This is a genomic window from Pseudomonas sp. ES3-33, from assembly GCF_000952175.1.
Taxonomy (GTDB): Bacteria; Pseudomonadota; Gammaproteobacteria; order Pseudomonadales; family Pseudomonadaceae; genus Aquipseudomonas; species Aquipseudomonas gregormendelii.
Window position 1 is genome coordinate 1 of record NZ_JZRI01000028.1, and the last position, 48,980, is coordinate 48,980.

The 48,980-nt window shown below is 58.8% G+C and carries 44 protein-coding genes and 7 pseudogenes; 33 read left to right on the forward strand and 18 right to left on the reverse strand.

Annotated features, from left to right (window positions below; all coding sequences use genetic code 11):
* Positions 1-525: 525 nt before the first annotated feature.
* A complete protein-coding gene (locus UB23_RS02985) occupies positions 526-1,068 on the reverse strand; it encodes a DinB family protein (RefSeq protein ID WP_045057851.1) in 543 nt (180 codons plus the stop codon).
* Between the two features lie 242 nt (positions 1,069-1,310).
* Complete coding sequence (locus UB23_RS02990) at positions 1,311-2,180, reverse strand: LysR family transcriptional regulator (RefSeq protein WP_045057852.1); 870 nt, start codon at positions 2,178-2,180, stop codon at positions 1,311-1,313.
* A 99-nt stretch (positions 2,181-2,279) separates the two neighbouring features.
* Between UB23_RS02990 and UB23_RS02995 the strand changes: the two genes are divergently transcribed.
* Positions 2,280-3,218 carry a DMT family transporter gene (locus UB23_RS02995; RefSeq protein WP_045057853.1) on the forward strand — a complete coding sequence of 313 codons (939 nt, stop codon included), beginning with the start codon at positions 2,280-2,282 and terminating at the stop codon, positions 3,216-3,218.
* Position 3,219: 1 nt separating this feature from the next.
* Here UB23_RS02995 and UB23_RS29065 read toward each other — a convergent pair.
* A pseudogene (locus UB23_RS29065) lies at positions 3,220-3,377 on the reverse strand (nickel/cobalt efflux protein RcnA); the annotation flags it as partial.
* 55 nt (positions 3,378-3,432) lie between these two features.
* On the opposite strand from UB23_RS29065, the gene UB23_RS03000 reads away from it, so the two are divergent.
* From UB23_RS03000 to UB23_RS03015, 4 genes are all read left to right on the forward strand, one after another.
* Positions 3,433-3,735, forward strand: a complete 303-nt coding sequence (locus UB23_RS03000) for an ArsR/SmtB family transcription factor (RefSeq protein ID WP_045057854.1) — start codon at positions 3,433-3,435, stop codon at positions 3,733-3,735.
* A 148-nt stretch (positions 3,736-3,883) separates the two neighbouring features.
* Positions 3,884-4,894 (forward strand): zinc-dependent alcohol dehydrogenase family protein, encoded by a 1,011-nt coding sequence (locus tag UB23_RS03005; protein WP_045057855.1) that lies wholly within the window; start codon positions 3,884-3,886, stop codon positions 4,892-4,894.
* Complete coding sequence (locus UB23_RS03010) at positions 4,884-5,198, forward strand: antibiotic biosynthesis monooxygenase family protein (protein WP_045057856.1); 315 nt, start codon at positions 4,884-4,886, stop codon at positions 5,196-5,198. The genes UB23_RS03005 and UB23_RS03010 overlap by 11 nt, the downstream gene beginning before the upstream one ends.
* Before the next feature lie 218 nt (positions 5,199-5,416).
* On the forward strand, positions 5,417-6,610 hold the full coding sequence (locus UB23_RS03015; RefSeq protein ID WP_045057857.1) for a GAF domain-containing sensor histidine kinase: 1,194 nt from the start codon (positions 5,417-5,419) through the stop codon (positions 6,608-6,610).
* 188 nt (positions 6,611-6,798) lie between these two features.
* Here UB23_RS03015 and UB23_RS03020 read toward each other — a convergent pair whose 3' ends face one another.
* Positions 6,799-7,485 carry a hypothetical protein gene (locus UB23_RS03020; protein WP_045057858.1) on the reverse strand — a complete coding sequence of 229 codons (687 nt, stop codon included), beginning with the start codon at positions 7,483-7,485 and terminating at the stop codon, positions 6,799-6,801.
* Positions 7,486-7,996: 511 nt separating this feature from the next.
* Here UB23_RS03020 and UB23_RS30630 point away from each other — a divergent pair.
* Positions 7,997-8,266: pseudogene (locus UB23_RS30630) on the forward strand (PAS domain-containing protein); the annotation flags it as partial.
* 243 nt (positions 8,267-8,509) lie between these two features.
* The gene (locus UB23_RS03025) at positions 8,510-9,562 is read left to right on the forward strand and encodes a methyl-accepting chemotaxis protein (protein ID WP_442963617.1); all 1,053 of its coding nucleotides are present in this window, start codon (positions 8,510-8,512) and stop codon (positions 9,560-9,562) included.
* A gap of 138 nt (positions 9,563-9,700) precedes the next feature.
* On the opposite strand, the gene UB23_RS03030 is transcribed toward UB23_RS03025, so the two are convergent.
* From UB23_RS03030 to UB23_RS29725, 4 genes are all read right to left on the reverse strand, one after another.
* Positions 9,701-10,450 (reverse strand): hypothetical protein, encoded by a 750-nt coding sequence (locus tag UB23_RS03030; protein WP_045057860.1) that lies wholly within the window; start codon positions 10,448-10,450, stop codon positions 9,701-9,703.
* Positions 10,451-10,535: 85 nt separating this feature from the next.
* A complete protein-coding gene (locus UB23_RS03035) occupies positions 10,536-12,299 on the reverse strand; it encodes a DUF5666 domain-containing protein (protein WP_045057861.1) in 1,764 nt (587 codons plus the stop codon).
* Positions 12,296-13,141, reverse strand: coding sequence for a DUF6502 family protein (locus UB23_RS03040; protein ID WP_045057862.1), 846 nt, complete (start codon positions 13,139-13,141; stop codon positions 12,296-12,298). The genes UB23_RS03035 and UB23_RS03040 overlap by 4 nt, the downstream gene beginning before the upstream one ends.
* A gap of 196 nt (positions 13,142-13,337) precedes the next feature.
* A complete protein-coding gene (locus tag UB23_RS29725) occupies positions 13,338-14,009 on the reverse strand; it encodes a hypothetical protein (RefSeq protein WP_082069113.1) in 672 nt (223 codons plus the stop codon).
* 363 nt (positions 14,010-14,372) lie between these two features.
* Between UB23_RS29725 and UB23_RS03050 the strand changes: the two genes are divergently transcribed.
* Positions 14,373-14,657 (forward strand): hypothetical protein, encoded by a 285-nt coding sequence (locus UB23_RS03050; protein ID WP_045057863.1) that lies wholly within the window; start codon positions 14,373-14,375, stop codon positions 14,655-14,657.
* A gap of 201 nt (positions 14,658-14,858) precedes the next feature.
* Here the strand turns inward: UB23_RS03050 and UB23_RS30095 are convergent.
* Together UB23_RS30095 and UB23_RS03055 are read right to left on the reverse strand one after the other, a co-directional pair.
* Positions 14,859-15,059: pseudogene (locus UB23_RS30095) on the reverse strand (EamA family transporter); the annotation flags it as partial.
* 331 nt (positions 15,060-15,390) lie between these two features.
* Entirely contained in the window at positions 15,391-16,164 is a 774-nt protein-coding gene (locus UB23_RS03055; protein ID WP_045057864.1) for an IclR family transcriptional regulator domain-containing protein, read from the reverse strand.
* 145 nt (positions 16,165-16,309) lie between these two features.
* Here UB23_RS03055 and UB23_RS03060 point away from each other — a divergent pair, with 145 nt between their 5' ends.
* From UB23_RS03060 to UB23_RS03080, 5 genes are all read left to right on the forward strand, one after another.
* Positions 16,310-17,128: a shikimate dehydrogenase family protein gene (locus UB23_RS03060; RefSeq protein WP_082069114.1), complete on the forward strand. Its 819-nt coding sequence runs from the start codon at positions 16,310-16,312 to the stop codon at positions 17,126-17,128.
* 31 nt (positions 17,129-17,159) lie between these two features.
* Positions 17,160-18,938, forward strand: a complete 1,779-nt coding sequence (locus UB23_RS03065) for an FAD-dependent oxidoreductase (RefSeq protein WP_045057866.1) — start codon at positions 17,160-17,162, stop codon at positions 18,936-18,938.
* On the forward strand, positions 18,907-19,227 hold the full coding sequence (locus tag UB23_RS03070) for an NIPSNAP family protein (protein WP_045057867.1): 321 nt from the start codon (positions 18,907-18,909) through the stop codon (positions 19,225-19,227). Before UB23_RS03065 ends, UB23_RS03070 begins: the two co-directional genes overlap by 32 nt.
* Positions 19,228-19,295: 68 nt before the next feature.
* On the forward strand, positions 19,296-21,113 hold the full coding sequence (locus UB23_RS03075; protein ID WP_082069115.1) for an FAD-dependent oxidoreductase: 1,818 nt from the start codon (positions 19,296-19,298) through the stop codon (positions 21,111-21,113).
* Positions 21,097-21,489 (forward strand): hypothetical protein, encoded by a 393-nt coding sequence (locus UB23_RS03080; protein WP_045057868.1) that lies wholly within the window; start codon positions 21,097-21,099, stop codon positions 21,487-21,489. The genes UB23_RS03075 and UB23_RS03080 overlap by 17 nt, the downstream gene beginning before the upstream one ends.
* A gap of 170 nt (positions 21,490-21,659) precedes the next feature.
* Here the strand turns inward: UB23_RS03080 and UB23_RS03085 are convergent, their stop codons facing one another.
* A complete protein-coding gene (locus tag UB23_RS03085) occupies positions 21,660-23,381 on the reverse strand; it encodes an FAD-dependent oxidoreductase (protein ID WP_045057869.1) in 1,722 nt (573 codons plus the stop codon).
* Between the two features lie 352 nt (positions 23,382-23,733).
* Between UB23_RS03085 and UB23_RS03090 the strand changes: the two genes are divergently transcribed.
* Both UB23_RS03090 and UB23_RS03095 read left to right on the forward strand, forming a co-directional pair.
* On the forward strand, positions 23,734-24,789 hold the full coding sequence (locus tag UB23_RS03090) for a Gfo/Idh/MocA family protein (RefSeq protein ID WP_045057870.1): 1,056 nt from the start codon (positions 23,734-23,736) through the stop codon (positions 24,787-24,789).
* Between the two features lie 2 nt (positions 24,790-24,791).
* Complete coding sequence (locus tag UB23_RS03095; protein WP_045057871.1) at positions 24,792-25,610, forward strand: sugar phosphate isomerase/epimerase family protein; 819 nt, start codon at positions 24,792-24,794, stop codon at positions 25,608-25,610.
* A 150-nt stretch (positions 25,611-25,760) separates the two neighbouring features.
* Here UB23_RS03095 and UB23_RS03100 read toward each other — a convergent pair whose 3' ends face one another.
* The gene (locus tag UB23_RS03100) at positions 25,761-26,537 is read right to left on the reverse strand and encodes a DNA-binding transcriptional regulator (RefSeq protein ID WP_045057872.1); all 777 of its coding nucleotides are present in this window, start codon (positions 26,535-26,537) and stop codon (positions 25,761-25,763) included.
* Between the two features lie 134 nt (positions 26,538-26,671).
* Here UB23_RS03100 and UB23_RS03105 point away from each other — a divergent pair, with 134 nt between their 5' ends.
* The 8 genes from UB23_RS03105 to UB23_RS03140 all read left to right on the forward strand — a co-directional run bounded on the left by UB23_RS03105 (position 26,672) and on the right by UB23_RS03140 (position 35,623).
* Positions 26,672-28,330, forward strand: coding sequence for a bifunctional 3-(3-hydroxy-phenyl)propionate/3-hydroxycinnamic acid hydroxylase (locus tag UB23_RS03105; RefSeq protein ID WP_152644231.1), 1,659 nt, complete (start codon positions 26,672-26,674; stop codon positions 28,328-28,330).
* 1 nt (position 28,331) lies between these two features.
* The gene (gene mhpB / locus UB23_RS03110; RefSeq protein WP_045057874.1) at positions 28,332-29,285 is read left to right on the forward strand and encodes a 3-carboxyethylcatechol 2,3-dioxygenase; all 954 of its coding nucleotides are present in this window, start codon (positions 28,332-28,334) and stop codon (positions 29,283-29,285) included.
* 17 nt (positions 29,286-29,302) lie between these two features.
* Positions 29,303-30,166, forward strand: coding sequence for an alpha/beta fold hydrolase (locus tag UB23_RS03115; protein ID WP_045057875.1), 864 nt, complete (start codon positions 29,303-29,305; stop codon positions 30,164-30,166).
* Between the two features lie 14 nt (positions 30,167-30,180).
* The gene (gene mhpD, locus UB23_RS03120; protein WP_045057889.1) at positions 30,181-30,987 is read left to right on the forward strand and encodes a 2-keto-4-pentenoate hydratase; all 807 of its coding nucleotides are present in this window, start codon (positions 30,181-30,183) and stop codon (positions 30,985-30,987) included.
* Between the two features lie 32 nt (positions 30,988-31,019).
* A complete protein-coding gene (locus UB23_RS03125; protein ID WP_045057876.1) occupies positions 31,020-31,955 on the forward strand; it encodes an acetaldehyde dehydrogenase (acetylating) in 936 nt (311 codons plus the stop codon).
* A 10-nt stretch (positions 31,956-31,965) separates the two neighbouring features.
* Positions 31,966-32,985, forward strand: coding sequence for a 4-hydroxy-2-oxovalerate aldolase (gene dmpG, locus UB23_RS03130; protein WP_045057877.1), 1,020 nt, complete (start codon positions 31,966-31,968; stop codon positions 32,983-32,985).
* Positions 32,986-33,070: 85 nt separating this feature from the next.
* Entirely contained in the window at positions 33,071-34,279 is a 1,209-nt protein-coding gene (gene mhpT / locus UB23_RS03135) for a 3-(3-hydroxy-phenyl)propionate transporter MhpT (RefSeq protein WP_045057878.1), read from the forward strand.
* Between the two features lie 72 nt (positions 34,280-34,351).
* The gene (locus tag UB23_RS03140; protein ID WP_045057879.1) at positions 34,352-35,623 is read left to right on the forward strand and encodes an OprD family porin; all 1,272 of its coding nucleotides are present in this window, start codon (positions 34,352-34,354) and stop codon (positions 35,621-35,623) included.
* Positions 35,624-35,957: 334 nt separating this feature from the next.
* Here the strand turns inward: UB23_RS03140 and UB23_RS28210 are convergent, their stop codons facing one another.
* Complete coding sequence (locus tag UB23_RS28210) at positions 35,958-36,275, reverse strand: putative quinol monooxygenase (protein WP_082069116.1); 318 nt, start codon at positions 36,273-36,275, stop codon at positions 35,958-35,960.
* Between the two features lie 28 nt (positions 36,276-36,303).
* Positions 36,304-37,302: a zinc-dependent alcohol dehydrogenase family protein gene (locus tag UB23_RS03145; RefSeq protein WP_045057880.1), complete on the reverse strand. Its 999-nt coding sequence runs from the start codon at positions 37,300-37,302 to the stop codon at positions 36,304-36,306.
* Between the two features lie 102 nt (positions 37,303-37,404).
* On the opposite strand from UB23_RS03145, the gene UB23_RS28215 reads away from it, so the two are divergent.
* From UB23_RS28215 to UB23_RS03150, 5 genes and pseudogenes are all read left to right on the forward strand, one after another.
* Entirely contained in the window at positions 37,405-38,292 is an 888-nt protein-coding gene (locus UB23_RS28215) for a LysR family transcriptional regulator (RefSeq protein WP_082069117.1), read from the forward strand.
* A 187-nt stretch (positions 38,293-38,479) separates the two neighbouring features.
* A pseudogene (locus tag UB23_RS29075) lies at positions 38,480-38,623 on the forward strand (IS5/IS1182 family transposase); the annotation flags it as partial.
* Positions 38,623-38,786 (forward strand): annotated as a pseudogene (locus tag UB23_RS30635) (IS5/IS1182 family transposase); the annotation flags it as partial. The pseudogenes UB23_RS29075 and UB23_RS30635, both read left to right, overlap by 1 nt.
* Positions 38,787-38,948: 162 nt before the next feature.
* A pseudogene (locus UB23_RS30550) lies at positions 38,949-39,032 on the forward strand (hypothetical protein); the annotation flags it as partial.
* Positions 39,026-39,577: pseudogene (locus UB23_RS03150) on the forward strand (MFS transporter); the annotation flags it as partial. The pseudogenes UB23_RS30550 and UB23_RS03150, both read left to right, overlap by 7 nt.
* Positions 39,578-39,694: 117 nt before the next feature.
* Here the strand turns inward: UB23_RS03150 and UB23_RS03155 are convergent.
* The 3 genes from UB23_RS03155 to UB23_RS03165 form a co-directional block, all read right to left on the reverse strand.
* Positions 39,695-40,939, reverse strand: a complete 1,245-nt coding sequence (locus UB23_RS03155; RefSeq protein WP_045057881.1) for a serine hydrolase domain-containing protein — start codon at positions 40,937-40,939, stop codon at positions 39,695-39,697.
* A 138-nt stretch (positions 40,940-41,077) separates the two neighbouring features.
* Positions 41,078-41,641: a G/U mismatch-specific DNA glycosylase gene (gene mug / locus UB23_RS03160; protein WP_236695827.1), complete on the reverse strand. Its 564-nt coding sequence runs from the start codon at positions 41,639-41,641 to the stop codon at positions 41,078-41,080.
* Entirely contained in the window at positions 41,616-42,239 is a 624-nt protein-coding gene (locus UB23_RS03165) for a TetR/AcrR family transcriptional regulator (protein WP_045057882.1), read from the reverse strand. The genes mug and UB23_RS03165 overlap by 26 nt, the downstream gene beginning before the upstream one ends.
* Before the next feature lie 260 nt (positions 42,240-42,499).
* Between UB23_RS03165 and UB23_RS03170 the strand changes: the two genes are divergently transcribed.
* The 5 genes from UB23_RS03170 to UB23_RS03190 all read left to right on the forward strand — a co-directional run bounded on the left by UB23_RS03170 (position 42,500) and on the right by UB23_RS03190 (position 48,589).
* A complete protein-coding gene (locus UB23_RS03170; RefSeq protein WP_045057892.1) occupies positions 42,500-43,636 on the forward strand; it encodes an HlyD family secretion protein in 1,137 nt (378 codons plus the stop codon).
* The gene (locus tag UB23_RS03175; protein ID WP_045057883.1) at positions 43,636-45,111 is read left to right on the forward strand and encodes a DHA2 family efflux MFS transporter permease subunit; all 1,476 of its coding nucleotides are present in this window, start codon (positions 43,636-43,638) and stop codon (positions 45,109-45,111) included. Before UB23_RS03170 ends, UB23_RS03175 begins: the two co-directional genes overlap by 1 nt.
* 19 nt (positions 45,112-45,130) lie before the next feature.
* A complete protein-coding gene (locus tag UB23_RS03180; protein WP_045057884.1) occupies positions 45,131-46,618 on the forward strand; it encodes an efflux transporter outer membrane subunit in 1,488 nt (495 codons plus the stop codon).
* Positions 46,619-46,633: 15 nt separating this feature from the next.
* Entirely contained in the window at positions 46,634-47,584 is a 951-nt protein-coding gene (locus UB23_RS03185; protein ID WP_045057885.1) for an aldo/keto reductase, read from the forward strand.
* Positions 47,585-47,656: 72 nt separating this feature from the next.
* On the forward strand, positions 47,657-48,589 hold the full coding sequence (locus UB23_RS03190) for a LysR family transcriptional regulator (protein ID WP_045057886.1): 933 nt from the start codon (positions 47,657-47,659) through the stop codon (positions 48,587-48,589).
* 44 nt (positions 48,590-48,633) lie between these two features.
* Here the strand turns inward: UB23_RS03190 and UB23_RS03195 are convergent.
* The coding region (locus UB23_RS03195; protein WP_330218102.1) for a DUF2790 domain-containing protein at positions 48,634-48,980 on the reverse strand (347 nt) is incomplete at its 5' end.

The following is a 48,980-nucleotide window of genomic DNA, read 5'->3' on the forward strand; positions in this document are numbered from 1 at the left end:
AATTCATACGACCCGAGGACACTAATATTTTTTCAAGCCCCCTCAAAGCCATCACCTTAGTAGTAAGCGTCCCGCCAACACACCTTCCGAACTCCCGTATTGGCGTCCACGTATTTTTAAGCGGATGCGATAGCCCTAAAGGTCAGGATTTGTAGACGCCAATGTCGAATTGGCCCATGTACAGGTAAAAAACTGCCCCACCCACAAGTCGGCACAAATCCAGCACAGGCAATGGTTCGCGAAGAATCAGACTGGGTCAGTGATATCTCGGCAACTGGTTCAATTCCGCTTGGCTTCACTGATCACCGGATAAGCGCTTCTACAACAGGCAGCTTTGGGTCGTTTTCTGCCTCTCGCGACCGGCAGAGATCGGCCAGAAGCGGTCACTGGTAGACACTTCGGGGTAATGTGCCAACTTATCAAATGAATAATGGCTAGCCCGTCGTCGGTCCGAACCAGGAGATGGCGCTCTGCGCGAATCAAGCGAAGAAACAGGCATGGAGATCCGCCGGCTGGTTTTTCAGCTTATGTGCGGGACTCGGAAGGAACAAGGGCGACCAGATCAGTATCGCCTACGTCGACGCCACTTTGTGAAAGCAAAGTCGTTACTTGCCCTCGGTGATGAGTCTGGTGGTTGAAGAAATGCATGACCAAGCCATAAAAGTTCCTGTCAGCGGGGGTTCCCTTCATGCTTGTGTAACTGAGGGGGTAATCTAGATCCGACTCTTTGATGGAGCGAGACCACGCGACAATTACCTGATCGAGCCAAACGCGATGTGTCGAAAGTTCGCGGATATCCGAGAACAGTAACTGGTCGAGGCTTTGGGGGGCCGGGAGCTGTTGAATCGGCTTCAGAGCCAGGTAGTTCGCTGGGTGCCTGGCAAATCGCTGCAGCCACACCGTGTCCCCCGCCACCAGGTGGTTCAACGTCCCGAGAATAGAACCGAAGAATGCTTGCCTATCCACTGACAGCTCTTCATCAGTCAGACTTCTGGCCGCCTCATAAACCTTCGCGTTCATCCAATCGTTGTAGATCGCCATCAGACAGATATGGTTGGTGCGGTCCATAGTGTTCATCCTTTGAGTGAATGCTTGGAAGGCGATCGACGCTCATATCGGGGCCATTCTAGAGGGCTTTTTGAACCGCCCCTGACTTCGTAGGTACGTGACCGGCCGCTTTGGGTCGATTGCCCCCCTTACTCACCAATAGGCCAATTACAGCCTTCAGGCATCCAAAAAACTGATCTCCGCACTGCAAAGAGCGCTGCTTATCGCAGCACCGTATGCAGCACGATAACGTAACTGTGGCACTAACACTCAAAACCATGGCTGATCAATCTAGCCAGCACCTCCCCCGCCTCACTTAATTCCCCTGGGGCCAGCATCAGGCGCAATTCGTGTACGGGCAGCTCAGGGAAGCCGTCGGCAACCGTCAGCACGCGCATGCCTTGGCTCACCCGGGCCCGGTCGACGATGCCAACGGCCAATCCGGCCTCGATGGCGGCTTCCAAAGCGATCACCCCGGCGCTGATGATCACCGTTCGCCAGCGGCGACCCTGCTGACTCAATGCGTCGACAGCCACGCTTCGATAGGGGCAACCCTTGCCGTGCAATGCAAGGGGCACCGGCTTGGCGAGGTCCTGCAGGTAGCCGTGTGCGGCTACCCACACAGGTTGGGTGATGCCGAAGGTCTTGATGCACCGCGCCTGCGGCACAGCAACATCAGCCGGGGCCACTAACAGCGCCATGTCCAGTTGCCCACGCTGCAGGCGCGTGTTCAAACGGCCACTGGAACCCGTTTCAACCTCAAGCTCGACGCAGGGGAAATCCGCCGCCAGGTGCGGCAGCGTACAAGCCAGTACCGCACCGGCGTACTCCTCAGAAATACCCAGCCTGACTCGACCACTGGCCACCGGCGCGATAAAGCTGGCTAGCAGCCCGTCGTGAAGCCGCAACAGTTCGGCGCTTTGCAGCGCAAAGCGACGGCCCAGCGGAGTCAGGCTGACTGTCTGGTTATCGCGCTCCAGCAAACGTCCCCCGGCCACGGCTTCCAGGCGGCGAACGTGCAGGCTGACCGCCGATGGGCTTTTATTCAAAAAGCTGGCCGCCGCGAGGAATTGCCCAAAGCGCAAGACGGCGTGAAACGTTCGCAGCAGTTCGATATCAAGCGCTTCAGCCATGGTTCAGTAATCCTGCATCAGTGGTGCTGATCGTATCGTTTGATTGCATCAGTCAATCATTCATACCATCGAACTCAGCCCCCTGTCAGGTGCCATTCGATGAACGTCATACGCTCACCTATTTTGATCAGCGCCGTGCTGCTGTCGGCCATGGTCGTCAGCTGGAGCTCTGGTTTCATCGGTTACCGCTATGTCGCCGACCAGGGAAGCGTCTACCTGGCCTCTGTGTGGCGTTTTATCCTGGCGGCGGCCGTGTTACTGCCTTTTGCCTGGGCGGGTTTGCGGACATTGCACGGCCGTGATGTGGCGCATCAAGCCCTGCTGGGGTTGTTTGCGATTGGTGGCTACATAGGCCCCATCGCCGCATCGATTCAACTGGGTGTCGCGCCGGGCACCGCCTCACTCCTGGCCAATTTGCTGCCACTGACCATTGTGGTGCTGGCAGTCAACGTGCCCGGGCAACGCACCCGCGGCTGGCAGTGGGTCGGCCTGGGGTTGTGTCTGACCGGCATGCTGATAGCCAGCGGCGCCAACGTGGAATGGGACGCCGCAGACCTCTGGGTCTACAGCCTGCCACTGCTGGCAGTCCTCTCCCTGGCGGCGGCCACGCTGTACCAGAAAGCCTCACCCGGCGCATCGATGCCCGCCTCCACCGCGCTGTTCATTCAGGTATGCGCCGTGATCCCGGTGTTTGCCGTGCTGGCGTGCCTCGAAGGGGAAATATGGCCGCCGACCAGCGCCGGGTTTGCCGGGGGCGTGGTGTGGCTGGTGATCTTCTCGACTCTGGGCGGTTATGGATTTTATTGGCTGTGCCTGCAGCGTTTCAGCATCCAACGCATCAGCAGTGCGCTGTTTCTGATGCCCCCGGTGACCCTGCTGTGGGCATGGCTGCAGTTCGGCGATCCGCTGACCGTGAGTGCGCTGGTGGGCGTCGGGTTGACCCTGTTGGGACTGCCATTGCTTGGGATGAGCACGGTGAGGGAGCAGGAGATAATCGACCAACAGCCGTCGCTCAAGACTTCCTGCAGAAATGAATAATTCAAGACTGCACGCTTAAACCAACCCAACCATGAAAACCCACGTACAAACCCACACCGATGATCAACACGCTCGACAGGTACGGCGCTCGACGCGCAACGGTACCCAGCCATGGCCAGCGATTGGACGCTTGTTAGCATCCATAGCCGCAGCAGCACCTGCAGCGCCTTAGTCCACGCATTGACATATCGGTAAATTTCGATATCCTGAAGCGATGGACTTACTTGAAATTTTCAAAGCACTGTCAAACCGCACCCGGCTTGAAATCCTCAAAGGATTGAAGGACCCGGTGAACAGCTTCCCTGCGCAGGACGAGGGAGATGTGCTCACCGTTGGCGTTTGCGTCAGCAGTATTCAAGAAGGCGTCGGACTGTCTCAGTCGACGGTGTCTGACTATCTTGCAACGCTGCAACGAGCCGGGCTGGTCGAAGTCAGGCGCATTGGTCAGTGGACCTACTACAAGCGAAACGAAGCAACCATCCGTGCACTCGCCGAGATCATAGGTACAGAGCTGTAATTTTTTACCGCATGATATCGATATTTCCCGATATCCCTTTTAATCGAAATAATACACTGTGAGGGGCTCGGAACACACGCAGTGATTTTCTATGCCGATACACATCGATATTTCCCGATATCCCTTTTTCAAGAAGTGAGGTTTCAAAATGAAAGCGATGATAATCAAATCCTTCGGTGGCCCGGAATCGTTCGAACTTTGTGACGTGACCAAGCCAGTGCCGGGCACGGGACAAGTCCTGGTACGGGTACACGCTACTTCCATCAATCCATTGGATTACCAGGTTCGCCGCGGCGATTATCCCGACCTGGTGCCACTTCCGGCGATTAGCGGGCACGACGTATCTGGCGTTGTCGAGGAAGTCGGGCCGGGCGTCACGGCTTTCGCTCCCGGCGATGAAGTCTGGTACACCCCGCAAATATTTGACGGTTCGGGCAGTTACGCCGAGTACCACGTTGCGGACCAAAGCATTGTCGGGAAGAAGCCTGCTTCCCTGAGCCATCTAGAGGCCGCAAGCCTGAGCCTGGTCGGCGGAACGGCGTGGGAAGCACTGACCGTGCGAGCGGCGCTCAAAGTGGGCGAGAGCATTCTGATCCACGGTGGCGCGGGAGGCGTCGGTCATGTAGCGATCCAGTTGGCAAAAGCCATTGGCGCGCGGGTCTTCACGACCGTGCGCGAGGCAAACTTTGAGTTCGCACGAAGCATGGGTGCCGATGTGATGATCGACTACGAAAAGGAGGATTACGTCGACGCCATCAATCGGGAAACGGACGGCCGCGGAGTCGACGTGGTATTTGACACCATCGGCGGCAACACATTAGCGCGCAGCGCGGACGCCCTCGCCCAACTCGGCCGGGTTGTCTCCATCGTGGACATTGCCCAGCCACAGAATCTCGTTCAGGCCTGGGGCAAGAACGCGAGTTATCACTTCGTTTTCACCCGGCAAAACCGCGGCAAGCTGGATGAGTTGAGCGCATTGATTGAGCGCGGTCAGCTGCGCCCGCACGTTGGCGCCGTCTTTTCACTTGCCGACCTTGCCCTCGCCCATGCGCGGCTGGAAAGCCCCAACAATGGTATTCAAGGGAAAATCGCGATTGCCGTCGTGCCGTCGCTTCTCACCAGCGCTGAACTCACTCCAGGGGAATCCCATGATTTATGAAATCGCTCTGCTGCCCGTTCACAAAGACCAGATTGAAAGCTTCCGGCATGCATTTGCACAGGTTGCTCCTTTGCTCTGCCGCGCAAAGGGTTACGGCGGGCACATGCTGGCCCAAGGGATCGAAACACCGCAGCAATTCAACCTGATCGTCCGCTGGCAATCACTCGAGGATCACGTCCCGGGCTTTGAAGCGAGTGAAGACCATCGGGTGTTCATGACGGGCCTGCAGCCATACTTATCGGCAGAACCGCAGGTCTATCACATTGAGGGAGCGGCGTTTGCTGCAGGTGATCCTGCTTTTTGAAGCTCGCAAATTACGAGGACTGTTCGGGCCAACTGACGCTTGCGCTGACTGGCCCGATACCCGCTGGTAAAGATGACTGCCAGCCATGCACTGCGCTTGCTACGACTAGTAAAATACAGAACTTCGCGGCCGTCACCTTGCGCGGCAGAACGCCTCGGATTGGCCCGGCGGCACAATTAGAGATAGTCTCTGCTCGTCCCCATACGAATCGCCAAATCATGACCAGCCCAGAGTTTTCCTCGGATGTAGAGGCCATACGCAGCATAGACGCCGTTCCGGTCATCTTGAGTATGGTCAAACACATCACCGGGATGCGATTTGCTGCGGTGGCGAGAGTGACCGAGCAGAAGTGGATTGCCTGCGCGGTGGATGACTCCATCAACTTCGGGCTCCAGCCCGGTGGAGAGCTGGTACTGGAATCCACTATCTGCCACGAAATACGCCAGCACAGAAAGCCGGTCATTTTCGGCCACGCGAGCCAACACTCGGTTTTTTCGCTGCATCACACGCCCAGGATCTACGGCCTGGAAAGCTACATTTCCATCCCCATCATCAAAGCCAATGGCGACTTTTTTGGCACCTTGTGTGCCATCGACTCCGTTACTGCGAAGCTGGACGATCCTGCTATCGAGAAAACGCTTACGCTGTTCGCTCAATTGATCGCCATGAACCTCGATACCCAGCGCGACCTGCTAGCTGCGCAAGCCTCGCTGGTGGATGCCAATGAAAGTGCCCGGCTGCGAGAGCAGTTCATTGCCGTGCTCGGACACGATTTGCGTACGCCGCTGAGCGCCATTCGCATGAGTGCTGAACTGTTGCAAACTCAATCGGCAGACAAACGTTCGCTGGGTCTGGTTGCAGCCATCCGCCAAAGCTCCGTACGCATGGGAACCCTGATCGAAAACGTGCTGGATTTTGCCCGGGGCCGAATGGGCGGCGGGATACCGAGCAAACGACAGGTGGTAGATGACCTGGAACGCACGCTGCGCCTGACCGTTGATGAAATTCAATCATCCAACCCCGCCGCACGCTTGAGCAGTTCGATAGCCATACCTGCGGGGGTGTATTGCGATCCGCTGCGCATCAGTCAATTGCTTTCCAACCTGTTGGGCAACGCAGTCACCCATGGCTCTACGACTGCCCCCATCAGCGTACAAGCCTATGCCGACGACGATGACGTCGTCATATCCGTGACCAATCAGGGCGAACCCATCCCTGCCAACCTGGTGCCGCTATTGTTCGAACCCTTCACGCGATCGGAATCAGGTCAACGTGGCGAGGGCCTCGGATTGGGCTTATACATCGCATCGCAGATCGCGACCGCGCACGGCGGAAGTTTGAAAGTGACTTCGACGCCTGAGTCAGGGACGAACTTCACGGCTCGATTTCCCGGGAAGCAGAAGTGGCTTTGATTTGAGGAGGCAACCTGTTCGACCGTACCTACTACAGCAGCGTGGCCAATGGTGCCTATAGCCCGTATGACATCTACGGCGACCCACGTAATGTGAAACTGACTGCCCGGTACAGCTTCTAAATAGCTGTTCGCCGGCTAAGGTCAGGGAAGGACATGAGCGTTTTGCGTGAGGGGAGCGTTTGCACCTCACGCTGGCGCGGCCACCGTGGAACGCCGAGGTTTGCACAGGCTATCGAGTCGCGAGCCGCTGTAGTGGGATTCGCGGAATAACCGCCAGCGCCCGAACAAACCGTAGACATGCATGATCCGCCCCTGCTCGCGATACCCCATGCGAATGTGCGCTTTAAGGGCTGGAATGTTGTGCGCCTCACAGACGTCCACCACTTTGTTACAGCCTTGGGCTTGCATCGCCTGCCACAGGCAGATTTGGCCATCGACTGAAAGTGCCGTACCAAAGTAACGTCGCGTCATCTCGCCCCCGAACGCGAAGAACTCGCCGTCCTTGACCGGGAACCAGCAACCGTAATAGTGGCGATCATGGTAGTTGCGTTTGCTGCCCCAAATGAAAGCTACCGCATCACCCTTGTCGTCCAGGTACATATGTCCGGTATGCCCTTCGGCGGCCAGTTCGCGCATGACTTCCACTCGGTCGCCAAAGTGCCTGGCGAACGCATCCGCGTTCTGTGTATCGATGTCGACCAAGCGTAATCCTGAGTATGGCCTGAGCTTTTGAGCCGGAACCGACGTGACCAGGTCACGCTCCATCCACAGTAGCTCCCAGTGGAAAAACACATAGCGCTTCCACAGAGTATTGACGGTGCGACGCAGGCCTTTTCGTTTGACTCGCACTCGTAGCTGCTGCCATGCACTCATGAAACCTCCCGGTGGAGTTAGGGGCGTTGTTCTAACGTGTTTGGTGAGTGAATGCGCGATGGGCGAGCAGCTAATGGGTTCCAACCAATACGACTGTTGCCATGAAGAGCCAACACGTCCATGCGCTTGAAGTGGGTATAGAACAGCGCTGCAAGTGCATATAAAAAGGCACGAATAGTTTTGTAACAAATTATTCAGCAGGCGCTAAATGTATCCAAGTCATTGCAGATGATTCTTAGCCACTCTGCACTTCGCGACAAGCAACCATCGGCCCTACTTTTATCGGCCTGCCCACCGAGGCTTCTAAAATGAGCGACTGCTTCGGGTCCGATGCAACCCTGCCCTATCGGCCAAAAGGAAACGCTTGGCCGTACGCCGGTTTTAGGTCAGACGTAGCGTTTAAGCGTCCACCCGTTCTTTTCGGACGCATGACCTGCCCTTTTAAAGTTACTCATTAACCTTTCTCATATTGCAGCCGATGTCCATGGCTTAGGGCATAGGAGCAATACAGATGAGAAACAACCAACCGGTTACGCAGCGCGAGGTTGCCCTTGGGCCTCAACAAAAACTCATCTCGGCAACGGATGCACGGGGCGTCATCACGTACTGCAATGACGCCTTCGTCGAGGTCAGCGGTTTTAACAAATCCGACCTGATCGGCGCGCCTCAAAACATCGTTCGCCACCCCGACGTGCCTTCCGCCGTCTTTGCTCATATGTGGGGTGCGCTCAAGCTTGGCAAACCGTGGATGGGCATCGTCAAGAATCGCTCGAAAAATGGCGACCACTACTGGGTCAACGCCTACGTCACGCCGATTTTCGAGGGGCAAGAGGTTGTGGGCTATGAGTCGGTAAGGGTCAAGCCGACGGCCGAGCAGATCCATCGTGCCGAAGCCCTCTATAAACGCCTCAGCCAGGGCAAGTCGGCCGTCCCGGTCAGTGATCAATGGCAACCCGCCCTGCTCGCCTGGCTGCCGGTTTTGACCATGGGCCTGGTGGGTGCATTGGGCGGCGTGTTCCTCGGTATGTCGGAGGCGATCATTCTGGCTGTCGGGGTATCGGTGCCGCTCGGGCTCTGGGTCTCGAGTCGACAGAACCGCGGCGCGCTGCGTCTGCTGAAAATGGCTGAAGCCTCAACCTGCGACGCGTTGCTGGCAAAAATGTACAGCGACGAACGTGGCCCCCAGGCAAGCCTTGAAACGGCGTTTGTCAGCCAGGCCTCCCGGCTCAAGACGTGCCTCACCCGGTTGCAGGATACGGCTGAACAACTGACCGGGCTGGCCGGCAGATCCGATGGCCTCGCCACCGAAAGTTCCCGTGGGCTTGACCGACAACGGGTCGAGACCGAGCAGGTGTCGGCCGCAGTCAATCAAATGGCCGCCACCACACAGGAAGTCGCCAGCCACGTCCAACGCACCGCCGACGCTACCCAGGAAGCCAATGTGTTGACCGGGCGTGGACGCGAAGTGGCCCGGGACACCCGGGAAGCCATTCAGCGCCTTTCGGTGGTGGTGGGTGAAACCGGGGTGACCGTCGCGCAACTGGCCAGGGACAGCAACGAAATCGGCACGGTAGTCGATGTGATCAAGGGCATTGCCGACCAGACCAACCTGCTGGCGCTGAACGCCGCCATCGAAGCTGCGCGAGCGGGCGACATGGGTCGAGGCTTTGCGGTAGTCGCCGATGAAGTGCGCCAGTTGGCGCAGCGCACGACGGAGTCCACGACGCAAATCCATGGGCTGATTTCCAAGCTGCAGGTCTCGTCCAACAATGCGGTGAAAACCATGGAAAGCGGTCATCGCCAGGCCGAAGAAGGCGTGGCGTGGGTGCTTGAAGCAGATAAAGCATTAGTCGGGATCAGTGAAGCGGTGGCAAACATCACGGACATGACTACCCAGATTGCCGCAGCGACCGAAGAGCAGACCGCCGTAGCCGAGGAAATCAGTCGCAACATCACGACCATTGCCAATCTGGCAGACCAGACGTCTGAACAGGCCAGGCATTCGGCAGAGCTGAGCAAGGAACTGACCCAGACCGCTAAAATTCAGTATTCATTGGTCGAGCGATTCAACCGATAACCCGTCGATTGCTGCCCGTCCCGACGGGCAGCAATCGGCCAGACGCGGTCATTGGAATGCACATCCAGGAAACAACTCGTGATCGGCTAAAAGCAGTCAGTCTGAGGCGCTTGGTAAGTCAGGGGCAACGCATCGCCATTAGAACATGTGATAAAGCACCAGCCCGCCCTCTGCATCCGGGCTTGCGTCAGAAAAGCCTTTGACCGCGTACAGTTGAATCTTCCATTCGTGGCTGAGCTTATGCGTGACGAAAAAGGTGAGTTCCTGAATTTGCGAACCGGTGGAGACGACTTTCTGCCTCCAGTCGTAGGAGGCGCCCGCCGTAGTGCGCACAGCCACGGGCATGGCGAAGCCGAGGCTGGCAAATATCGGGTCGTCGAAATTGCTATCGGGTAGGTCGCCAAACTTTTTCCATCCCAGGGTCGCGAAGCCGGTCACCGAGCCGAAGGCCTTGGCGATGTCAACCTGAGCGGTATAGTCGAATTCGCCGGTGCCCAGGCACTGATCTTCATCTGCGGTGGGGAACTTGACCTTGCCGATCAGATCCAGCAACACGCCCCCCTCACTGCCATCGAGCAACGCATAATCTGCGCTGGTGACAGTATCGCCCAAGCCACTCTCCACATCCCTGCAACCACCGGGCAACGGGTCGCCGTTCGGGCCGACTTCGGGGTTAGTGATGCGCAACCAGGGCACGGTAACCTTGTAGGTCATAGGGCCCGTTTCATACTTTCCTACAACGGGGACATACCAGATTTCCGAAGTGGTACCGGTGCCATAGTCACCGCTTGAATAGTCCATGCCGATGGCGGTGCTGAAGGTATCGCCCGAGGCCTGCACGGTAAAGCTTGCCAGCAGGCTGGCAAAAAGAGGCAGCATGGGTCTCATCGTCACCTCAAAATCCCGTTGAGAAGTGTTATCGAACATACCCAGCCTAGTTGCTTATTCACCGTTTGTAGAATTGCCGCAGCGCTTATGCCGAACGGCCAGATCGATCCACTTTCTCCACTTTCTCTACTTTCTCTACTTTCTCTACTTTCTCTACTTTTTCGACCTTTTCAGGTAGTTCGACTTTCTCTGGTCGCTCTACCTTCTCAATTTTTTCGACCTTTTCTGGCCGCTCCACTTTCTCAACTTTTTCTACCTTTTCGGGACGCTCTATCTTCTCGATTTTCTCTGGTCGCTCTACTTTCTCAGCTTTTTCGACCTTTTCTGGCCGCTCCACTTTCTCAACTTTTTCTACCTTTTCGGGTCGCTCTACCTTCTCGACTTTTTCAACCTTCTCTATCTTCTCTATCTTTTCAGGCCGTCCACTGTTGTACTCCTTCTCGGGTTGCTCCATTTTCTCGACATGCTCTGATTTTCCAGATTTGTCCACGGTCTCGGATTTGCCGCTGTTGTTGCGGTCGTCCGCGTGGCTTCCACCGCTGCCGCCCTCACTGCCTTCACTACTTTCACTGCGCGGGCTTAAATCGCGCCCACCGCTACCGCTGCTGTTGTTGGGGTTGCCCGAGTCATCGGCACTCTGTTCCGTGTCGGCGCCCGTTCGGTCGTCACGTCCCCCATGGCCCCTGCCCGAGGTATCGGCGCGTTCGCTATGGAACTCGACACGTGTTGCCCGTATTTCACGCGTACCACTAAACACGCCGCTCACACGAACGCGTCGATCCAGTGCCAATGTGGTGGGCTGCTCCCCTACAAACACTGTGTCGTGCCCCAGTGTCACATTGAAGCCTGCGACCACCAGGTGTCGGTCCCGTCGGCTTTGTACCAGACCTTCGATCACGGCCTCATGCACACGGCCGGCAAAAGGCAGACTCGGGTCAGGACTGCTTTGAGCGACCTCCAACTGGTGACCGGACCATTGGCCACGCACCAGCACTTCCTGCCCCGGTGCCACGCGACTTCCCAGTTTCAGCCCCTGGAGGCTGCCGGCAGGATCTATCGAGCCGATGGCACTAGCTTCCCTGAGGGTAGGCGCCCGTTCGATGCGACTAGCGAATACTTCACCATTGGCATCTCGTAGACCGCTGACTCTGACCGGTTCACCCGTGCGTAGCCCTTCAGCAACCCGAGCCCCCACAGCAAGACGCACGGGTTGCCCCATGACCCGCAGCGGCGCCGAAGCAGTGGGTAGTGCCGTCAGCGGCCCTTCATAGACGTTCAGGATCGAGATACGTCCGGCTCGCAGGCCTTGTTTGGTGGCGAATGCTTCCACCGCAACAACCTGTCCTATCGCCAGATGAGCGCTACTCGCGGCGACGCCGTTTTCGCTCACCGGTACGTCTTTGCCGAAGTGTACTTCCATTCCATTGACGCAAATCGAAGCGAACCCAGTGATGGTGCCAACGATTCCAGTGCCGCCAACACCTCCCGGATCCAGGATCGGTGCACCCGTGCCACCCACCCCGCCGTGACCACGATTGATGATGGTGCCATCCACGCCGGCAGCCACCGCGCCCGTACCTCCGGTGCCTCCGGGACGCTGTTGCAGCGGCGCACCGGTGCCGCCGACGCCACCGCTTTCGGCGTGGATGCCTGTGCCGCCCACACCGCCTGTCTTTGCCCCGGTACCGCCAATGCCACCCGGAAACTGCAAGCCCGATGCGCCCGACATTCCCACTTCCTCGCGGCTAACACATGCCGGTGCTGCGTCGACCCGTGCGGGAGTCACCAGGTTCAGTCCAAAACCCAGGACAAGAGTGACAATACTGAAGCAGCGCTTGAGGGAGATCATGGGGCAGGCGTCATCGACGAAACGGGATCGGTGGGCTCAGTGTAGAAATAGAGTCCGATTGTGATGCGTTGACGTTGCTCGATACCTGGCGAATCAAGATTTTCGAGGTCTGCGGCAAGCCGGCTGAAATTGAGCAGGGTTTGCATCCCCTCCCTGGCAACAGCCTCGCGCAAAGTGTCGACACTGACCGCGGCCAGGGCGTCGTAGTGCACGCTGCGCTCGAAGAAAGGCAGGCCTTCCCCGCTCAGGTTATGCACCGCTGCACTGGCGTGATCGTGCAGGTTGTGGCCAAGGTAAGCGGCTTTCTCGTCGAAGCCCTTCTGCGGCAAGAACGCCTGGGCTTCAAGGTGTACACGGTCACGTTCATCGAGACGTACGACGCCGAGGCGCAACCATTCATCGAGCACCACCCGCGCGCGGATGTCCGTACTGACCTTCGCCATCAGGGCATCAAAGGAGCACTCACCGCCGACACTGGCCAGTCGCGGCAGAGGTAACGCCTGGCCAGCATCCGTGCAGAAAGGCCGACTGTTGGTCCAGGCGTTGACCAGTTGCGCGCTTAAAGTAATGTTCTCCGGCAGCGCAGCGATTGACGTCTCGCTCTCGTTTCGCAGCCGGCGCACATCCTTGCGATGAACCCCCGTGAGCAGGCTGATGCGGCTGTCGCTCGAAACTTTGTCATCCAAGCGAAACTCACGATCAGCCACATCGACAAACACCTCTTTAAGCAAATCGGCGAATACCGTATAGGTGACCCCTTTGCGCAGCATCAGGCGCACCAGCGGGCGCATGACCCGCCGCAGGGCTCCTAACAGAGAGGGAGGTAAGGTGGGCGATTGCATACAGCACATTCCTTGACAGATAAACCCAGTATAACGACGTGGAAAAAATTCCCATATGAGCTGTTACGCACTTTTTCCAGGAATAAGGGATAGCTGCAAGCGCTCACTGCACATGCGTTACGGGCAATAACGGGATGGACCAAATCTCATACAAAACTCTCTCCGAAGGTTTTGTATGAGATCCCATCAGAGTGAATCAGCTCCTGCTGGTGTCATCCCCTGCTTCGCCGCCGACATGAATGCCGCGGTCATCACCCTGTTCGCCACCCACAGGGTTGCCACGATTATCGCCAGGCTCACCCCCAACGTGATTTCCATTGTCGTCGCCAGGCTCGCCGCCAACATGATTGCCATGATCGTCCCCGGGCTCTGCGCCAACATGATTGCCATGATCATCACCAGGCTCACCACCAACGTGATTGCCGTGATCATCGCCAGCCTCAGCATGGTTGCTGCTGCGGCCAGAATTCGAATTCCCGGCGTTGCCCTGGCCTGCATCGCCATGGCTGCTGCCACTGCTACCACCGCCGTTGCCAGCATGACCACCACTACCACTGCCACCACCGCTGTTTCCACCATGACCGCCTCCACCTCCGCTTCCGCCGCCGTTTCCACCGCCGTTTCCACCGTGGCCACCGCCACCACCGCCACCACTGCCGCTGCCGCCTCCTCCTCCGCTACCGCTGCCACTACCGCCATTTCCGCCGTGCCCACCACTTCCGCCTCCACCGCCATGTCCGCCACCTTCTTTGGCGTAAGCACTGGAACCATGAAAGATCGTATCCGGCACCGAAACAATGGACGCCGACAGCACACCACCTATGGCCATCGCCAATAGTGCCTTCTTGAACAGCCTATGAATCTGCATTTTTCGTCTCCTGGTCATTACCGCGAGAAACGCCAAATCAAGTCAGAAGTCGTAGTAAGTTTTTTTGGCATTCCGTGCGTGGGATTTTTTCCCACGCATAATAATTAGACCTCTTTGCACGTAGGTTCAAGTGGCGCACAGAAAAGTCGACCGATGGTTGGCCTGGAAAGAAGCTGGAAATGACTTACCGCAGATGATCTTTTTCGGACGGGACAGGCACTCAGTGCCATAGCCAGCAGCTGAGTGCCGGGGGCAAATGCAATAGTAATGTGGGTCTATTCGTCGACGCGCCCTTCGAGAAGCTCGACGAACGTTGTGAGTAGCCAGAGGTCAAACGGATACACGTCACTAAGGAGACGTCTGATGGTTACTCACTTCAAAGTAGGCGGGCATTTGGCCTGCGGTCACAATGGCAACCAACTCACCTCGACCACTGAACTGGCCCGCGTGAAATGCAGAAGCTGCCGCAACACCGACGCATTCAAGGACGCACGCAAAAACCAGCTCAATTTGGCAAGACGCACGGCTCGCAAAGCAAAAATCACCCACGCGGCTAATGACTGGCGGGCAGCGTGGACCGAGCGACTCACCACCATGAAAGGGCGACAACGCCTGCCCCGTGGCTTTGCCGGCCAATCATTCGTCTAGCATGCCCATCTGGCGGCTGCGACGCCATTCCCCCAGCCGCCAACCCCGACGATTCAAGCAAAGCCAACAGCCTCCTCGGCTGATTTTGGCGATTATCGACTGCTTCAACTAGCATTTCGTAGCGTAACTGGGCTCTTTTCTTGTTTTCAGAGCGATCGCACAAGGACATGCTCCGTACGTGGCTCTGAATGCAAACGGTTGGAAAGTCATGACTGAACCGAGCAGTCCGAATAAGGGCACCAATAATGACAATGGCGTGACTGAAAAAACTGGATATTGCTTCAGCAGTGAATTCCATACCCAGTAGCCTAACCGTGTATTGGGGTATAGCTGGAACAGGATCGACAGGACGGCGCGGTAGTCGAGTTGATTCACCAATGCGCTGTAACCCGTCGAGCCGTTACTGTCCCATCAACGATGGAGATTATGCTCAGCAAACCACACAGAGCGAGCCCCATGCCCGCGTGCTGAAACAGGGAAATCGCAGTGCAGAACCTGCGACGGCTGGCCAGATTTTCATCTCAAGGGCCACCATTTTCTCCTGTGGTGGTCGCGCCTGAGTTCAGGCGATCTGAAAATCCGATTTTTTCAACAGAATCGGCCAAAAGCGGACTTTCACCATTTAATTGCTCGGAGTGATTTGCGCAAATAGTAAATGGCTGCCACATCTAAAAGCGTCGCCGAACCGCCTCAGTGAGTCTCCCACGCAAGCCTGACCACCAGCCCTTGAGATTCAACGCGTCATGATCGGCCGCAGCAGCGCCTGCCCTTCGTACAGCGTCGACAGATACCGTTCGCGCATGTCCTCAACGGTCATGCGCGATGCGTGAGTAGTCAGCGTCAGCGTTGCCTGTAATTGCCCTTTCCAATCAATCAGAGGCACGCTCAACACCCGCATGCCCACTTCATATTCCTGATCCACCATCACGTAACCACGCTCGCCCGCCAAGACGATTTCGCGGCAGATCAGTGCTTCGTCGGTGAGCGTATATGGCGTAATGGCCCGGGGCGGGTTCCGTTTGAAGTATGCGCAAAGCGCCTCCTGCGAAAAACTCGCCAACCACAACCGTCCGCTGCCGGTGCAATACATCGGCACACGTGAACCAGGTCGGATCGACATCGAGGTGATGTGGCTATAGCGACTACGCACCACATGCACAATGTCATCACCGTCGCGAACACCTACCGATACATGCTCCTGGGTGGTTCGTGCCACCTGTTCGACGATGGGCCTCAGCATGCGCGGCAGCACCGCGGAATCGACATAAGCCTGGCCGATACGCAAGGTCTTGGCGGTCAGCCAGTAATGGCGGCCGTCGGTCTGCGCAAAGTCGTCATGCACCAGGGTTAGCAGAAAACGCCGGGCGGCGCTCTGGGTCATATCGGCCATTCGCGCCACTTCCGGCACGCTCAGGCGCGGATGCTCCTGGGAAAACAACTGCAACAGCGCCAAGCCTTTTTGCAGGCCGACGATCAAATCCCGCGGGTGGATCGTAGGTTGCTTCATCACCTGGACTCTTTATCGCACACAGACTGCGATTATCGCACTGGCGATGCGATTATCAACTGAATCGTGCACAAGCTCGATTGTTCGCCGCGTTCACCGCTTGCAGTATCGGCCTTACAACAAAGCCAATAAGCGGGTATCTCTCATGATTCAGGGTTCGACTGAACTAGTCGCCATCGTCGGCTCGCCTGTAGCCCAGGTGAAATCGCCGGAAAACTTCAATCGCTGGTTCGCCGACCACCAGCAGAACGTCTCCATGCTCGCCATTGACCTTGCACAGACCGCCCTGGATGACTTCGTCCAGACCCTGCGCGGCTGGCAAAACCTGCGCGGATGTGTGGTCACCGTCCCTTACAAACAACTGTTGGCCACCTGCCTGGATAGCGTCAGTGCACGCTCGGCGGCACTACGCTCGGTCAATGTGATACGCCGCGAAGCCGACGGTCGACTTGTGGGCGATATCGTTGACGGCGAGGGTTTTCTCAACGCTACGCGCAAACACGGTTTCACCCCCGCGAACACACAGGTTCTGGTGATCGGCACCGGCGGCGTAGGCAGCGCGATTGCGTATTCGTTGTGCCAGGCCGGGGTCAGCCACTTGGCCATCAGCGACATCAGCCAGGAGCGCGTCGAGGTGCTCGGCGACCTTCTGCGCAACGCTTTCCCGGAAGTTACGATCAGCGCAGGACCGGACTCACTTAATCACTTCGACCTTGTCGTCAACGCCTCACCAGTCGGCATGAGTGCAACCAGTGATGACGGCCCGATGCCGTTGCCGACCGCGCTGATGCAAACCCTTAACGCTAAAACCCTTGTGGCCGATGTCGTGACATCACCCGCGGTGACACCTTTTCTCGCCTTGGCCCGAAGACTGGGCTGCCCGATTCAGACCGGGCCGGAAATGGCATTGGCGCAGTTGGGCAACCTCGGTCACTTCATGGGTGTGACGCCGCTGGAGATCTGACCCTCCGGCGCGTCCTTGACAGGCGATAACAATGAACACTACGACTTTCCTGCATTCTGCCAATGCCGAGCTGACTTATGATGTGATCGTCCTGGGCAGCGGCGCAGCCGGATTCGCTGCAGCGGTGACTGCCAGTTGCCGCGGCCTTAAAGTTCTATTGGTGGAAAAGACCGAGGCCTTCGGCGGTACGTCGGCGATTTCCGGTGGTGCGGTGTGGCTGCACGATACCGACCAGGCCCGTGCTGCCGGGCATCACCTGCCCGCCGAACAGATGCGCATTTACCTGAAAGAGGTGATCGGTACGGGCTACAACCCGCAATTGATCGATGCCTTCATCGAGCAAGGCCGCGAAGCCCTGCGGTACCTGGAAACCCACAGCGAACTCAAGTACAGCCTGAGACCGTTGTCGCCCGACTACTACCCGGACTTGCCGGGTGGCACGCAAACAGGTCGAGCGCTGGAAATCGACGAGTACGACGGTCGTCGCCTCGGCGAGCATTTCAAAGACCTCAAGCGCCCCCCGGATGGCATGCTGCTTTTCGGCGGCATGATGGTCAATCGTGTCGACATCCAGCACTTCCTCAGCATCAAGCGTTCGCCGAAATCCCTCTGGCACTGCCTTAAACTGATCGGACGCTACGCCGTCGACCGCCTCAGCCACCCACGCGGCACCCGCCTGACCGTGGGCAATGCCTTGATCGCGCGCCTGGCCACCAGCGCTATGGCCAACGGCGTCGATCTATGGCTGCAAGCGACGGCCGAGGCGCTGATCGTCGAGCAGGGCTCGGTAAAAGGTGTGCAGATTTCCATGGGCGGAGTGCCCCGTTCCGTGTTCGCTCGTGGCGGTGTGGTGCTGGCCATGGGGGGGTTTGCCGCCGGGGCACAAGCCGCAGAACACCGGCCCGCTACTGATTCGGAGCATTGGAGCATGTCACCGCCTGCCAACGTCGGTGATGGGCAACGCTTGGCCGGCTCTGTCGACGCGGCAATTGGCGACAACCTGTCGGCGAATTTCTTCTGGGCCCCGGTTTCGGTGCTGCACAAGACCGACGGGAGCGTGGAACGCTTTCCGCATCTGGTCACCGACCGCGCTAAACCCGGTGTCATCGCAGTCAACCGTGCCGGGCGGCGTTTCGTCAATGAAGCCAATTCCTATCACTGTTTCGTCGAAGCCATGTTCGCCGAAGGCGGCGCCAATGCTCCCTGCTGGCTGATCTGTGACAGCGAAGCACTGAACAACTACGGCATGGGTTTGGCGCGTCCGCGACCCGTCGACAACAGCGCACTGATCGACGCCGGTTATCTGTTACGTGCCGACAGCCTCGCCGACCTGGCACGCATGGCCGGACTGGATGCGCATTCTCTGGAGCAAACCCTGGCGCAATACAACGACGATGCCGAACGAGGCGTCGACCAACAGTTCGGCAAGGGAAGTACGGCCTACAACCGCTACATGGGTGATCCACTGCATCAACCCAATCCATGCCTGAAACCCCTGCGCAAGGCGCCGTTCTACGCGGTGCGTTTATTTACCGGCGATCTCGGTTCAGCCCGAGGCCTGGTCACCAATGGCCAGGCCAACGTGCTGAATCGCAGCGCAGCGCCGATCCCCGGCCTCTACGCTGCTGGCAATGAAATGAATTCAATCATGGACGGTACCTATCCTGGTCCCGGAATCACCCTTGGCCCAGGCATCACTTTCGGTTATCTCGCCGCCAGCGATATCGCTCGCCGGCTCGAACACAGCACTGCACAACCATCCCGCACTGGAGAACACCATGTACTACGAACTGCGCACCTACACGATTAAACCAACCAAGCTCGGCGACTGGCTGGCCCTGTACAAAAGCGCCGCATTGGCCGTGCAGCAAGAACACTTGGGCAACCTGGTTGGCTTCTTCACCACCGAAATAGGTGAAGTCAATCAAGTGGTGCACATCTGGGGCTACGCCAGCCTTGACGACCGCATGACACGCCGCAATGCCATGGCGGCCGATCCACGCTGGCAGGACTTCGCGCGGCAGAACAAGGAACTGGACGCCGTGGTGACGCTGGATTCACGACTGCTGCGTCCGACCGACTTTTCCCCGCTCAAATAGCACTTCCGCCGCGTTGCGCTGCTTCTGATCGGGAGCGGCCAACCTCATTCCCTCTCGCGGTAATTCTTATGTACATCAGCGATCCCCTGCTTTGTGATGTTCTGGTCGTCGGCTCTGGTGCCTCTGGCCTGGCAGCGGCGGTGACTGCTGCGCAACTGAACCTCGACGTCATCGTTGTGGAGAAGGAGCCGCAGCTAGGCGGCACCAGCGCTTGGTCCGGCGGTTGGCTGTGGATTCCGCGCAACCCATTGGCCATCGCCGACGGTATCGTCGAAGACCTGGAACAGTCGAGGATTTACCTGCGTCATGAACTACGCAGCGAAGTGCTCGACCCGCGCGTAGAAACGTTCCTGGAACAAGGGCCGAGGATGATCGACTTTTTTCAACGCCATACCGAGGTGCAGTTTTTCTCCGGCAGCAAAATGCCTGATTTTCACGCCGGCGAAGGCCATGTAAAAGGTGGCCGCTCGGTCTGTGCGCAACCATTTGACGGTCGTCGCCTGGGCCCTTGGATCAACAAACTCCGCCCCCCGCTCGACATCATCAGCCTTGCGGGAATGGGCATCGCCGGCGGTGCCGACCTCAATCATTTTCTCAACGCCCGCCAGTCGCCGTCCTCATTGCTCTACGCCGGCAAGCGACTGTTGCGCCATGCCCGCGACCTGCTGTTTCATGGCCGGGGCCTGCACCTGGTGAACGGCAACGCACTGGTTGCCCGCCTGCTGAAAAGCGCGCTGGATCGTAAAGTTCGCCTGCTGACCGACACGCCCGTACGCGAACTGCTGCGTGACGGTGAGCGCGTGTTCGGAGCTCGTGTCGAATCTGCCGGGCGCCTGATCGAGATCCGCACTCGACGAGGCGTGGTGCTCGCTTGCGGTGGTTTTCCCCACGACCAGCAGCGCATCGCCCGCCTGTTCGGGCATGCCCCCAATGGCACCGAACATTTGAGCGCAGCGCCCAAAGGCAATACCGGCGATGGCTTGCGCCTTGGCGAAAGCGTCGGAGCGTGCGTGGCATCCGACTTGACCCATGCTGCAGCGTGGGCACCGGTGTCCCGAGTGCCGCGTGAAGATGGCGGTTTCAGCGGTTTTGCGCACCTGATGGAACGAGCCAAACCCGGATTCATCGCCGTGCGCCAAAATGGCCAACGCTTTGTCAACGAGGCCGACTCCTACCACGATTTCATGTGCGCGCTGTTTGAGGCCACGGAACCTGGAGAATGCCCTGTGTCCTGGCTGATCTGCGATCACCGCACACAACGTCGCTATGGACTGGGCTGGTCCAAACCCTTTCCGTTTCCGACCGCCAGGTATGTGCGCGAGGGCTATCTGTTCAAAGCCCCGACGTTGGTCGAACTGGCACTCCAATGTGGCATCGATGCGCAGCAGCTCGAAGAGACCGTTAGCGCTTTCAACCTAGGCGCGGAACTCGGTCACGACCCACTATTTCACCGTGGTGAGTCGTTGTACAACAGAGCACAGGGGGAAGTTTTACATGGGCCAAACCCGTCCCTCGGCAGTCTACGCAGAGGGCCGTTCTATGCGGTGAAGCTGGTGCCCGGCAGCCTCGGCACCTTCGCCGGCCTGAACACCGATGCCTGTGCCCGCGCATTAGATGAACACGGCGCGCCGATCCCGGGGCTATTTGCCGTAGGCAATGACATGAACAGCATCATGAACGGCCATTACCCAAGCGGCGGCATCACGCTCGGTCCTGGAATGACCTTCGGTTACATCGCCGCAAGAGTTCTTGCCGGTCAGGCAGACGAAGGAAATCAGCCGGTCGAAATGAGCTTTTCCAAGGCAGAAGAAATCGCCGGGGCAGATGAGCGTATGCGAAGTGATCAAGAAAAATTATCGGGAGTCTGCAATGAAAAATACACCTAGCAAGGCAATGCCTTCACGCTTGGCGTCCAGCTACCCAGATGTCCAACATGCATTGGACACGAGCATCCCAAGCAAAAAAATGGATGTGGCAACTCGTATCGTCTTGTGGGCAGCAAATGAAGCTGGCCTGAACAGGGCCGATATAGTTGTCGCACTCTCAAAAAGAGACCCAGAGCTATTCGACGACCTTTTCGCCGAAATGGAGGAGCAGCAATTCAAACTGTTTGAGCGCGGAGACGAGTTGCACCTATCGTTTTTCAGCAAGGCACGTGTCTATAACGCTAGCGCTTGGTTGGCTCGTGGAGCCCCTCATGAAGCAATATACGAGTCAACTTTTGCGACGGAAAAAACGCTCGTGGTTGCTGATTTTTTCTAGCAAATAAACGGCCATGCAATGATCTTGAGAGCCACCGTTGGTGGGTGAGCTTCCAGTCAGCTTGTGACGCCGTCGATGACGTTTACTATTCCAGGGCTGATTGGCCATTGGTTGGCCTCGCTGTTGGCTTTCAAACCCTGGGCATAAAAGTGTGCGTCCCGGTCGATCTCTTATTCATAAGTAGTGATGCCGGCGATATGGCGCGCGGCGATGTAGCCGAAAGTCAGCGCCGGCCCCAGGTTGATACCGCCAGCGGGGTAGTGGCCGCCCATGATGCTGGCCATGTCACCTCCCGCCGCATACAGGCCGGTGATGGCCCGGCCCGAGTCGTCGAGGACCTGGGCGTGTTGATTGACCTTGAGCCCGGCGAAAGTGCCGAAACAACCCGGTTCGACTTTCACGGCATAGAACGGCCCTTGTTCAATAGGCGCGACGCAGGGGTTGGGCTGCTGCAGCGCATCACCCTGTTTGCGGTTGTAGGGCGTCGAGCCTCGGCCGAATTGCGGGTCCTGGCCATTGCGCGCGTGGCGGTTGTAGTCCGACATGGTGGTGCGCAAGCCAACTGGGTCGATGCCGCAGGCCAGTGCCAATTCCTCCAGGGTCTTGCCGCTTTTCAGATAACCGCTGCGGATGAAGGATGACAGCGGTACCGGAAACGGCCGAGAAATACCCAAGCCATAACGTCGCTGAAAGCCATGACTGCAGATTAACCAAGAGGCCACTGCTTCGCCGGGCGGGGAGCAGTCGACCATGGCCGTCACATAGTCGTAGTAGCCATTGGCTTCGTTGACGAAGCGCTGACCGTTGCTAAGCACACCGATGATCCCCGGCTTTCCGCGCTCGATGATGTGCGGAAAATGGCCGCTGCTGCCATCGCGGTGTGGCACTCGTGAAACCGGTGCCCAGGCCACAGGCGACACCTGCTGGGTGTCGACTCGGGCGCCGGCGCTCTCGCCCAGCCGCAGGCCATCGCCAGACACGCCGAGGGGCGGCAGTGCCAAGTGTTCGTGTCCGGTCGGTGTGCGGGGGAACAGGGCCTTGCGCCGTTCGATATCATTGGCGAAACCGCCGGCCGCGAGCACCACCGCCCTGCGAGCCTTGATGCGAATCGAACCTTTGGCTGTGCGAACCACGGCGCCCTGAACCTGATTGTTCTCGCGCAACAACTCGGTAACCGGTGCCGATTCCCACAGCAGCACGCCAAGATCGTCGGCGGATTTCGCCAGGCGCGCTACCAGCGCCACGCCGTTGACCAGTTGCATCGCCCGACCATGCACGGCGAGGTCTAGCAAATGGCGAGTGAAACGCCGTGTAACGTGCCAGGCCGCCGACCAAGAGCGGGTCAGGTTGAGAAACGCGGTAAGGTCTGCGCCCGCCATGATCGGCATGCCCATGAAGGCTGTTTCGCGCATGGTTTTGCGCAGGCGCTTGAGCAGCTTGCCGACGTTGCGCGCGTCATAGGGCGCGGCGATCACCGAACGCCCGCCGGTACCGGCCCCCGGCGTGTCCCCATGAATGTCGGCAATCGCGTTGCCGTCGGCGAATTGCAGCGAGGTGTGTTGTTCGAAGAACGCCACCATGCGCGGTGCGGCCTCAAGGAAGGCATCGATCATCGCCGGGTCATACCGATCGCCCAGTTCATGTTCTAAGTAGGTGCGCGGTTGTTCAACGTCTTCAACGATGCCGGCCCGTCGGGCCAAGGGATTGCACGGTACCCACGCCCAGCCACCGGACCAAGCTGTGGCGCCGCCGAAAACCGGGTCTTTTTCCACCACTATCACTTTCAGGCCATGCCATGCCGCCGTCACGGCCGTTGCCAGGCCGGCTGCACCGGAACCGACGATTAGTACATCGCAGTCGATGTCGGGGAGGCAGTACGGTTGGACACGCATGGTATGAGCTCCGATGCTTATTTATTGGAATTTGATTCCGGAAAATATAGTAAGGCGGAACTGGGCGGCAAGTTGCTGATCCGCAAAATGGGCGGTTATCGGACAGCTAGTTCAGATTTCGCTCGCCTGCGAAAATCCTTCGCGGGACCGTGCTTGCTCACGAAGATGGCGTGTCAGTCGACATTTAAGTTGAATGACCCACCGCACTCGCGAGCAAGTCCCACACGCATTTGGCCTTATCAAAGGTGTGCGCTGTTCGAACACTTTCAAAGTACCCTTGTATAAGAAAATGGAATCAGGTTCTAAATTATTGAAATTCGACTTCCAACAATAATCACAAGAGGACCGCTGCATGAGTTTGCCCCTTCGAATAGCCCTTATCGGTGCTGGCACCATGGGCCAGCAGCATTACCAGCATCTGAAAAATCTGACTGAAGCGACGTTGTGTGCAGTGGCCGACCCCGGGCCCCAAGCACCGGGTCTCGCGAAGGAGTGGGGTGTGGAATATTTCGCCGATCATCGTCAGATGCTGGAGCAGGTAAAGCCTGCTGCCGTCATTGTCGCCAACCCGAATGCGCTGCACGTCAGCACCGCGCTCGATTGCCTGGCTGCCGGCGTCCCGGTGTTGCTGGAAAAGCCGGTGAGCGTGCACCTGGATGAGGCCCGTGAGCTGGTGACTGCCTCGAAGTCGAGCGGCGTTGCGGTGTTGGTCGGCCATCATCGACGCCACAATCCCTTGATCGTGCGCGCTCATGAACTTGTCCACAGCGGCGCGTTAGGGCGGTTGAGCACCGTGACCGCGCTCTGGCAATTGCGCAAACCCGATAGTTATTTCGAGACAGCCTGGCGCCGCGAGCCCGGTGCGGGCATGTTGTTGACTAACCTGATCCATGATCTCGATCTGCTCAGGCATCTGTGCGGCGAAGTTCGCCAGGTGCAGGCCATCACCAGTAACGCCGTGCGTGGGTTTGCCAACGAGGATTGCGCGGCCGTGCTTCTGCAATTCGAAAACGGTGCGCTGGGCAGTCTGACCGGGTCCGATGCGGTGGCGGCACCCTGGAGCTGGGAGCTGGGTTCCGGAGAGAACCCGGTATATCCACGCCAAGCCGACCAACCGTGCTACTTGCTTGCGGGCACTGCGGGAGCGCTGAGTATCCCGCAGCTCAAACGCTGGCACTACACGCAAGCGGACGGTGGATGGCATCAACCCTTGGTGCCGACTAACGAGCCCTGCAGTGTCGATCAAGCGCTGCGCTTGCAGCTGCAGCACTTCGTGCGCGTTGCGCGTGGAGAGGCCGAACCGCTGGTCAGCGCCGCCGATGCAGCCCGCACCCTGGCGCTGGTCGAAGCGATTCGCCAAGCCGCTGAAACCGGGCGCGCCTGCGCACCCGCCTTGATCGAGGGTTGACCATGAGTGAACGAATTTTTTCCCTGGCCAGTCTGACTGTGCTGGAGTTGTCACCGCCGGACATGGTCGAAGTTGCGGCGCGGGCCGGTTACAGTCATGTCGGCTTGCGCCTGTTGCCGGCGACCCCAGAGGAACACCATTTTGCGTTGGTCGCCGATGCCGATCTGCGGCGCCAAACCTTGGCACGTCTGCGCAATACCGGCATTCGTGTCCTGGATATTGAAATCCTGCGGCTTAAACCGGACACCGTTGTTGATGATTTCGAGCGGGTGCTGGCAGTGGGAGCCGAATTCGGTGCCAGTGAGTTGCTGGTGGCTGGTAACGATCCTGACGAGGAGCGGCTGACAGAAAACTTTGCCCGGCTATGCGATCTGTCAGCGCCCTACGGACTGCATCCGCACTTGGAGTTCATGCCCTGGACCGACGCGCCTGATCTGCAGCAAGCCGTGCGCATCGTTGAAAAGGCCGAACGTGAAAACGCAGCAGTGCTGGTCGACGCGTTTCACTTCGATCGCTCTGGGTCACGGCTGGAAGATCTGGCCAGGGTTGCCCCCTCGCGCTTGCGGTACGCGCAGTTGTGTGACGTAGCGGGTCCCCGGCCTGCAGACATGGCCGAGGTCTTACGGCAGGCGCGTAATGAACGGCGTTTTCCAGGCGATGGCGATTGTGATCTGCCAGGGCTGTTGCGGTGTCTGCCGGCTGACATCCCTTTGAGTCTGGAGATTCCCACCGCGAAACTGCTGGAGCAGGGCGTGAGTGGGCTGGAACGGGCGGAGATGGCATTGAGTAAAACCCTTCAATTGCTAGCGCGACTGACTTAGCTCCCGTGAAGTTTTTCACTATGAACATGGGCCCCCAATTACCATTAGCGCCCCGCTTCCGGTGTCGATCAGCTATTGCCAGAAGGTGTACGCCAGCCTGCTTGGCTGGCTATTGCTCCCCACCACCGGACCCGGACCAAACAGGCAACATCAGCCCAATTGAGCCTGGATCTGTTTCACTACGCCCTGCATCGCCGGCAAGTAGCGACGAGCGGCTTCCTCAATGGGCATCGCTTTAGCGATGTACACCAAATTCAGGCAGCCCATCACCTGCTCCTCGTGCATGACCGGGATAGCAATGGCGGCGATCTTGCGTTCCAGGCCCCAGTGCGAGTTGTTTTCGCCATACCCCTTGGCCAGCGTGTGCTCCACCAGCCGATCGACAAAACGACGATCCGCGGCCAGCACCGATTGTTCATCTTCGCGGCTGATCATCAATTCGATCAACTCTTCCCGCTCGGCGGGTGGGCAGAACGCAAAGTACGCACGCCCGGTCGCGGTCATTAGCAAGGGCAGGCGCCGACCCACCATGGAGCGGTGAAACGACAGGCGGCTGAAGCGATGAGTGGTCTCGCGAATGACCATGGCATCGCCGTCCAGCGTGCACAGGTCGGTGGGCCAGATGACTTCCTGCAACAACTCTCCGAGCAAGGGCGCGGCGATGGAGGAAATCCATTGCTCATCGCGAAAACCTTCACTGAGTTCGCGCACTTTCAACGTCAGACGATAACTGTCATCCGACTCGCTACGCCGCACATAACCCTCAGCCTGCAGGGTCTCCAACAGCCTGCGCACGGTGGTGCGATGCAGCCCGCTCTGCTCAGCCAGTTGCGCGGTGCTGGCGCCGCCGTCGAAGCGGTTCAAGTCATTAATCAGTGCCAAACCTCGCATCAGGCCACGTACGGCTTTGTATTCGGTCTCGCTCATGGCTGGATCCTTTATCGTTGTAAATCAATCATGTGCACCCAGTGCACACTAACAAGGGTTGTCGTTGTCGACCAGCCCCGTGATTTCCATACTGGGCCCAATAAGAAATCCAAAAGCGCTGTACGGAGATGACCATGAGTTCTGCACCCACTCCTTCCTCATTGGACCTGACCACCGATGTCGCGATTATCGGCGCCGGCCCGGTTGGCCTGATGATCGCCAACTATCTGGGTCAATGTGGCGTGAACGTCACCGTGGTGGAAAAGCTCGAGAGACTGATCGACTATCCCCGCGCCATCGGTCTGGACGACGAAAGCCTGCGTACTTTTCAAGCAGTCGGATTGGCCGACAACGTGCTGCCGCACACCACGCCGTGGCACGCCATGCGGTTCCTGACGCCGAAGGGTCGCTGCTTTGCCGATATTCAGCCGAAAACCGACGAGTTCGGCTGGTCACGCCGCAACGCGTTCATTCAACCCTTGGCCGACCGTGTGTTGTTCGAAGGTCTGGCGCGCTTTGCCAACGTCAAGGTGTTATTCAGTCGCGAACTCGAAGGCTTCGAGCAAAGCGACAGTGGAGTGGCGCTCACCCTCAAAAATTCAGAGGGTCGTGGCGAACGCTTGCAGGCCAAGTACCTGATTGGCTGCGACGGCGGCAACAGCCTGGTGCGGCGCAGCCTGGACATCAGTTTCGAAGGCAAGACCGCACCCAATCAGTGGATCGTGGTCGACATTGCCAACGACCCGCTGGCCACGCCCCATGTTTATCTATGCTGTGACCCCGTGCGTCCTTACGTGTCCGCCGCCCTGCCCCATGGCGTGCGTCGATTTGAGTTCATGGTGATGCCCGGCGAAACAGAGGCAGAGCTGAGCAAGCCCGAGAACATGCGCAAGCTACTGGCCAAGGTGTTGCCGAACCCGGACCACATCGAGTTGATCCGCAGCCGCGTCTATACCCATAACGCTCGTCTGGCCGGTCGGTTCCGTCAGGGCCGGGTGCTGCTGGCAGGCGATGCTGCGCATATCATGCCGGTGTGGCAAGGCCAGGGGTACAACAGCGGCATGCGCGATGCCTCGAACCTGGCGTGGAAGCTGTCGCTGGTGATCAAGGGGCTGGCGGCCGACAGCCTGCTCGACAGCTACGAACAGGAGCGCCGCGACCACGCCAAGGCAATGATCAATCTTTCCGTGCTCGCCGGCCACGTGTTGGCCCCCCCGAAACGCTGGCAAGGCACCCTGCGCGATGGCGTGTCGTGGCTGCTCAACTACCTGCCGCCAGTCAAACGCTACTTCGTGGAAATGCGCTTCAAACCCATGCCGCAATACACCCGGGGCGCCTTGATCGTGCCGAGTGAAAGGGGCTCGCCGGTAGGCAAGATGTTCATTCAGCCGAAGGTGTTGACTGACGCCGGCACCACTGTGTTGCTGGATGAAGTGATCGGCGAAAACTTTGCAATTATCGCCTGGGGCTGCGATCCGACCTGGGGCCTGACGCCGGCGCAAATTAAGCAATGGAAAGCCCTGGGCACCCGCTTTATTCAAGTGTTGCCGGATGTGCAGCTCAGAGCACCGAGTGATGCCGGCCCCGACGTGATCCGCGTCGGAGACAGCACCGGTCGTCTCAAGGAATGGTTCGCTCGCGGCACTTCGTCCATCGCCCTGGTGCGTCCAGACCGCTTCCTCGCCGGCCTGGCCATCCCCCAAACCGTTGACCAAGCCTGCGATGAATTGGCCCGGGCGCTCAAAGTCCTGCCGCAACCGGTTGCGAAAGCTGTTGTCAGCAAGGTGGCTTGAGATGAATGCCTATCTGCATTGCTTGTCTCACACACCACTGGTGGGCTACGTAGACCCAGAGCCACACGTGCTGGCGGAGGTCGATGGCATGATCAGCGATGCCCGTGAACGCATCGCCCGCTTCGACCCGGAGTTGGTCGTGTTGTTTGGCCCCGACCACTACAACGGCTTTTTCTACGACATGATGCCGGCCTTCTGCATCGGCATGGCGGCCGACGCCATCGGCGACTTCGACACCGCCGCCGGTCCCCTGGACGTGCCCAAAGCGCTGGCTGAATCCTGCGCCCAGGCGGTGTTGGATGCCGGTATCGACGCCGCTGTGTCTTATCGCATGCAGGTCGACCATGCGTTCGCCCAACCGCTGGAACTATTGCTGGGTGGCTTACAAGGTTGCCCGGTGATCCCGGTGTTCATCAATTCGGTCGCCGTGCCCCTGCCCGGCTTCAAGCGTGCCCGTCTGCTTGGTGAATCGATTGGCCAGTGGGCGCAGTCGCTGAACAAACGCGTGCTGTTCCTGGCGTCCGGAGGGTTGTCCCATCAACCTCCGGTGCCGGAACTGGCCAAAGTCGATGCGCGCATGGCCGATCGGTTGATGGGCAGCGGTCGCCAATTGCCAGCTGATGAGCGACAGGCGCGCCAGGAACGAGTCATCCAGGCTGCCCGGGACTTCGTTGAAGACCAACGCAGTCTGCACCCGCTAAATCCGGTTTGGGACCAGCAGTTCCTCGACACCCTTGAACAGGGCCGCCTGAGCGACCTCGATGCGCTGGGCAATGACGAGCTGTCGGCATTGGCCGGCAAGTCCACACATGAAGTGAAAACCTGGGTCGCCGCCTTCGCCGCCCTTAATGCCTTCGGCCCGTATCAAACCGAAGGTCGCTATTACCGTCCTATTCCCGAGTGGATTGCAGGCTTCGCCGCCCTCGGCGCACAGCCGCTGAACAACCACCATTGAATTCAAGGAACACTGCCATGACAGCCACTGCATTTACCGAAGCTTCCACCAGCCGCTTTGCCCGTATCAAGGAAGGCGATCTGGACCTGCAACTGCACTACAACGACGTTGGCGAAGGTGCCGAAACCGTGGTCATGCTGCACGGCTCCGGCCCGGGCGCCAGCGGCTGGGCCAACTTCCATCGCAATATCGAGCCGCTGCTGAATGCCGGTTACCGCGTGATCCTGATGGATTGCCCAGGCTGGAGCAAAAGCGACACGATCGTCAGCGAAGGCTCGCGCTCGAACCTCAATGCGCAAGCGCTCAAGGGCCTGCTCGATGTGCTGGAACTGGACCGCGTACACCTCATCGGCAACTCGATGGGTGCCCACAGCACAGTCGCCTTCGCCCTGGAATATCCTGAGCGGATCGGCAAACTGATCCTGATGGGTGGCGGTACCGGCGGCCCAAGCGCGTTTGTTCCCCAGCCCACTGAAGGCATCAAGCTGATCGGCGCGCTGTACCGCGAGCCGACCATCGAGAACCTGAAGAAGATGATGAACGTCTTCGTTTTCGATGCCAGTGGCCTGACCGACGAAATGTTCCAGACCCGCCTGGACAATATTCTGGCGCGCCGCGATCACCTGGAAAACTTCGTCAAGAGCAGCACTCTCAACCCCAAGCAATTTCCGGATTTCAGCCACCGCCTGCACGAAATCACCGCCGACACCCTGATCGTCTGGGGCCGTGAGGACCGCTTCGTGCCGATGGACACCGGCTTGCGCTTGCTGGCCGGCTTGCCCAAAGCGCAACTGCACGTGTTCAACCGTTGCGGCCACTGGGCGCAGTGGGAACACGCCGAGAAGTTCAACCGCATGGTCCTGGACTTCCTGACCCATTGAACACCGAGGCCGACATGAACCTGACTCAAGACACACTGCGACAGCTCGCCGCTGACCTGCGCCAGGCCGAAGCCCACGGCGAAGCCATCGGGCCACTGCGCGAGCAGATCGGCGAAAAAAACGCCGAAGCCGCTTACAGCATTCAGCGCCTCAACGTCGACCACGGCGTGGCCAACGGCCGTCGCGTGGTCGGCCGCAAGATCGGCCTGACCAATCCAAAGGTGCAGGCGCAGTTGGGCGTCGACCAGCCAGACTTCGGCACCCTGTTCGCCGACATGTGTTACGGCGATAACGAAAGCGTGCCGGTGAGCCGCGTACTGCAACCGAAGATCGAGGCCGAAATCGCCTTGGTCCTCGAACGCGATCTACCCCGCGCGGACACTACATTTGCCGACGTAGTGGCGGCCACTGGCTGGGTGGTCCCGGCACTGGAAATCGTAGGCAGCCGCGTGCAGAACTGGAACATCCGCTTCGTCGATACCGTGGCGGACAACGCCTCCAGCGGCTGCTTCGTATTGGGGGGGCCGGCTCGACGCATCGACGGACTTGACCTGCGCCAAGCCAGCATGCGCATGACCCGCAATGGTGAAGAAGTCTCCAGCGGCAGCGGCGCCGAGTGCCTCGGGCATCCGCTCAACGCGGCCGTCTGGCTGGCCCGGACCATGGCTCGCCTCGGCGATCCGCTGCGGGCGGGCGACATCATTCTGACCGGCGCACTCGGGCCAATGGTGGCGGTGGCCGGTGGTGATCGTTTCGAAGCTGAAATTGAAGGCATCGGCAGAGTCGGTGTGGACTTCACGGTAGACAGTAGCGCCGAGTGATCGGCGACTTGCGTGCACATGAGGCAATAACAATGAATAAACTCAAAGTCGCCATCATCGGTTCCGGCAACATCGGCACCGACTTGATGATCAAGATCCTGCGTAACGCCAAGCATCTGGAAATGGCGGTGATGGTAGGCATCGACCCGGCCTCGGACGGCTTGGCCCGCGCCTCGCGCCTGGGCGTGGCGGTGACCCATGAAGGCGTTGAAGGCCTGACCCGTATGGACACCTTCAAGGACATCGACTTCGTGTTCGATGCCACCTCGGCCGGTGCCCACGTCAAGAATGACGCCTTCCTGCGCTCGATCAAACCTGGTATCCGCCTGATCGACCTGACCCCGGCAGCCATCGGCCCGTACTGCGTGCCTGTAGTGAATCTGGAGCAGAATCTGGATCAGCTCAACGTCAACATGGTCACCTGCGGTGGCCAGGCGACGATCCCGATGGTCGCGGCCGTATCGCGCGTGGCCAAGGTGCATTACGCCGAAATCGTCGCCTCGATCGCCAGCAAGTCCGCCGGCCCCGGCACCCGCGCCAACATCGACGAGTTCACCGAGACCACGTCTAAAGCCATCGAAGTGATCGGCGGCGCCGCCAAGGGCAAGGCGATCATCGTGATGAACCCAGCCGAGCCGCCGCTGATGATGCGCGACACGGTGTTTGTGCTGTCTGAAGCGGCCGACCAGGCGCTGGTCGAGGCGTCCATAGTGGAAATGGCTGCGGCGGTGCAAGCCTATGTGCCGGGCTATCGCCTCAAGCAGAAAGTGCAGTTCGACATCATCCCCGAAGACGCGCCGCTGCACATACCGGGCCTCGGCACCTTCTCCGGACTCAAGACCTCGGTGTTCCTCGAAGTCGAAGGCGCAGCCCATTACCTGCCGGCTTACGCCGGTAATCTCGACATCATGACCTCCGCTGCCTTGGCTACTGCCGAGCGCATGGCGCAGTCGATGCTCAACGCCTGAGGAGACCGACATGACCTTTAATCCCGACAAAAAAATCTACATCTCCGACGTGACCCTGCGCGATGGCAGCCACGCGGTTCGCCATCAGTACTCGCTGCAGAACGTGCAGGACATCGCCCGCGCTCTGGACAAGGCCAAGGTCGATTCGATCGAAGTTGCCCACGGTGATGGCCTGCAAGGTTCCAGCTTCAACTACGGCTTTGCCGCGCACACTGATCTGGAATGGATCGAAGCCGCCGCCGACGTGATCAGCCACGCCAAAATCACCACCTTGCTGCTGCCCGGCATCGGTACGGTTCATGACCTGAAAGCCGCGTACAACGCCGGTGCCCGGGTGGTACGCATCGCCACCCATTGCACCGAAGCGGATGTCTCGAAACAACACATCGAGTACGCCCGCGAGCTGGGCATGGACACCGTCGGCTTCCTGATGATGAGCCACATGATCCCGGCCGAACAGCTGGCGGACCAGGCCAAGTTGATGGAAAGCTACGGCGCGACCTGCGTGTACATGGCCGACTCCGGTGGTGCGATGAACATGCAGGACATTCGTGACCGTTTCCGCGCGTTCAAAGCCGTACTCAAGCCGGAAACCGAAACCGGCATGCACGCGCACCACAACCTGAGCCTGGGCGTGGCCAACTCGATCACCGCGGTCGAGGAAGGCTGCGACCGCATCGACGCCAGCCTTGCCGGCATGGGCGCCGGCGCCGGTAACGCACCGCTGGAAGTGTTCATCGCCGCCGCCGAACGCCTGGGCTGGAATCACGGCACCGACCTGTACACGCTGATGGATGCGGCGGACGACATCGTGCGCCCGCTACAGGATCGGCCAGTGCGGGTCGATCGCGAGACCCTGGCCCTCGGTTACGCCGGTGTCTATTCGAGCTTCCTGCGCCACGCCGAAATCGCTGCCGCGAAGTACGGCCTCAAGACCCTCGACATCCTCGTCGAATTGGGCAAGCGGCGGATGGTCGGTGGTCAGGAAGACATGATCGTCGACGTGGCGCTGGATCTGCTCAAACGCTGAACCGCGCATCACCCCCGGCTGGTCGCCCACGCAGCGGCCGGACGGGTTTGCTTTGCCCACTACAAAAATAAAACGGGTATTCCACATGACATCGCTAAACGTGATAACACCGTTACACATGGCGCGGACCATCGGTCTGTGTTTCCTCGTCGCCCTGATGGAAGGCCTGGACCTGCAAGCCTCGGGGATCGCTGCCCAAGGCATGGCGGCGGCTTTCCAACTGGATAAACTACACATGGGCTGGGTCTTCAGCGCCGGCATTTTCGGCTTGCTGCCCGGTGCCTTCCTGGGCGGCTTGCTGGCTGATCGTATCGGCCGTAAACGTGTATTGATGGCGTCGGTAGCCCTGTTCGGATTGTTCTCGCTGGTCACGGCCATGGCCTGGGACTTCAACAGCCTGCTGGTTGCCCGCTGCCTCACGGGCGTGGGCCTGGGCGCCGCGTTGCCCAACCTGATCGCCCTGAGCAGTGAAGTGGCAAGCCCGCGCCTGCGTGGCACCGCCGTGAGCCTGATGTATTGCGGCGTGCCGTTGGGTGCTGCACTCGCAGCTACCATTGGCATCGCCGATCTGGCCGGTGGCTGGCAAGTGGTGTTCTATGTCGGCGGAGTGGTGCCGCTGTTGATTGTGCCGCTGTTGGCACTTTATCTGCCCGAGTCGCCACAGTTTCTCCAGCGCGGCCAGAACGTCGCTCCAGCCGGCGTGGTCCGGGGCCTGTTTCGCGAGGGTGCGGCCCTGCCGACCGCGATGATCTGGGTCAGCTACTTCTTCACGCTAATGGTGGTCTACATCCTGATTAATTGGCTGCCCAGCCTGTTGATCGGCCAAGGCTTCAGCGGTACCCAGGCCAGCTGGGTGATGTTGGCGCTGCAATTTGGCGCAGCGACCGGCACCTTGCTGCTGGGCTGGGTCATGGACCGCTTGCCGGCCTGGGCGCTGTCGGCGCTGATCTATCTCGGCATTCTCGCTTCGCTGACCGCCCTGGGTCTGGCCAGTCAGCTGCAGAGCATGCTGGTGGCCGGGTTCGTTGCCGGCTTTTTCGCGACGGGCGGGCAATGCGTGCTGTATGCCCTGGCACCGCACTTCTATCGTCCGTCCGTGCGTGCGACAGGCGTCGGCTGCGCGGTCGCCATCGGCCGATTGGGCGCCATGAGCGGCCCGTTGGTGGCCGGCAAGATGCTCGCCTTGGGCACCGGCACCGCCGGGGTGATGCTGGCCTCGGCACCGGGGATTGTCATAGCGGCGCTGGCAATGTTTTACCTGTCAGTGCAGCGCAACGGCTCGCAAGCCGACTGACTTTCTACCCGTTACACCCCGCGTCGCGATGGGCGCGGGCTTACTCCAACAACAATAAAAGTGAACACTGCCATGCTCAGGAATTCTCTTGGGGCGCTCAGCGCCTGCGCCTGCGTTTTATCCCTTGGTCAGGCTTGCGCCAGCGGTTTTGTCGACGACAGCCACGCCGATCTGGTGATGCGCAACTATTACTTTGACCGCAACTACGTGAATGCCACGCCTCAGGCCGCCGCCCGCGAATGGGCGCAGGGCTTCATTCTCAATGTGCGTTCCGGTTTTACCGAAGGGCCGGTGGGGTTCGGCCTTGATGCTCAAGGTTTGCTGGGTGTGCGCCTGGATTCCTCACGCGCTCGCGCCGGTACCGGCCTGCTACCGTATAGCGCCACCACCCGTGAGCCGGCCGATGAATATTCGGAGCTGGGCCTGACGGCCAAAGTCAGGGCGTCGAAAAGCGAGCTGCAATTGGGCACCATCAGCACGTTCCTGCCGATCGCTTTCGCCAGCCCTACTCGCCTGCTGCCACAGACGTTTCGCGGCGCGTACCTCAAGTCCCAGGAAATCGACAAGCTGACCCTGCACGGCGGCTGGCTCGACCGCATCAACCTACGCGACTCCACCGACTACCAGAAAATGTCGGTGGCCTCGCCCAACGGGCGCTTCAACGGTGCGGCTGAGTCCGACCGCTTTTCCTTCCTCGGAGGCGACTACGCCTGGTCACCGCAACTGACGCTGAAGTACTACCACGCAGAACTCGCGGACCTGTACCGCAAGGACTTCTATGGCGTTGTCGACAATCGGCCGATGGGCCCCGGCAGCCTGAAAAGCGACTTGCGCCTGTTTATCACGGGTGAAGACGGCGCGGCCAAAGCAGGCACAGTGGACAACCGCAACGCCGCCCTGATGCTGACGTACAGCCTGGGAGCCCACAAATTCGGCGCCGGCTACATGCAACTGAGCGGCAAGACAGGCATGCCGTACCTGTTCGGCACCGAGCCGTTGGTGATCACCGAGGGTTCCCTGAGCTCCGACTTTCTGAATCCCAAGGAGCGCAGCTGGCAGCTGCGCTATGACTACAACTTTGTCGCCCTGGGTCTGCCCGGACTCAATGGCGTGCTGCGCTACGTCAGCGGCGATAATATCGAGTTGCCCAAGTTGGGCGGCAGCAACCTGAAAGAAAGCGAAAAGGACATCGAACTGAACTATGTGCTTCAGGGCACGCCTCTCAAAGGCCTGGCCCTGCGGGTGCGCAACGCCTGGTACCGCAACGACTTCAGCCCCCAGGCCAGCCATCGGGATGACAATGAGCTGCGGGTGAATGTCGATTACACATGGAAATTATGGTGAGTTCCGGCCGGTTCCCCGGTGAGGCGCCAATACTTGCATCACGAAGATGTGCGTACCCCGTCATTGGATCAAGCCGGCTCCATAGGCCAAATTCCTGGTTTGCAGGTAGCGCCCAGCGCTTGCTACGGGCCGATTTCGGCCCGTTGTGACCGATTTTCATGTTCCTAGAGCCCTGCTTTAGATCCAAAGCGGTTATTGAAACCGAGTCAGTTTATAGTGCTAACTGGCAACAGGATTACTGCAGGTCGTCAACGCTGATTAAGCCAAGCGGCAGCCGATAGAGCAGAGGACCGCCAATTGTCGGACCAACAACAGGTGTTTCTAGCGAATAATTTCAGATTGTAAAATTTATTTTATTTACATCTGAAGTTACAGTTGATAGCGCCTCCACACGACTAATAAAATTCAAAAAGTGAGGCGTGTACATATGTGCATCCAAATCGTCTTGACTTCTCCACACCTCGTGAATCACGAAAGATCTCTCTTCAAATGTTTCACGATACAAACTATATTCCATGCAGCCGGCTTCCAATTTTGTCGCACAAACAAGTTCATGTAATGCACTTAGTAAACCGGGGGCTTCTTTTTCGCTAACAGCCAACTTGGCAATAACATAAGCAGGGGGAGCTGAAACAATATCGCTACTTTTCATAATATCCTGACGTCCGCTCTTAAAATAATTAATCAGTTCGCTCGATGATGACTTTTCCTATTGCATTGCCTGATTCCATGCGAGCGTGAGCAGCTCGCACGCCATCTACGGTAAAGTCAAATCTGCTATCTATCAATGTCTTGATCTGGCCGCGATCCACTAGTGATGCTAAGCGCTCTAGAATGTTACCGTGATGGGCACGCCCGACATTGTGAATAATTGATACAGCCATAAATACAACGTCTAATCTCAATGCTTTGAAGTGCATATCCGTAAGATCGTAGGTGTCGTAACCAATAGTCGAAATCACATGGCCTTTCAGCTTTGCAACGCGCAAGGAATGTTGAAGAACTTGCCCGCCTAATGTGTCAAATACAACATCAAACCCATCACCATTGGTAATGCGTTGACGATAATCATCAGGAGACTCATCCTTGTAGAAAATAATTTCGTCTGCTCCCAGCCTGCGGGCAATTTCCGCTTTCTCCTGGTTGGAAACAGTTGTCGAAACACGAGCACCTAAAACCTTTGCCAACTGTATGCCGATGTGCGCTACACCACCAGTTCCACCATGAACCAGTACGTTATCGTCGGGCTGGATCGCGGCTTTGTCTACAAGTGCCTCCCACGCCGTAATCGCAACCAATGGCAGACTTGCGGCCTCACCAAAAGAAAGAACTTTCGGTTTGAGAGCGAGCATTTGGGCATCAGCCTCCATCTGCTCTGCGAGTGCGCCGGGGATACCCACAATACCTCCGAAACAGCCGTACACCTCGTCGCCGACTTTAAAGCGAGTTACGCCAACCCCGACCGAACTGACGACTCCGGCCACGTCGATATGAAGGATGGCTGGGAATTTCAGCCCGGCAGTGCCTTCGCTGCCCTTGCGAATCTTGGTATCGACCGGATTCACACTTGTGGCACGAACATCGATAAGCACGTGCCCTGGTCGAACCCCCGGAGTCTCAACATCTATTTCTGTGAAGACCTCTGTGCCGCCATGAGCGTAGATCGCAATAGCTTTCATTGAATGTTTCCAGTGCAAGGAGAAAGGCCAAACTAGCACCGTTTGCCGGTTGTGAATATGCTATAGTTCTTGATTGTTTCGGTCCTGTTGGTTGCGAATCTTATGATTGATTCCGTTGATGAACTACGCTTATTCATTGCCGTTTATGAGTCTGGATCCTTACGCGGCGCCTCTGAACATTTACGATTGACTCCAGCGGGCGCCAGCAAACGTCTCCTTACACTGGAAAATCGTCTGGGTCGGCGCTTGTTTAACAGGACCACTCGCAAGCTAAGTCCGACGACGGACGGTGAAATCTTGTATCGTTATGCCCAGAAGATATTGATATCGGTGAATGATGCAGAAAAGTTATTTCTTAATCGCACTGAGCTGGAGGGGCATCTAAGAATTACTGCGTCGGCAACATTTGTACAAAGCTATTTATCGCCGGTTGTGAGTGAATTTCTTCGGGCCTACCCCAAGGTCATAATGGACATTATCCCGACGGATCAAGTGATGGATCTGGCAAAAAGTGGAATTAACCTTGCGATACGACATGGATTTCTTGCTGACTCAAATTTGATTGCGCGCAAAATTTCCTCTTCTCGGCGTTTGATATGCGCCTCTCCCGAATACTGGGGAAATCATGGCTTTCCGGAAAAACCAAATGACCTCATTTCATTGGATGGAGTTATTGTTGGGAAGGACTCGAGCTGGACGGTTACGAAGGGAGATACACATCATCTCGTTAAACTAAAGAATCGTTTTTCTTCTAGTCTTGGAGAAGTCGTGCGTCAAATGGCAATCGCCGGCCATGGCGTTGCACTACTTATGGATTGGCATGTGCGCGAAGATTTAGAGAGAGGAACTCTTGTAGAGGCTCTTCCAGATTGGATAGTTGAGCCTCCTGTCGGTATCTACGCTGTCTATCCGTCAAGGGAAAATGTATCTCCAGTAGTAGAAGTCTTTATAGATCATCTTCAGAAATGGATCAAAGGGCACCCACTGTAAAATTTTTCTTCTTCGACCTGCGCGCTAACTTCTCTGCGTCGAGTAAGAAGAACTATAAGGGACGTGTCTATGTGTATTGCTCTAGCCAAAAGCAGACGTCCATGAATGACCGCTTCCGACCCAGGCTGTGTGAAAACTCCCGCAGTTGTCTAATCTTCTGATCGTCTAGATCATAGCGGGGGCGATCATGAAACGATTTATTGAAGGTGAGACTCGGACGCTAGTCACCTTGCTGCCGGAGTGTCTGGACGATTACGTATCCGAAGAAAATCCAGTGCGCGTGGTCGATGTTTTCGTCGATGAACTCGACCTGGGCGTACTTGGTTTTGAGAGCTCTTCCTCACAGGCCCAGATGCACGCTCAATGGCCAAGAGCGGCCGAGGCACCGAAACGGTTGGTTACAACGTACAAACGCTGTCGACGACAAACACCATCTGATCATTGCCCATGAGGTGAGCAACGTTGGTAATGATCGTGGGCAACTGAGCAATATGGCGAACCCACGTCAAAAGCAGCCTTTCGGCCACTGCTTCCCCACCCTATCGTTCTCCCCACTCGCAAGGAGCACTTCGTTCCCGCTTCCTTGCAAATCGAGGAGCGATAATGATCGATGTCTAATCATAGGGGGTGGCAACGCTGCCTTGTGCGCCGCTCTGATGGCGCGAGAAGCGGGCGCCAGTGTGATGCTGCTGGAAGCCTCTCCGAAAATCTGGCGCGGTGGCAACTCCCAACACACCCGACCACCACGTTCTACCTGATTACGGTCTACACCCCGACGTTTGGCAGGACAGTACTGAACCTGAGCACCACTGACAGCCTGGTGGTCACACTGCTGGTCGGCATCAGCAACTTTATCTGGCTGCCTATCGGCGGCGCCCTTTCCGACCGCATTGGCCGCCGACCACTGTTGCTGGCGATATCGTTGCTGTGCATCTTCACCGCCTATCCCGCCATGCACTGGCTGGCAGAGGCGGCGAGTTTCGAACGACTGCTCGCTGTCCTGCTGTACTTCTCATTCTTCTTTGGCATTTACAACGGCGCCATGGTCGCGGCACTGACCGAAGTCATGCCACAGAACGTGCGGGTAGTCGGATTCTCACTGGCCTTCAGTTTGGCCACCGCAGTGTTTGGCGGTTTTACTCCGGCAATTTCGACACTGCTCGTCCAGGCCACCGGCGACAAGGCATCACCTGCCTACTGGCTGATGTTCGCGGCGGTGTGCGGGTTCACGGCGACGACGATTCTGTATCGTCGGCAAAAAACGTTGGCAGTTAGAACCGTTTAGTTCCTTGATCGCCGATCGCTCACCACGGGTCGATCAGCGTCGGGAACCGAATCAGATTGGCGTAAGGTCGATTACAGTCTTTCGTCGGATGACATCAACGTCATCCGACATTCTGAATTACTTCAACGCAGCTACCACGGCATCAAAAAACACCATTGGGTCGATCGGCTCTTTATCAACCGGCTTGGGCTGGGCACCGAAGGTGACAATTACCACGTTATTGGCGGGGTTGATGTAGATGTTCTGGCCTTGGATACCGACCGCGGAATAGGCGCCGTCTTTCACCGACGGCTCGGTCCATGCCGTCCACCACATGTAGCCGTAGTCCAGGGATTTGCCGCCTTTGAGGGTGGTCGGCAGCGTCGCCTCCTTGACCCAACCCTCGGGTAGAATCGACGCTCCATCGATCTTGCCGCCGCTCATGAAAAACAGCCCGAAGCGTCCATAATCGCGCAGCGTGGCGCTGATACCGCTGCCACCGATTTCCACGCCGTCAGGTGAATCGAGCCACCACCGGGCATCACTCTCCATACCGAACGGCTGCCAGATCTTCTTCGACAGATAATCGGCCAGCGGCATCTTCACAGCGCCACGAACGATCTCTCCGAGTACCTGCGTTTCGCCAGTGCTGTAATTGTTGGTCGTGCCGGGCTCAGCCGCTCGCGGCAAACTTGCCATCAACGCCATGGCCGAACCCGGTTTTTGCGATATTTGCGCTTTGAGTAGCGCACGACGGTCAGACGCTGGGTCGGTGTAGGTCTCGTTCCACTTCACCCCCGACGACATCATCAGCACGTTGCGCACGGTTACGCCATCGTAGGCGCTGCCCTTTAGTTCTGGAACGTAATCCACCACTTGCGCATCGAGGCCCTTGATAAGGCCGTCTTTGATCGCTGCAGCCGCCAGCGTAGAGGTAATGGATTTGGCCATCGACATCGACATCCAGCGCGTTTTCTCGGTGTTGCCACGCTGATAGGTCTCGAACACGACCTTGCCGTCCTTGAGCACCAGCATCGCCGTAATGCTGTCCAGTGCGACGAAGTCATACAGGTCGTACTTTTTGTCCCCTACAGTAAAGCGCACGTCGGGCAACTGTTTTTCCGATTTCGCCAGCGCATACGGGTGGTCGCCGGCCTTGATCCTGTGGGTAGGGAACAGCCGGTCGATGTTGCGGTAGGTACTGACCGCAAGATCGGGGAGCATGGCGCCGTCATAGATCTGCTCGACGGTGCCAATCGGCTCCTGGGAGTGGGGATAGTCGTCAGCCCATGCGCCCGAGGTGATACCCGCAGAGAGCAGACCCAGCGAGAGAAGCAGCGCCCGACCAGGCGCAGCCGGACGAAAAATAACGGATGAGTGCATAACCTATCCTTTTTTGTTTTTGCCGTTCACGAACATTGGGACACGCACGCGCTTGAACCATAGCCTACTCATTGGGATTGCGCCGCATGGGCAGCGCTGATGGAATGGCGGATATGTTTCACGTTTATGTCTTTGCGCTCAATCGGCCACCCGCGCTCCAACCACAGATGCCCGGTAGAGCTCTCGATACGCCGCCGCCAGTTGCTCCAGATTGAAAGCCAGATTACGTCCACTGGGGTTCGGCAGAATCCACACTGCCGCGCCAGCAAACGTCTCCGCCTGAAGCCCCCATTGCAGCTGTTTTCGCCCGGACAATCCGGCGTATGCAGCTTTGCCAAGAAACGCCACGTAGCGAGGCGCACAGCGGGCGATCTTCTGCTTGAACCCGACAGCTACAGCGCTGAATTCATCAGCCGACAACTGATCCGCCCGCGCCGTCGGCCGCTCGACGACGGCGGTCAATCCGCAGCCGTATTGCAGAAGCGAGTGGTCGTCTACCGCGCACACTACATGCGGGGTGAACCCGGCCAGATGCAATGTGCGCCAAAAGCGATTGCCCCGCCCTGCGAAGTGATGCCCCTGGGCGGCGGCCAACAGTCCGGGATTGATGCCGCAAAAAACCACTGACAGTTTTTCGGCCAGAATGTCCTCAAGCCCCTCTCCCACCTGACACCTCTCAGCCGCAGATGACGCGAACGGCATTACGAGCCTGCGCGCTCAGTTCCTCGCGGGATTTGCCGGCGCGGGCGCGGATCGAAATGCTGTGCAGCAACGACGACGCCAGTACCGCCAGGGATTCGGCGTCGACATCGCCTGGCAACTCGCCGGAGGCGACGGCCTTGCGCAACCGCGCTTCCAGATCAGCATCCAGTTGACTGAGTCGCAGTGACAGCACTTCGCGGATTTGCAGATCCTCGACCGCTTCAGTGGTCGCCGTGCCAATCGCAAAACAGCCACGAGGCTGGCCGTCACCCGAGAAGTAAATCGCCAGTTGCCCCTCATAGAAGTCTATCAGCGCTTGCGCAAGCGTCAGGTCGCTGTTGTTCAGCGCGGCCTGCATCGTGGCATGGGCAGTTTCCCAATATTGGTCGAGCGCCTTTATATACAGCGCGTGTTTATCGCCGAACGCGGCATAGAGGCTCGGCCGGTTCATTCCGGCGGCGCTGGCGATGCTATCCAGCGAAGCCGCCGAATAGCCGGTGTTCCAGAACACACCTAGCGCCTGGTTCAGCGCGGTCTGCGGATCGTAGGCGCGGGGACGGCCGCGGCCTTTTCCTACCGTCGGTTTATTTTGTGCCATGTCGTACAAATTCCTTGCAGGAAGGGTTAGTCACCCATATTCTTACACCATCGCACAAAATTGAGGAAACACAAATTCCTTGATTCGCAGTTTGTTGTAGCGGAGCTCGAACCGGGTCTGGCGACGACGAAAACAGCGGCAACGGAGCCACCCTCCCCCCGCCGCGCACGGGCTTGATTACTCACGGCAATGATGATGTCGGGGCCGCTGGCGATTGCGCACAGGTCGGCCCGATTTCCCGGTTACAGGTGGATTCGATCATGACTAAGCAATTCGATCTCTCGGCAACAAACGCCCAACAACATCCAGGTCCTGACCTGGGTGGCACCTCGCCAAAAAAGCAGTTCAAGGAGAAGCTTCGGCCGCTGCTCATGGCCGGCCTCCCGGCGCTGTTTGCAGCGCTGGGCTGCAACTATTACCTGGCCAACGAGCCCTTCGTTTCCACCGATAACGCCTACGCCCGGGTCGCAAAAGCCTCGATCAATGCGCGGATTTCCGGGCAAGTGGTCGAGATCGCGGTGGAAGATAACCAATCGGTGCACAAGGGCCAGGTGCTGTTTCTCATCGATCCGGCGCCGTTGCAGATCGCCGTCGACCGCGCCGAAGCCCAACTGGGTAACGCCCGGCTGCGCATTGACAGCCTCAAGGCCAGCTATCGCCAGCAACAGGCCGAACTGCAATCGGCCAGGGCGTCGGAGGATTACGACCAGAAAGAGTTCGTCCGCAAAAAAGCCCTGGTAGCCGCCGACTTCGTCTCACGAGCGGTATACGAACGGGCAGAAACCGACCTTAAAGTCTCGCACCAACGCATCGCCTCGATTGAACAACAAATCGCCAGCACGGTGGTCGCGCTGAACGGCAACGCGAACATCGCTATCGACAGCCACCCGACCGTTCGCGAGGCCAAGGCGCAGCTCGATGAGGCGCGACTGTACCTGTCCTACGCCACCGTGACCGCACCGGACGACGGAATCGTTGCCAAGGTCGACGATCTGCAAGTCGGCAACTACCTCAACAGCGGCGCGCCCGCGTTCGCATTGATTTCCAACCGCGAGATCTGGGTCGAAGCCAACTTCCGCGAGACGCAAGTCACGCACATGCGCCCCGGGCAGGCCGCGACCATTTCGATCGATACCTATCCGGATCGCCAGTTCAAGGCCCACGTTACCAGCATGAGCCCGGGCGCAGGTTCCGACTTTGCTCTGCTGCCGCCGGAGAACGCTACTGGTAACTGGGTGAAAGTAGTGCAACGGGTGCCGGTACGGTTGGAGCTGGATGAGCTTGATCCGAGCCTGCCGCTGTTTTCCGGTACCAGCGCCACGGTCCGGGTCGACACCGGGCACCGTACGCCATGGTGGCATCCCCTCAAGTCGTTGCTGAGCGCAGGTGACTTCTGATGAATACCACCACTTCGGCGGCAGCCGACGCCCGCGCCCTGCGCTTCGTCGCCCTGCTTGCGACCTACCTGCAGTCGGCCAACCTGCCGCTGCCCAACGCGGCACTGCGCCTGATTCAGGGCAGCCTGTCGATGACCGACGACCAGGCCGGGTGGATCTTCACCGCGTACCTTGCCGCTAGCGCCATCACCACGCCGGTCGCTCAATGGCTGGCCGGGCGCTTTGGTTTGAAGCTTGTCTATCAGACTGCGCTCGCCGCGTTCGCCACGGGCCTGTGGCTCGTTACCCTGGCCGACACGCCGCTGACGTTCATCGCCGCGCGCATCCTGCAAGGCCTCGCCGCCGGCGTGCTGGCGCCGTTGTCGATGGCTATTGCCATGGAGACGCTGCCCGCCGCACGCCACCAGGGCTTCGGCCCGAAATGGACGGCGCTGGTATTGTTCGGCATCGTCAGCGGTCCGAGCATCGGCGGTGTGATCTGCGAGTACTTCGACTGGCGACCGATGTTTTACCTGAGCCTGCCACTGACCGCTTACATCTTCATGGTCGTAACACTGTTGCTCTCCGAGAAGAAAGCCGCACAGCGTCCTGCATTCGATTTCTTCGGCTTTGCCAGCTTCACCCTCGGCATGATCGGGCTGCAAATGCTCCTCGACCGTGGCGAACGGCTGGACTGGTTCGACTCGCCGGAGATCTGGATCGAAGCGCTGGCCAGCGCGCTCGGGCTGTACCTGTTCGTGGTGCATGTGCTGACGCGCCAGGTGCATTTCCTCAGCAAGGGGTTGTTCGCCGACCGCAACTTCCTGTGCTCAACAGCAATCTTCTTCGCCCTCGGTTTCGTGTTGCTGTCGACCATGGCGCTGACCTCACCGATGCTCGATGAAATCCTCGGTTACCCGCCAGACACCACAGGGTTCCTGACCATACCGCGCGGCATTGGCCTGGTCGGCGCTTTCCTGCTGATGGGCCGGGCGCCGACGCGGATCGATCCCCGGTTGTTTGTTGTCCTCGGCATCGCGCTCGTGGTGTACGCCAACTGGCTGATGCTCGGCTACTCGCCACTGATGGACTGGACGCCCGTGGCCGTCAGCGGATTCGTCCAGGGCGCCGGACTCGGCATGTTGATGCCGGCCCTGAGCAAAGTCGCCTTCAGCACCCTCGAACCGCAGCTGCGCCCGGAAGCCACCGGTTTCTTCAACCTGATGCGCGTCTACGGCAGCACGCTTGGCGTGGCGGTGGTGCAGATCTACTTCTTCAACAACACCCAGTCCATGCACTCGGCGCTGGCCAGCCAGCTGACGCCCTATCGCCATTCGCTGCCGACGTCCCCGCCAGCGCTCGAGGGCTTGAACCATCTGATCACCCATCAAGCGGCGTTTATCGCGGTCATGGGCCAATTCAAGATTCTGCTAGTGGCGATGCTGGTGGTCAGTCCACTGGTGCTGTTCCTGCGCAAGCCCGTTGCGGCCAACTAATGTTAGTGGAGTCTGGAACATGAAATCTTTTACGCGCTTCATCTCGCGGCAATCGTTGCCGACGAAAATCACCCTGTTGGCGGCGCTGGTCATGTTGTCGGCCTGTACTGTCGGGCCGGACTTTCAGCGACCCGATGTCAGTCAATCGCAACACTACGACCAGCAGGCCGAGCAGACACAGGGCGCGCCGGGGGCTCAGCACTTCGACATGGGCCAACGCCTCAACGGTGACTGGTGGTCGGCGTTTCACTCGCCGAAGCTCGATCAAGTGGTGCGTCGCGCCATCGCTGGCAACCTCGAACTGGTCGCTGCCGACGCCACCATTCGCCAAGCCGCGTCCTCGGTGGCAGCCGCTGAAGGCGCGCTGTATCCGCAAGTGGATTTCGCCGGCCAGGCCGGACGCCAACGCACGCACAACGGGCCGGAACCCGTGGTGGAAAATTTCTACGCAATCGGTCCACGAGTCGCGTTTGATCTGGATGCGTTTGGTGGCAACAAACGGCGGGTCGAACAGCAGCAAGCACTGACCACTCTGCAAACCCATCGCTACGAAGCCGCGTACCTGACGCTGACCGGAGACGTCGCCAGTCAGGCATTGCTGCTCGCCTCGGCCAACGCGCAGATCCAGGCCGTGGAAACCCTGCTGGCCAACGACACGAAGAATCTCGACCTGATCCGCCGCGCCCATCAGAGCGGCAGCACCAACCAGATCGACGTATCGCTTGCCGAAACCCGCCTCGCCCAGGATCGCACCCTGCTGCCGCCCCTCGCCCAGCAGCGCGATGCCGCACGTCATGCGTTGTCGATTCTGGCCGGCGCAGGTCCGGCGGACTGGATTGCCCCCGACTTCAGCCTCGATGACTTCAACTTGCCGCAGAGCATCCCGGTCAGTCTGCCGTCGGAGATGGCCCACAGCCGGCCGGATGTGCTGCAAGCCGAGTCGGAACTGCACATCGCCAGCGCCGCCGTGGGTGTCGCCACCGCCAATCTGTACCCGCATGTCGAGCTGTCCGCCTCGCTGGCGCAAGCGGCATCCGGCAACGGGGGCGCCGCACTGTGGGGATTCGCCGCGGGGCTGACCGCGCCGATCTTCAATGGTGGCACGCTCAAAGCTGAACGTCAGGCGGCCGTCGAAGGCTACAACGCGGCACTCGCCCGCTATCAACAGACGCTGATTCAGTCGTTCGGTCAGGTCGCGGACACCTTGCAGGCGATCAACCACGGCGCGGAGCGGAGCCAGGTCCAGGACGACGCCTTGCGCGCCGCCGATAGCAGTTTGCGGCTCAACCAACAAGCTTACGTGCAGGGAGAAAACAGCGTGCTGCAGGTGCTCGAAGCCGAGCGCGCCTACCAGCAGGCGCTGCTCGGCCAGATCCAGGCCCGGACCGCGCGCTACCTCGACAGCGTGCACCTGTTCGTCGCGCTCGGCGGCCACTCGGTTGGCGTGTTCAAGCAACAAGTCGCCGCCCACGCCGCTGCGAAATCCCTCGCTCAACAACCGCTGTAACGACGGAGAAACGTCATGACCTACGAAGCCTTTAACGATGTACTACGCGACACCCGTTTACCGCTGAACAATGGCGCTGGCGCGATGCCGGCGGTGGGATTCGGCACGCTGTTCCGCGACCTGAGCACCACCACCGAAGCGGTCAAATGCGCCCTGGAAGTGGGCTTTCGCCACTTCGACTGCGCCGAGCGCTATCGCAATGAAGAACAGGTCGGCGTGGCCTTTCAGCAGGTGTTCGCCGCCGGTCTGATCCGACGCGAAGACGTGTTCGTCACCACTAAACTGTGGAACACCAACCACCGTCCGGAGCGAGTCAAAGCAGCACTCGAAGCGAGCTGCCGGCGTTTGCAGGTCGACTACATCGATTGCTACCTGATTCACACGCCGTTCGCTTTCCAGGCGGGTGACGACCAGGACCCGCGCGACGTGTACGGTCATGTGATTTACGACGGCGAGGTCAAGTTGATCGATACCTGGCGCGCCCTGGAGAACCTGGTGGATGAGGGTCGCTGCAAATCCATCGGCCTCTCGGACATCACCCTCGACGCTCTCAAGGAAATCGCCGCCGCCGCACGGATCAAGCCGGCCGTGGTGCAGATCGAATCGCACCCGTACTTGCCTGAATGGGAGCTGCTGGAGTTCTGCAAACAGCACGGCATACTCGTCCTCGCCTTCGCCCCGTTGGGCCATGGCATGCAGCCGAATGTGCTGGAGGACTCGGTGATCACCGGCATCGCCAAGCGCGTGCAGAAGACCCCGGCACAAGTGCTGCTTGCCTGGGCTGTGCAGCGCGGTACCGCGTTTCTCACCACTTCGGCGACGCCAGGGCACATTCAGGAGAACTTCGACATCAGCACCCTGCCGCAGCGCGCCATGCGGGAGATCAAGGACGAGATCACCACGCGGATTCGTTTCAACTCCGTGGTGGAGACAGGGGTGCCGGGGTTTATTCCACGCAAGAAGTGACACACGATAGATAGACGGCCTCCGAGCGAGGCCATCTATCTATTTTTCCAGTGAATTTGCGGGAGCACCCCGATGGACGTCTTCCAGAGCATGCGCTTCTTCGTCTGCGTCGCCCAAAGCGGCAGCTTCACCGCCGCTGCGCAATTGCTGGATACCACCACGACCAACGTCTCGAAAACCATCACCGCCCTCGAAACCCGGCTGCACACGCGCCTGATCAACCGAACCACTCGACGTCTGGCCCTCACGGAGGCCGGCATGCGCTACCTGAAACGTTGCGAAAAGATCATTGACGACGTGCGCGACGCCGACGACGAAGCTGGCACCGCGCAAACCCTTCCCGTCGGCCGCCTGAAAATCCACACCATGTCGGCTATCGGCAACCATTACTTGATCGACGCCATCGCCAGATACCGCGAGATCCACCCCACCGTGATGTTCGACCTGACCCTGATAAATCGCGTCCCCGACCTGCTCGAGGAAGGCTACGACATGTCCATCGTCCTGGCCCGCGACCTGCCCGATTCCGGCTTCGTTGCACAACGGCTGGGTACCACCTACAGCGTGCTGTGCGCCTCGCCGGCCTACCTGAAAAAACGCGGAACCCCCGACTCCCCCGCCACACTCGGCGAACACGATTGCCTGCGCATCGTCAACACAGTGATGCCGGAGGAAAACTGGACATTCGAAGGGCCCGAAGGCATGGAAACCATCAACATTCCGGTGTCGCCCTTGCACATCAACACCGCTGACGGCATGACCATCGCGATCAACAAAGGCATGGGAATTGGCATACAACCGATTGCATCGGCCGTGGACGGCTTGAGGGCGGGAACGCTGGTGCGGGTCTTGCCGAAATATCGGATGGAAGAGTTGAACCTGTTCGCGATCTACCCGTCGCGCAAGTTCGTCGATGCGAAAATCAAAACCTGGGTGGAATTTCTCAAGCAGTCGATACCAGAGCGACTGGCATCGGATGAACACATCATCGGACCAGGAAACTGAGCGTAGCGGCATGGAGTGTCGACCCTCCAACGCCAGCACCGGACTCAACTTGAGCAGCCGGTCCCCATCACTTGATACTGCAAAACATGGCGCTCGCCGTAAGAGTCCTCATAAGTCATCCGAACCGGCACCGGGGCACACTCGTTGGCTGGTTCGCTGATGGAGATGACGTGCTCGATGTCCAGTTTGGTTGCGTAGTCGTAGGTCTCGATTGGGATGGTTTTGGACTCGGCGTTGTCCGCCGCATAGGCGTGTGCACCGAAGGTGCCGAAAAGTATGAGCAGGGCTGTTTTCTTGAAGGTCATGATGTTCACCGCCTCGTTGAGGAAGCCGCGAAGCGTAATTGCTGGCGGCTTGGGGGCGATGTTAGGTCTGTCTCTTATACACATCT

What these genes read in the sequence shown, in the direction of transcription:
- UB23_RS03095 (WP_045057871.1), top strand. Translation starts at nt 24,792, where the DNA reads ATGAGTGAACGAATTTTTTCCCTGGCCAGTCTGACTGTGCTGGAGTTG.
- mhpT (WP_045057878.1), top strand. Translation starts at nt 33,071, where the DNA reads ATGACATCGCTAAACGTGATAACACCGTTACACATGGCGCGGACCATC.
- UB23_RS03085 (WP_045057869.1), bottom strand. Translation starts at nt 23,381, where the DNA reads ATGCGTGTCCAACCGTACTGCCTCCCCGACATCGACTGCGATGTACTA.
- UB23_RS03005 (WP_045057855.1), top strand. Translation starts at nt 3,884, where the DNA reads ATGAAAGCGATGATAATCAAATCCTTCGGTGGCCCGGAATCGTTCGAA.
- UB23_RS03060 (WP_082069114.1), top strand. Translation starts at nt 16,310, where the DNA reads ATGATTCAGGGTTCGACTGAACTAGTCGCCATCGTCGGCTCGCCTGTA.
- UB23_RS02995 (WP_045057853.1), top strand. Translation starts at nt 2,280, where the DNA reads ATGAACGTCATACGCTCACCTATTTTGATCAGCGCCGTGCTGCTGTCG.
- UB23_RS03140 (WP_045057879.1), top strand. Translation starts at nt 34,352, where the DNA reads ATGCTCAGGAATTCTCTTGGGGCGCTCAGCGCCTGCGCCTGCGTTTTA.
- UB23_RS03025 (WP_442963617.1), top strand. Translation starts at nt 8,510, where the DNA reads ATGTCGGAGGCGATCATTCTGGCTGTCGGGGTATCGGTGCCGCTCGGG.
- UB23_RS02985 (WP_045057851.1), bottom strand. Translation starts at nt 1,068, where the DNA reads ATGGACCGCACCAACCATATCTGTCTGATGGCGATCTACAACGATTGG.
- UB23_RS03015 (WP_045057857.1), top strand. Translation starts at nt 5,417, where the DNA reads ATGACCAGCCCAGAGTTTTCCTCGGATGTAGAGGCCATACGCAGCATA.
- UB23_RS03050 (WP_045057863.1), top strand. Translation starts at nt 14,373, where the DNA reads ATGGTTACTCACTTCAAAGTAGGCGGGCATTTGGCCTGCGGTCACAAT.
- UB23_RS28215 (WP_082069117.1), top strand. Translation starts at nt 37,405, where the DNA reads ATGATTGATTCCGTTGATGAACTACGCTTATTCATTGCCGTTTATGAG.
- UB23_RS03035 (WP_045057861.1), bottom strand. Translation starts at nt 12,299, where the DNA reads ATGATCTCCCTCAAGCGCTGCTTCAGTATTGTCACTCTTGTCCTGGGT.
- UB23_RS03010 (WP_045057856.1), top strand. Translation starts at nt 4,884, where the DNA reads ATGATTTATGAAATCGCTCTGCTGCCCGTTCACAAAGACCAGATTGAA.
- UB23_RS03175 (WP_045057883.1), top strand. Translation starts at nt 43,636, where the DNA reads ATGAATACCACCACTTCGGCGGCAGCCGACGCCCGCGCCCTGCGCTTC.
- UB23_RS03030 (WP_045057860.1), bottom strand. Translation starts at nt 10,450, where the DNA reads ATGAGACCCATGCTGCCTCTTTTTGCCAGCCTGCTGGCAAGCTTTACC.
- UB23_RS03185 (WP_045057885.1), top strand. Translation starts at nt 46,634, where the DNA reads ATGACCTACGAAGCCTTTAACGATGTACTACGCGACACCCGTTTACCG.
- mug (WP_236695827.1), bottom strand. Translation starts at nt 41,641, where the DNA reads ATGCCGTTCGCGTCATCTGCGGCTGAGAGGTGTCAGGTGGGAGAGGGG.
- UB23_RS28210 (WP_082069116.1), bottom strand. Translation starts at nt 36,275, where the DNA reads ATGAAAAGTAGCGATATTGTTTCAGCTCCCCCTGCTTATGTTATTGCC.
- mhpB (WP_045057874.1), top strand. Translation starts at nt 28,332, where the DNA reads ATGAATGCCTATCTGCATTGCTTGTCTCACACACCACTGGTGGGCTAC.
- UB23_RS03165 (WP_045057882.1), bottom strand. Translation starts at nt 42,239, where the DNA reads ATGGCACAAAATAAACCGACGGTAGGAAAAGGCCGCGGCCGTCCCCGC.
- UB23_RS02990 (WP_045057852.1), bottom strand. Translation starts at nt 2,180, where the DNA reads ATGGCTGAAGCGCTTGATATCGAACTGCTGCGAACGTTTCACGCCGTC.
- UB23_RS03080 (WP_045057868.1), top strand. Translation starts at nt 21,097, where the DNA reads ATGAAAAATACACCTAGCAAGGCAATGCCTTCACGCTTGGCGTCCAGC.
- UB23_RS03020 (WP_045057858.1), bottom strand. Translation starts at nt 7,485, where the DNA reads ATGAGTGCATGGCAGCAGCTACGAGTGCGAGTCAAACGAAAAGGCCTG.
- UB23_RS03055 (WP_045057864.1), bottom strand. Translation starts at nt 16,164, where the DNA reads ATGAAGCAACCTACGATCCACCCGCGGGATTTGATCGTCGGCCTGCAA.
- UB23_RS29725 (WP_082069113.1), bottom strand. Translation starts at nt 14,009, where the DNA reads ATGCAGATTCATAGGCTGTTCAAGAAGGCACTATTGGCGATGGCCATA.
- dmpG (WP_045057877.1), top strand. Translation starts at nt 31,966, where the DNA reads ATGACCTTTAATCCCGACAAAAAAATCTACATCTCCGACGTGACCCTG.
- UB23_RS03100 (WP_045057872.1), bottom strand. Translation starts at nt 26,537, where the DNA reads ATGAGCGAGACCGAATACAAAGCCGTACGTGGCCTGATGCGAGGTTTG.
- UB23_RS03190 (WP_045057886.1), top strand. Translation starts at nt 47,657, where the DNA reads ATGGACGTCTTCCAGAGCATGCGCTTCTTCGTCTGCGTCGCCCAAAGC.
- UB23_RS03170 (WP_045057892.1), top strand. Translation starts at nt 42,500, where the DNA reads ATGACTAAGCAATTCGATCTCTCGGCAACAAACGCCCAACAACATCCA.
- UB23_RS03105 (WP_152644231.1), top strand. Translation starts at nt 26,672, where the DNA reads ATGAGTTCTGCACCCACTCCTTCCTCATTGGACCTGACCACCGATGTC.
- UB23_RS03125 (WP_045057876.1), top strand. Translation starts at nt 31,020, where the DNA reads ATGAATAAACTCAAAGTCGCCATCATCGGTTCCGGCAACATCGGCACC.
- UB23_RS03090 (WP_045057870.1), top strand. Translation starts at nt 23,734, where the DNA reads ATGAGTTTGCCCCTTCGAATAGCCCTTATCGGTGCTGGCACCATGGGC.
- UB23_RS03000 (WP_045057854.1), top strand. Translation starts at nt 3,433, where the DNA reads ATGGACTTACTTGAAATTTTCAAAGCACTGTCAAACCGCACCCGGCTT.
- UB23_RS03070 (WP_045057867.1), top strand. Translation starts at nt 18,907, where the DNA reads ATGTACTACGAACTGCGCACCTACACGATTAAACCAACCAAGCTCGGC.
- UB23_RS03145 (WP_045057880.1), bottom strand. Translation starts at nt 37,302, where the DNA reads ATGAAAGCTATTGCGATCTACGCTCATGGCGGCACAGAGGTCTTCACA.
- UB23_RS03180 (WP_045057884.1), top strand. Translation starts at nt 45,131, where the DNA reads ATGAAATCTTTTACGCGCTTCATCTCGCGGCAATCGTTGCCGACGAAA.
- UB23_RS03040 (WP_045057862.1), bottom strand. Translation starts at nt 13,141, where the DNA reads ATGCAATCGCCCACCTTACCTCCCTCTCTGTTAGGAGCCCTGCGGCGG.
- mhpD (WP_045057889.1), top strand. Translation starts at nt 30,181, where the DNA reads ATGAACCTGACTCAAGACACACTGCGACAGCTCGCCGCTGACCTGCGC.
- UB23_RS03065 (WP_045057866.1), top strand. Translation starts at nt 17,160, where the DNA reads ATGAACACTACGACTTTCCTGCATTCTGCCAATGCCGAGCTGACTTAT.
- UB23_RS03115 (WP_045057875.1), top strand. Translation starts at nt 29,303, where the DNA reads ATGACAGCCACTGCATTTACCGAAGCTTCCACCAGCCGCTTTGCCCGT.
- UB23_RS03155 (WP_045057881.1), bottom strand. Translation starts at nt 40,939, where the DNA reads ATGCACTCATCCGTTATTTTTCGTCCGGCTGCGCCTGGTCGGGCGCTG.
- UB23_RS03075 (WP_082069115.1), top strand. Translation starts at nt 19,296, where the DNA reads ATGTACATCAGCGATCCCCTGCTTTGTGATGTTCTGGTCGTCGGCTCT.